The organism is Bowmanella yangjiangensis (assembly GCF_018531185.1).
Lineage (GTDB): Bacteria > Pseudomonadota > Gammaproteobacteria > Enterobacterales > Alteromonadaceae > Bowmanella > Bowmanella yangjiangensis.
Genome location: NZ_JAHDJU010000001.1, coordinates 1,034,357 through 1,092,027, shown reverse-complemented (window position 1 = coordinate 1,092,027; position 57,671 = coordinate 1,034,357). Strand labels below are relative to the sequence as shown.

The window sequence follows — 57,671 nt, the reverse complement described above, 5'->3', positions numbered from 1 at the left end:
AGAACAAGGGGCATGTGTTTGGTTGGGTGATGCTGAAGAGATGAGTGTTAACTACTTGGCGTCACAGTTGGAGAAGTATCTTACTTTGCCTGACCAGTTAGAGATGATGTCACGTGCCGCCAATAAAATAGTGCCAGCCAATGCTGGCACCCAATATGCGGTAGCAGAAATCGAGAGAACCATCAGAGGTATGAATGGCTAGTATTACTATAGGTCACCATCAGGTTGGTTCAGACCACCCGCCTTTTATCATTGCTGAAATGTCAGGCAATCACGGCCAGTCTATCGAAAAAGCCAAAGCGCTCATTGATGCCGCCGCAAAAGCAGGGGCTCATGCGCTCAAATTGCAAACCTATACACCGGATACCATCACTCTGGATGTGCATGAACGCGAGTTTTTTATCGCTGATCCCAATAGTCTCTGGCAGGGAAATTCGCTCTATAACCTGTATCAGGAAGCCATGACGCCTTGGGAATGGCATCAGGAATTGTTTGATTATGCCAGCAGTAAAGGGTTAGTTGCGTTTAGCACGCCATTTGATCTGACTGCGGTTGATTTTCTGGAAAGTCTCAACGTCCCCTGTTACAAGATTGCCTCGTTTGAAAACATCGACCATGCACTGTTAGCCGCCGTGGCAAAAACCGGCAAACCAGTGATCGTGTCAACTGGCATGGCCAGTCAGACAGAATTAGCCGAGTCGGTGGATGTATTGCGAGCCGCCGGCTGTAAAGATCTTATCCTGCTAAAATGCACCAGTAATTATCCCGCCCGGCCTGTGGATGCCAACCTTCGCACCATTCCTCATCTGGCCGAGCTATTTAACTGCCAGGTAGGCTTATCTGATCACACCCCTGGGGTGGGCGTTGCCGTGGCTGCCGTTGCGCTAGGCGCGACCGTAGTGGAAAAGCACTTCGTACTGGATAGAAACGGAGGAGAAGTCGACGCTGAGTTTTCCCTGGAACCCCATGAAGTCAAAATGTTAGTAGAGGAAACCGAGCGGGCCTGGACAGCACTTGGCAAAGTCTATTACGGCTGTACGGACAAGGAACTGGCATCCAGAGTCCATCGTCGTTCCTTGTATATTGCCGAAGACGTCAAAGCCGGGGATATCTTAACAGAGAAGAATCTGCGCTCTGTGCGACCGGGACTGGGCCTTGCCCCCAAATATCTTCCGCTGCTGCTGGGCAAAGTGGTGAAAGTCGATGCGCCAAAAGGCACCCCGATGAGTTGGGAGTTAATCTAACCATGCCCGTACTGCTGTTTGGGGCCAGCAAGGCTGGAGAATGCTTCTTAAACCAACATCCTGAGTTGGAGGTTGTAGGTTTTGTAGACAATGATCCCACCCGTCAGGGCTCCACATATCTGGGTAAAACTGTTTTTTCGCCCCAAGCAATAAGTACGCTGACATTTGATAGAGTGATAATTACCAGCCAATGGGCCGATGCTATCCGTACCCAATTAGTTGAAGAAATAGGCATTGCAGACAATTTGATAGAGGTACCCGCCAAACAGCAGGTCAAAGCAGCTTTGCCTTTCCAACATCCGCCGACGCTGGCCCTGGGACATAAATTGTTAACTCGCCTGAACGGCTTTCTCAAAACCCAAGGGATCTCCGCCTGTCTGGATTCAGGCACATTACTTGGCGCCATCCGCCATCAAGATTTTATCCCTTGGGATGATGATATTGATTTAGCTGTAGATGAGACTGAATTTGCCAAACTGACCCGCTGTATCCCCGCCTTCTTTGCCCAGCTCCCCGAGCAAACCCAGCTCGACTGGCAAATACTCATGCTCAAGGTAAATGGTGAAGACTGCTGTATTAACATCGAATTCAGCCCCAGACCGGGAGCTGACTTTGTGCCGTTTGACTTAAGCCTGCAAATGCGTCGACAGCAAGGCAAACATTCCGAATTAGTATCCTCTTCAGGTTTGTTCTTCGGCCCCGCCGAACACTTCGCCCGCTATGATGAGGTTCTCTTTCTAGGCCAGTTATTTTACATTCCTGCCAACGCTGAGAACTTTCTAACCTTTATGTATGGCAACTGGAAAGAGCCCAAGCAAGGTACAAAGATTACTGAATATCAAAACCGTCGTGCACAGTTACCAGTGGAAGACATGAAAGCACAAGTCTGCAAGTACCTATTAGCGGGCCACGCAACATGAGTTTACGTGTACTGCTCTGCAGTGCCGGAGCCAAGGTGCCTTTGCTCAAGGCTCTGGATACGGCGGTAAAGAAGCTGGATCCCTCAGGCACAGTAGTCGCAGCGGATAGATCCGAGCAGGTTATTTGCCGATACCTTGCGGATGAATTTTGGGCCATGCCGGCAACCGAAGAATCGCAACTCGATAATATTTTGCGCGGCTGTCAAAGACTCAATATCAGCCACATTCTGCCAAGCAGAGATGGTGAGCTACTATTCTGGGCTAAATACAATGCGTATTTTCGCCAGCATGGCATTGAAATACTCACAGCCCCTACTGAGGCCATTTCGCTGTGCCTGGACAAGCTCACCTTCGCACAACTCACCACAGACTTTGACGGACTGATCATTCCGGCCAGTCGCAGAGCGGATGACCTATCAGCCAAACGGTTAGTCGTGAAAGAGCGTTTTGGCGCAGGCAGTCAGTCTTTAGGCTTGGACTTAAGCCACAGCCAAGCACTACAGCATGCGCAGCAGCTAAACCACCCGATATTTCAACCCTTCGTAAAAGGGCAGGAAATCAGTATTGATGCTTGGCTTAGCCGAGACCATAAATTGAAAGGCCATATTTGCCGCTACCGCGAAAAGGTCGTGCATGGCGAATCGCAGATTAGCTGCACCGTAAGTTTGCCCCGGTTCGATAGCTCCATTCGCGCTCTGCTGGAACAACTCAAGCTAAGTGGACCTGTGGTATTACAAGCCATTATAGATAACGACGGCGGGCTGAATGTCATTGAGTGTAACAGCCGTTTTGGCGGCGCCTCCACCTTAGGGATCCGCGCGGGGCTAGACAGCCTTTACTGGAGTCTGGCCGAAAGCCTTGGCTATGACCTGACTGCGTTCCCCTTTACCTCTGCCTCACAGCCCATCCGCCAGGTGCGCCATGCGAGCGACCATTATCTATGATTTATATTTTTGATTTAGACGATACGCTGTACGACGAACGCCAATATGTTGAAAGCGGTTTTAGGGCCGTGGCAAACATGGCACAGCAGCGCTGGGGTCTGGACAGTACACAAAGCTTTACCAGACTGATTGACCTACTTGACAGCCAAGGACGTGGGCGCATTTTTGATGACTGGCTGGCGGCACATTCATTGGCAAAAAAAGGCAATATTCAGGCCTGCGTGCGCAGCTATCGGCTGCATAAACCCAGTCTAAAGATGCCCGAAGCGCATCTTGCCCTGCTAAACGAACTCCCTAAGCCACTCTACCTGGTCACTGACGGGCATAAAATCGTTCAGCAGAACAAAGTTGATGCCCTCGGCATCGGCCCGCTATTCAAACGAGTATTTATCACTCACCGCTTCGGCATACAGCATGCTAAACCATCAACGCATTGTTTTGAGCTAATAAAAAAGGCCGAAGGCTGCGACTGGCAAGATATGCTGTACATTGGTGACAACCCGGCCAAGGATTTTGTCAACCTCAATAAGCTGGGTATGCAGACCGTAAGGGTAATGACAGGAGTGCATAGGCACATCATTGCGAATCCTGGTTACGATGCCACCCGTCACGTTGTCAGGCTGTTAGATATCATTGATGAAGGGTAATAGTTAACCAAGAAAACTCGTCAGCAGAATCAAATAACTGCTACACCGAGCCGAGCAAAAAACAAGCATTAAGAATATAAATACCGTGGGAATAATGATGCGAAGAATTGCCGTATTTACAGGTACCAGGGCAGAGTATGGCCTTTTGCAATGGGTGATCCGAGGGTTACATGAGCATCATGAGGCTCAGTTACAATTGATTGTCGGAGGGATGCACCTTTCTCCGGAATTCGGATACACGGCAGCATTAATTGAGCAAGATGGATTTCCCATAACGGAGAAAATCGAGTTCTTACTATCCTCAGATACGCCTGTGGGCATAGCAAAATCCATGGGATTAGCGACAATTAGCGGGGCTGAAGCTTTCGAGCGTCATAAACCAGACTTACTGGTCTTGCTCGGAGATAGATTCGAAGCTCTTGCAATGGCTCAAGCCGCGATGGTAGCACGCATCCCAATAGCACACATTCATGGCGGTGAAAGAACTGAAGGTCTGATTGACGAAGCTATACGCCATTCAATAACTAAAATGTCCCATTTGCACTTCACATCAACAGAAGAATACAGGACAAGAGTAATTCAGTTGGGAGAACATCCCGAACGAGTTTTTCATGTAGGCGCACCGGGACTAGATAGCATCCGTCGTTTAAACCCAATTCCTCTGAAAGTACTGTCGAAAATTGTAGGAATAAACCTGACAGACTCTCCATATTTTGTTGTTACTTATCATCCCGAGACGTTAAGTCCTGACGGTGCTATTGAGCAGTTTAGAGCATTGCTTTCAGTACTATCAGCCACCCAATCTCATAAATTGGTTATTACTTACCCGAATGCGGACACGCACGGCAGGAGGCTAATAGCGCTTCTTAATGAATTTAAGTATAAGAATAAAGACACCGTAACAGTTGTAAAATCCGTTGGGCAACAGAACTATCTGAGCCTGCTCAAATACTGTGACGCAGTCATTGGAAACTCATCCAGCGGAATATTAGAAGCTCCAAGCTTCCATGTCCCGACCATCAATATTGGCAGCAGACAAAGGGGGAGAATTACCGATGATACTGTCATACATTGTGATGAGGATGAGGATTCTATTCATGCGGCAGTAAGAAAGGTGTTGAGCAAAGACTTTAAAGAAAAGTGCACAACATCCAAGAGTGTTTACGGAGATGGTCTCGCTTCGGAAAGAATATTAGAAACCCTGATGAACACCGAGCTAAAAGAGATCATCCGCAAACACTTTTACGACCTACCAGGTAGCACATAATGAAGATCGCTTTTATTGGCTGTGTAGAGTCGAGTTACGTTTTCCTACGTACTTTGTTAGCAATGAAAGATATCACTGTTGTTGCTGTAGTTACCAAGGCTGAATCTGCAATTAATTCAGACTTTTGTGACCTTTCTGAGATTAGTAATCGATACTCGGTCCCACTTCACTATGAAGATACAGCAAACCGAGAAGCAACCTACGAATTCTTAAATTCTTTCGATATTGATCTCATTTACTGTTTGGGATGGAGTTACTTACTCCCCAAACGAGTGATAGCACTAGGGAAAGTTGGCGCAATTGGCTTTCATCCTGCAAAGTTGCCAGAGAATCGTGGCAGGCACCCTTTAATTTGGGCACTAGTGCTGGGCCTTCAAGAAACTGCATCAACATTTTTTTTGCTGGATGAAGGAATGGACTCGGGTCCGATCATCAGTCAGGAACCGATACCTATCTTGGCGGCCGATAATGCCAGAACGCTATATAGCAAAGTCATGGATACTGCGGTGAAACAATTAAAATCTCTGACGAGAAAGATCAAACAAGAAGGTCAAGTGTTAAGCATTCCACAAGACCATGACAAGGCAACGTACTGGAGAAAGCGCACCCGAATTGATGGATTAATTGACTGGAGAATGAACGCCGCTAGTATTCACAACCTCATTCGTGCACTAGCCCCACCTTATCCTGGCGCAGAATTTTTATACAAAGGTCGATACATCAAAGTGATTAGCAGCGAGATTGCATACCGTGCTGCCAATCTCAACATCGAACCAGGCAAAGTGATGAACAAAAGACCGGGAGCTGTATTAGTTAAATGCGACGGTCAAGACGCAATTTGGTTATGTAATTTGGATACCGACGAGATAGAAACGGGAGATTATCTATGAGTTGTGTGCTTATTGTTGCCCCCCACGCCGATGATGAAACATTAGGGTGTGGCGGCAGCATCCTGCGCTATATTGCTGAAGGACACAGCGTCCATTGGTTACTAATTACGCATCCAACCGAATCAGCAGGGTTTTGTCTGCAGCAAATTCAAAATCGTGAACAAGAAATAGAAAAAGTAAGTGCCTTATATGGGTTTCATGGTGTGCATCAATTAAGGCTGCCGCCAGCCCAACTAGATATTCAGCCCAAAGAGCAGCTCATCAAAAAAATAGCCAGCGTAATAAATACGGTTAAGCCAGAGCAAGTTTTTACAGCTTATAGAAACGATGCTCATAGTGATCATTGTGAGGTATATGATGCGGTCATGGCAGCAACTAAAACCTTTCGTTCCCCCTTTATTAAACGTGTATTGAGTTACGAGACAATGTCGGAAACCGACTTTGGGCTAAAACCAGAAGATGGCGGATTCCGACCTAATGTTTTTGTCAATATAGCCCCCTATCTAGAACAAAAATTAGACATACTGGAAGTTTACCAATCTGAACTAGGTGACTTTCCTTTCCCTCGCTCAAGAAAAGCCTTGGAATCGTTATCATATGTACGTGGAGCTCAATGCAACGCAATGGCTGCAGAGGCTTTCATGTTGATTAAGGAGGTTGTATGACGTTAATTATTGCAGAGGCCGGTGTTAATCATAATGGTGATGAAGCATTAGCCTATAAATTGATTGATGTGGCCAAAGAATCAGGTGCCGATATCGTAAAATTTCAAACATTCAAAGCAAAAAATTTAGTAACACGGCATGCACAACAAGCCAAATATCAAGCCATCAATATAGGGAAAGCAGAGTCACAGTTTGAAATGCTAGCAAGACTTGAACTCCCCCTTGACGCTCATTTTCGACTGAGGGATTACTGCAAAAGTCTCAATATTGAGTTTCTATCAACTGCATTTGATTCTGAGAGTTTGGACTTTCTAGTCAATCAGCTCAACCTGACACGTCTGAAAATACCTTCAGGGGAAATCACCAATGCCCCATTTTTGCTAGAGCACGCCAGAACCAATTGCAATGTTATTTTATCGACAGGGATGGCAACCTTAGCAGAAGTTGAGCAGGCTCTAGGTGTCTTGGCATTTGGCTATACTGCGCCCCAGGATGCGATTCCTAGCATTAGCGCTTTTCAAGAAGCCTATTGTTCAGAAGCCGGCCAGCTAGCGCTAAAAAAACAAGTAACCTTGTTGCATTGCACGTCAGAATATCCAGCTCCGTTGGAAGATATCAATCTTTCCGCAATGAATACTCTCGCTGATACTTTCGGTGTAAAAGCCGGGTACTCAGATCATAGTGAAGGGATTATTGTTCCAATTGCCGCCGTGGCAAGAGGAGCAGTGGTAATAGAAAAACACTTTACTCTGGATAAAGACATGGAAGGACCAGATCATAAAGCATCATTGAATCCCGATGAACTGAAGGCCATGGTAAAGGGGATAAGGTCAACAGAAATGGTGTTGGGAAATGGGATCAAAGAACCACGCCCTTCGGAATTGAAAAACAGGGACATTATTCGTAAAAGCCTAGTCGCAGCAAGAGATATTAGCGCTGGCGAATGCCTCGGCCCTGAATGTCTGAGCATCAAAAGACCCGGTAATGGCACAAGTCCATTCAAGTATTGGGAAATTTTGTCGACACAATCATCAAGGAGCTACAAAACTGACGACGAACTCTACGAGTAGATCATGAAATCGCCGTTATACAAACATGGCATGAAACCAAGTATCGCACGAAATGAAAGAGGCAGTCATCGCCATCAGCACAGGCGATATATGCAGAGAGAGTACTAATGAGCTACGACTGGAAGAATATTTTGGTCAGCCCGGAGCAGCCAATCCGCGATGTATTGCAGGTCATAGACAATGAGGCACTACGTATTGCCCTCGTGGTAGATACTAAGGAAATGTTATTGGGTGTTGTTACTGACGGTGATATTCGTCGAGGCCTGCTGAAAAACATCAGTATCCAGGATAAGGTTGAATTAGTAATGAACACTCGACCGTTAACCGGCAACAAGACGATGTCCCGTAATGAACTCGTGCAACTCATGGAGTATCACAAACTGCTAGCCATTCCTCTATTGGAAGACAACGCGAGGGTTGTGGGCTTAGAAACACTGCACAGGGTGGGACGGGCTGCGACCTACCAGAATCCAGTGCTACTGATGGCCGGAGGCTATGGCTCAAGGCTAAGACCTCTTACAAATAATTGTCCTAAGCCTATGCTCAGAGTAGGAAACAAACCTATCCTTGAAATATTGCTCAAAAATTTCATCAAGGCCGGATTTGTCAACTTTTTCATTTCAACTCATTATCTGTCCGAAGTCATAGAGGAATATTTTGGCAACGGAGAAAAGTGGGGAGTCAGTATCAAGTATGTCTATGAAGATACCCCCTTAGGTACAGCAGGAGCGCTCAGTTTACTGCCCAAGGAGCTGCCGGACCTTCCCGTATTAATTATCAACGGAGACATCCTGACTAATGTTGATTTTGATAGATTATTAAAGTTTCACAACAAGAATAATGCTGATGCGACAATGTGTGTCAGAGACTATGAGTATCAGGTTCCCTTTGGCGTAATAAAGGGGAATGGCATAACAATTACCGAGTTAGAAGAGAAACCTATCCAGAGATTTTTCGTCAATGCAGGTATATATGCAATAAGCCCTGAAATAATAAACACAATAAGCAAGCAAGAGAAACTAGATATGACAGACTTACTTGACTCCATCATCAACAAGTCAGGAAAGGTAATCATGTTTCCGATACATGAATATTGGATGGACATTGGTCGACTTGATGACTTCCACCGAGCACAACTTGATGTTGCAAATATTTTATTTTAGTCAGCAAAAGCACGCACATGCACAATGATAAATCCATCATGGCACTTGTACCGGCCAGAGGTGGCAGTAAAAGGCTTCCTAATAAGAACATACTAGACTTCAATGGCTGCCCACTTATAGCCAGAAGCATATATGCGGCGCAAAAAAGTAAGTACATAGATTCTATTGTAGTAAGTACTGATGACCTAGCAATAGCTAAAATTGCCTCAGAATGCGGTGCTGACGTACCATTTTCTAGACCAGAACAACTGGCTACCGATAGTTCAACATCAAATGATGTAATTTTGCATATGTTAGCTTCTGTTGATCAAAAGCCCGATATTCTCATGCTGCTACAACCGACTTCCCCGCTACGAAGAACAATTGATATCGACAAATGTATAGAATTGTTATTCGAAAAATCAGCAGACGGCATTGTATCGGTTACAGAATGCGAGCACCCCCCTATATGGACAAATTTTCTTCCAGATGATGGTTGTATGGAAAATTTTGTTAGGCAAGAGCAGCTAAAAGCCAGTCAAAAATTCCCCACCTACTACCGATTAAACGGTGCCATCTATTGCTTTAAGAGTGATTATTTATTGAAAAACAAAGGTATACATTACGGAAAAAAGGTTTATGCCTATTTGATGGAAAGGGAGCACTCTGTCGACATTGATGTACAGCATGACTTTGATTACGCCTTGTATCTAGATAGAAAGACATGCGGTTCAAAGACTTGAACCAAATTGTCTCTTTTCACTAAACATTGCAGTTATGGAGATGGGCTTGAGAAGAAAAATTTTAATTCTTGGCGGAGGTGGATTTATCGGAACTCACCTCCATCAAAAACTAAAGTCTGAAGGATATCAGGTGCAGATCACTGTCAGATCTAATCAGTGTAAAGACATTGAGCCTATCAATACAATTATCGGCGATATTGATACAGGATTGTTGGATAGCTGCGATGAACCAGATTATATTTTTCATCTTGCAGGTGGTTCCTCTGTACTAGAATCACAAACCAGCCCTCACTCAGATTTTCTGAAAACCCTTCCCAATATTAGCTCATTGATGAACAAAATGTATCGGGACTGGAAAAGAAGCAAACTGCTGTTTATCTCCAGTGCGGCTGTCTACGGGAAGTACGCGACAGCGAAAACGTCAACGAAATGCCAACTTTCCCCAATATCTGTTTATGGACTACACAAGAAAATTGCGGAAGAAATAATTCTCTATTACGTGAAAACCTTTGGCGTAAGAGCAAAAATCATTCGCCCATTCTCCATATTCGGGGAAGGACTAAAAAAACAGCTTCCCTGGGATGTATTAATAAAAGCCAGAAACGGTGACTTTACTTTTTTTGGCTCAGGTGAACAACAGAGAGACTGGGTGTACATAGAAGACTTTATACAGTTTCTTACCCAGCAAATTGACGCGAACATTCCTTATACCGGCGAAATAGTTAATGCAGGTAATGGCCAAGCAGTGAAGATAAGCCATGTTATCTCTCGCCTTCTTTGCCTCTCAGGTTATACAGATCCCCCAATATTTTCCGGAAAGGATAAAATCGGAGACCCCGATTGCCTCGTTGCCGATCCCTGCGAGCAAGCACAAAATACATTTTCATCCTTAAGAAAAACACCTCTCGATACAGGGTTGTCGAGATATATAAGTTGGTTCAATGAGTCTCAAATATGATTAGAGTTGGCATACCAGTTGTTATTCATGATAACGCTTGGATGGGAGGTTTAAACTACTTCTTAAGCCTGCTCTCGGTAATCAATGAGTATAATGAAAAAGAACTTGAAGTTTTTGTTTTGACCAACAGAAGCGACATATTTAACAATAGTTACAGAAAGCACATTAAAGTAATACAAGCTGACTTTTTACTTAACAAATCTGAAAGAGTAAGAAATCTATGCAGACACTTTGAAACTGATATAAGGCTCGCATATTACTCGAAAATTTATAAACTTGATGTCATTACTCATGCTTTGCCGGGTAAACGTTTCACTGCTAATACATTGTATTGGATGCCAGATTTTCAACATTGCTATTTACCCAAGTTATTCAGTGATATAGAGATTGAAAACAGAAACAAAAACATTGAATTAGTTGGAAATCGTTGCAGCAACATTTTGCTCAGCAGTCATGCAGCCGAATCTGACTTCAGACAATTTTATCCACATCTAGGACATGTAAAATCACATGTTCTGAATTTCACACCAAACATTGAAATTGAATCAATAAAAAAACACAAAAATAAAAACAAACAAAATAATATTAGCGAAAATTTTTTTTATGTACCTAATCAGTTTTGGGTTCACAAGAACCATGATGTAATCATAGATGCACTAAGCCATCTTCCACCAGAAGTAAAAATTTATTGCACTGGAAACACCAGTGACATTAGAAATCCAGAACACTTTAAAAACATTGAGAAGAAAATAATTAATTCTGGATTGAAGGACAGGTTTGTCGTACTTGGCCTGGTAGACAGAAACGAAATGATTAGTTTACTACTTAACTGTCTCGCAGTAATCAATCCATCCTACTTCGAGGGATGGAGCTCAACCGTTGAAGAAGCCAAATGTTTAGGCAAGAAACTTATTCTTTCAGATATCCCCGTCCACCGAGAACAAGCACCAATCGATGCACTTTATTTTCCAGCGGAAGATCCCATTTCACTTGCAAACCATCTCAAAAATGTATGGCAGAATAGAGATGAAGAAAAACAAAGAGAGAAAGCTAGATATATTGAGTCAATTAAACAACATCAACTTTCTAGAGAAATTTTTGCAAAAAAATACCAGTCTATAGTGCATGCAATGCTCACAGCCAAAAATTGAGGTGAAAATGCAAAAAGATATTGAGAACTTAATCATTGAGCATGTCGAAATAGCAGTAAGAAATGGACTTTCAAAACTAAACAAAAGAATTAGCGAGCTTATGCTTCTGCAAGGTAAACAACTTTGCATAGAAAATGAAAAAAGATTGGAGGTAAACTCTATTCATGATGTCGAGTTTAGAGTTTTCTCTCAGTTTGGTGAAGATGGAATAATACAATACCTCATTAAGAAAACTAATATTAAGGTTGAGGAAAGGATATTTATTGAGTTCGGAGTTGAGAATTATTTAGAGTCTAACACTAGATTCTTGCTCATGAATAATAACTGGAGAGGCTTGGTATTTGATGGCTCACCAAAAAATATAGAGTCAATTAAAAGCCAAGATTATTATTGGCGACATGACTTGACAGCCAAAAGCGCATGGATAACTAGAGATAATATCAATGAATTATTGACAGAAAATGGATTTGGGGGAGATATTGGGATTCTGAGCATAGATATTGACGGCAATGACTATTGGGTTTGGGAAGAAATAAGTTGCGTCAACCCTGTTATTGTCATCACTGAATGGAATAGCGTTTTTGGTGCAGAAAAGTGCATTTCTATCCCATACGATGCTGAATTCAATAGAAGCACTGCACACCATAGTAACCTTTTTTATGGTGCATCAATATCAGCCTTGTCTTTCCTCGCCGAGAAGAAAGGCTACTCTCTTGTTGGCTCAAATAGCGCAGGAAACAATTTATTTTTTGTTCGAAATGATAGATTGAACGGTTTGAAAGAGGTGAGTATTGAGGAAGCATACATTGAATCCAAGATAAGAGAATCAAGAGACAAAGAGGGAAAACTGAGTTACTTATCAGGAAAGAGCAGAATTGATGAAATAAGGGGAATGGTAGTTACAGATGTCATTAGCCTTGAAGAATTAGTATTGTGATAAGTAATAACCAAATGAAAAAAATATTTATTGAGTTTTTTAGTTGCACACCTCACGTTGGTCAGTCTTTTGATATAGCTAAAAATTATGTGGATAGAAACTTTGAGGTCGAATATTATTTTCTTGGTGAATCTGTTCCTTATAAAGAATTCTTACACGACACTTTACACCCATTACTGAAGGTATTGGGTTTTGATGGTCGAACAAAAAAAATATCAAAACTAATCAATGGTGGAAAATTCAAATATTTAGAACCAAAAATAAGGCTTAAAAAAAGCGAAAATATTACAGTATCAGATCTGGAATCACTCAAATCCCTCCAATACAAAAGCTTTAATGTCGGACTGGGGATTACATCCTCATTAATTTCTTACTTAAAAGATCCATCACCAAACCTAGAGCCATATCAAGATATCATAAATGACATGTATATTAGCTCTATATCTGTCTATGAGTTCACCAAATCACTTTTAGAAAAGGAAGACAAAGAGAATATTGAAGTAATATTCATGAACGGACGATTTTGTTGTTATCGTGCAGTTTATGAGGTCATAAAAGAACTCAATATTCCTTTTAAAATTCACGAGGGTGGTTGCGATAGCTCACACTATACAGAATATCCAAGTCGACCACACGATTTAGTCAGAAATCAACAATATATGATTAGCGAGTGGGATAATTTACCATGTAAGGAAGAAGCCAAAAGTATTGCTAGTGATTTTTTCTCTAAAAACCGAAAGGGAATAGGTGAAATTGGTTACATTGAGCGATTTTCAAAAGGTCAAATCGAAGGTCAACTCCCCCCTCTTCCGAATAAAAAAATAATATCTTTCTTTACATCTACAGAAGATGAATATGAAGGACTTTTTGATATCGTAGATAAACGGATTTGGAAAACTCAGTTCTCTCTCATCGATGATCTTCTCTACTTTACCGATAATAATCCGGCATACCATTTGGTAGTTAGAATCCATCCACATATGAAGAAAAGCTCACCAAAACTTCTTGCTACCTGGCATGAGGACTTGGAAAAGCTAGCATCAACACATAGCCTGACCATAATAGATGAGAGTTCTAAATGCAGTTCCTATTCGCTAATAGATGTGTCACACAAAGTTGTTACCTATGGCTCACAAACTGGCATTGAAGCCGTGTTTTATGGAAAGCCCTCAATAATGGCAGGGCCAATAGCTTGGTATTCAGAGTTGGACTGTGTATACAAACCAGCATCTAGTGATGAACTTTTCTCATTGTTATCAAGTGGAGAATTGGTTGTTGAACCAGAAAAAACACTGCCATACGGATATTACATGGCAACAAGAGGAAAACGACTGACGCATTACCAGCATAAATCTGAACATGGCCCTTTATTCAAGGGTAAAATTATTGCTGAGAAGTCAATCCTTCTTTCCAAGGTAAATAGATTTACCTTCAGAGTATTTTCTCGCAGCAAGAATAAAAAGAAAAATATATTCGTCTTTGGGTCTGGAAAAAATGGAGAGGATTTTTCCTTACTAAATTTATCCAAATTTAATATTAAGGGTTTTTTGGATAACAACAGTTCAAAGCATGGAAAGTCTTTGAATGGCATAACTATTTTTTCCCCAGATGCCATTTTAACATCCGAATTTGACGCTATTTATGTAGTAAGTGAACATGCAGCAGACATTTACAGGCAACTTATTGATTTAGGGGTTAACCCTGACAAAATTCTCTTTCACAACTCACTAGTTACCTTATATTAAGGCGATCTTAGATGTTAAAGAATATTAAATTCAAATTCTTCAAATGGATGCTTAGAGAGTTAGAAAATACCAGAAAAGAAATCAATCACACTAGAGAGTGCACGGTAGGAAATTCAACAACACTTGCTGCAGAGGCAAAAGTTGAGAATTTAGCAAGAGGAAAAGAACGAGTTGTTATTGGTAATAATACTTATATCCGTGGTCACTTGTTAACCTACGGGCATGGGGGAAAAATTAATATTGGTGATTGGTGTTATGTAGGGGAAGGGACAAAAATTTGGTCAATGGATAGCATTAGCATAGGTAATAGAGTCCTAATTTCTCATAATGTAAATATCCATGACGGTACAGCCCACTCTCCCATTCCTGACGAAAGGCATGCTCAGTTCAAAGCAATAATAACATCAGGACACCCCAAGAGTGTTGATGCATTGCCTGGCATTAAAAGCAAAGCCATTATCATCGAAGATGATGTATGGATTAACTTTGGCGTTACAGTACTAAGAGGTGTAAGGATTGGCAAGGGATCTATTATAGCTGCGGGTGCCATAGTCACCCAAGACATCCCACCAGGCACAATATTTATGAACAAAGTAACCCCCATCATTTATGAGGTTTAATGCATATATACTAGTTCACTTACAGTAAATTTAGCCTGCCTTAGCATGATTTTCAGTTAAAAAAGTGGGAGAGAAATATTTTGGAAAGAACAGAGCTTAAAGTACTATTTCTTGGTAAGGCTAATGATACTTGGACATCTAAAGCATCAAAGTTTATTAAGCAGTATACTAATGATTTAGAGGAATACTATGGAGAATGGGGCACTCCCTATCCCGAGTCCTTAAAGAACTGGTCAGGAGATCTAGTGATATCTTACCTTTCCAGATGGATACTTCCTGAAAGTCTACTTAAGTCAGCAAAACTCGCAGCCATTAATTTCCATCCAGCCCCTCCAGAATACCCAGGAATAGGTTGCTGTAATTTTGCGCTTTATAACAATGCAGCAGTGTACGGTGCAACCTGCCATCTGATGGAGGCTGAAGTAGATACTGGCGCCATAATACGCGTTAAGCGATTTCCAATTTTAGAATGCGATAACGTATCGACATTGCTGACCAAAACTTATGACATACAACTGAGTTTATTTTATGAAGTCATGGGTGAGGTACTTACCAACAACTCAATCTCATTAACCAATGAAAAATGGTCTGAGAAAAAATATACAAGAGCAGAGCTCAACGCACTTAGCGAGATTAAGTACAACATGTCAGCGAATGAAATTAGAAAAAGGATTAGAGCTACAAGCTTCAAAAATTTTCAACCATCTATTGAAGTTGGTGGTTACAGGTTTTACTTTAGAAATGAGCAGAGTTGATGCCTGCATGTCGTATGTAAAACACAGTATACCTAATTCCCGCGGACAGAACTGGGCAGATTAACTAAACGTTTAGCATAGTAGTCCGTCTTTTCAAGATTACCTTTTATGCATCCTTTGTATATTTCCAGTTGATGCATGGGTTTCCAGACGGCTCTTAGCATCACTTTCGCTTCAACAGATTCGTTTAGTAGCTTATTTCGGGCAGACTCTGAAGGACATAAAACTGCGTTGAGCCAATAATTAGAACGCGAGTAGTCAGGTTCACGAATAAACTCAAAGTCCGAGCCGTCAAAATACTCTTGGTAACTAGATGCTATAAGTCTTTTATCCACAATAAAGTTCTCTAATTGCTCGAACTGTGCGCAACCTAATGCAGCATTCAAATTTGGCATACGAAAATTAAATCCATACTCATCATGCTCAAACTCAAAGCTATGTGGGAGTTTAGCGGTTGTAGTTATATGCTTGAGGTAGCGAGCTGCGCTTTTTTCTTTGCATAGCACCATGCCCCCGCCACCTGTAGTCAGAATTTTATTACCGTTGAAGCTCAAAGCCGCATATGTTGTTCCCAAGCTACCACAACATTTCCCCCTGTATAATGAACCCAAGCTCTCTGCGGCGTCTTCAATAATTGCGATGTCCCACTGCTCGCACACTGCTATCAGTTCATCCATTTGCACAGGGTGTCCAAAAGTGTGCATTGGGACAACAGCTTTAACTATCTTCCCGCTCTGCTTATGCATACACCCCCGTGCAGTAACAACACAGTTTTCATCCAGAAAAGTTTTGAGTGCATCAGGGCATAGCCCAAGGCTGATACTGGATATGTCGACAAATACAGGAGATGCACCAAGCCAATGTATGGCATTGCAGGTAGCCACAAAGGTCATAGACTGGGTGATAACCAGGTCGCCATATCCTACCCCTGAAGCGTAAAGGGCTACCTGTAGCGCTGATGTACCGTTTACCACCGCAACCGCACCTGCCACTCCACAGTAATTAGCCAAACTATCTTCAAATTGATCAACATAGGCGCCAACGCTAGAGACATAAGTTGATTCAATCGTATGCTGAACATAGAGTGATTCATTGCCAGTAAAAATGGGAGCGTGCAGCGGAATAAAATCACTTGTGTTATATAAATCGCGGATAAAACTAAATAACGGATTTTGCATTGTTCAGCTACTTGTTGTACACGGATGTGTTGTAACGCGACAAATTTTCAGCCTTGCAAAACCAATCTATAGTCTGTCTAAGTCCAATTTCTAGAGTCGTTTCAGGAACATAGCCGGTAAGGGATTTAAGCTTGGTGTTATCCCCCCAAAGCCTGAATACTTCTGAGTCCTTTGGCCTTAAGCGCTTCTCATCAAGTTCAAAGGACACATCGCTGTTCATCAGGCGTTTAATCATGTTCAATGTGTCAGCTACAGAAACTTCATAGTTTGAAGCGATATTAATCACTTCACCAACGGCTGCTTCAGACATGCTAATTGCCTCGAAGCCTTTGCAGATGTCTGCTACGTAGTTAAAATCCCTTGTTGGATTCGTGTCACCTAACTTAATCAGTTTGGCACCATCTGCAATCTGACCAATGATAGTTGGAATCACCGCTCTGGCAGACTGTCTAGGTCCATAGGTATTGAATGGTCTGGCAATGCTCACAGCTAAACCAAAAGAGTGGTAGAAGCTCATTGCCACTGCATCAGACGCAATTTTTGAAGCGCTATAGGGTGACTGGGCCTGTAAAGCATGTTTTTCATCAATTGGCACATACAACGCCGTTCCGTAGACTTCACTCGTTGAGGTTTGAATAAAACGTTTTACCCCCGTTTCCACTGCGGCCTGCAACATGTTCAATGTACCGCTCACGTTGGTATCAATGTAACTTTGTGGCGCTTGATAAGAATATGGAATCGCAATTAACGCAGCCAAGTGGAAAACGACATCAATCTCTCGGCACAGCTCTACACAGAAACTCTTGTCGCGAACATCACCAAAGACTATTTTCAAACTCGCATGTTTTATTTCGTTTAACCAGCCTGCCGAGTTAAATGAATTGTATTGAACCAGCGCACGCACCTGATAACCATTAGCTAACAAATGCTCAACTAAATGAGAACCGATAAATCCATCAGCCCCAGTAACTAAAACGTGACGCATATCGCCCTACTCAACTTATTAATCGCTGCAATAAACTTGCAGTCAAACACTTGATCTGAATGCTCAGATGAGCAACTCGCCATTCTTCACCGCCCATTGCCAAACATTTTGAAGACCATTCGACAATGAAGTGCTTGCCTGCCAACCTAATTCAGATAAAGAACTAATATCCAGTCTCTTGACAGGAGTGCCTTCTGGTTGGCTACAATCAAATGCTAATTCTCCCCGAAAGCCGCTTATAGCTTGCAGTAGTTCGGCCAACTCACGAATTGAACAGTCTGTACCCGTACCTAAATTGATATGCGAGCACATAGGATCTAATTTCCGCCAATACTGAGTTTGCGGGATAGCCATTAGGTACAAACAAGCGGCTGCCAGATCATCAACATGCATAAATTCGCGCCTGGCTTTGCCGCTTCCCCATATATCCACATGAGGTTCATTGTTTTGTATGGCCCTGTGGAATTTCCTTATCAACGCGGGAATAACATGACTGTTCTTTGGATGAAAGTTGTCATAGGGGCCATACAGATTAGTCGGCATTGCACTGCGATAATCCCTGCCATACTGCCGGTTGTAACTTTCGCACAGCTTAATACCGGCAATTTTAGCTATTGCGTAAGCTTCATTGGTGGGTTCCAGTGGCCCGGTTAACAACGCCTTTTCAGATATTGGCTGAGGGGCGAACTTGGGATAGATACAACTGGAACCTAAAAACAGAACTTTCTGCACATCGGCTAAATGGGCAGCATGAATAAGGTTGCTCTGTATCATCATATTTTGATAGATAAACTCAGCCGGAAAAGTGTTGTTGGCGTAAATCCCCCCCACTTTAGCCGCTGCCAAATACAGCTCATCGATTCGATGCTGTTGAAAAAAAGCATGTACAGCTCGCTGGTCGGTGAGATCCAGTTCAGTGCGGGGCGCCGAGATTAGCTCTACATCGGCATCTAGAGCAAGTTGCCGGCACAAGGCTCGCCCAACCATACCGAGATGTCCGGCGACATATACCCGTCGCTTATTCATGAAGTCCCCCTGCCATTTATCCTTCACCACTTAAAGCACAATCAAAGCCATTGCGCTTTAAAAAGGCCACCCTTTGCGCTTCGACCAAATCATGACGAGTCATTTCTTCGCAAAGCGAACGCACATCAATCTTAGGCTGCCATCCCAGTTTTTCTTTCGCCTTACTGGCATCTCCCAGTAAGGTCTCCACCTCAGCAGGACGAAAATACTTGGGATCGATACGCACAACAATGTCGCCAGGCTTTAATGCTGGCGCACAGTCTCCTGTAATGCTCTCAACAACGGCAATCTCTTCTATGCCTTGCCCTTCAAAGCGTAATTGCACCCCCAATTCAGCCGCCGCCCACAGAATAAACTGTCGCACCGAATATTGCTGACCAGTTGCTATCACAAAGTCCTCTGGCTGAGATTGTTGCAGCATCAGCCATTGCATATAGACGTAGTCTTTGGCGTGCCCCCAATCTCGCAACGCATCAATATTGCCCATATACAAACAATGCTCCAGACCCTGAGCAATATTCGCCAAACCACGAGTAATTTTTCGGGTTACAAAAGTTTCACCACGACGTGGCGACTCATGATTAAACAAAATGCCGTTGCATGCGTAAATGCCATAAGACTCGCGATAATTGACCGTGATCCAATAGGCATAAAGTTTGGCAGCAGCATAAGGGGAACGGGGATAAAAAGGTGTGCTCTCTCGTTGCGGGGTTTCCTGCACCAGACCATAAAGCTCCGACGTGGATGCCTGATAGAAACGAGTCTTATCCTGCAGTCCCAGCAATCGGATTGCTTCAAGTAAGCGCAGCGTACCAAGCCCATCAACATCAGCCGTATACTCTGGCTCTTCAAAACTCACGGCTACATGGCTCTGTGCACCCAAGTTGTATATTTCATCGGGTTGAATCTGCTGTACCAAGCGAGTCAGGTTCGATGTGTCGGTTAAGTCACCGTAATGCAATATAAAGTTACGATTATCTACATGCGGATCCTGGTAGAGGTGGTCGACTCGTTGAGTATTAAAGGAAGATGAGCGGCGCTTAATACCATGCACCTCATATCCTTTTTCCAGTAAGAGCTCTGCCAGGTAGGAGCCATCCTGTCCCGTAACACCAGTTATCAGCGCAACTTTTTTACTACTCATAAATATCAAACCATCTCAATACCGTTATGCCTGGATTTTGCGCCACTATCATGTCCTCAATCTGTTTGTAATGTTCACCTTCAATGGCATTGATGACAACGTCGACAGGTAAATTTTCCGCTAATGCAATCACATCTCGTCCCATACAAGGAGATTGTCCGCCGGTTGTTGTCACAAAGCACACCAGCTCTGCGTCATTAGCAGCAAGTATTTGCGCAATAAGTACCGACATCTGCCCGGTGCCAAAAATGGCAATACGCTGGTGATTCAAAGTCGCAGTTAAGGGCTGTTTGTTCAGCACACTCGCCAGCAACGATTTACACTGACTAAACTGGGCTTTGCAGGCTTCCACCGATAAAGTCCCAGCGCCCTCAATACTCAGCATCTGATAGATATCCTTTAGCTCGGCTTGTAATTTATCCGCGTGTTTAAGGTCACTGCTAAAACCACCGCGTTCAAAGCACGCGACGGGTTCATTTAAAAAGCATCCCGAAACAGACGTAATAGCTTTGAGCATAATGTAAGAATCCGCCGCAATATCAAAGTAACGGGGAAATCCCCCAGCTTGACGCAGCCAGTCCCTGCGGACGAAGAAGCCTTGATGGCAAGGATGTTGAAAGGATATATCTTTGAAATTCAAAAGCTTGGAATTCTGCAGCCACATTGCCTGGGTAGTGGGATCTTTCAACATGACTTTAGCACTTACGTATTCCAGACCATCACTAAAGCTATCGAGTACTTGTCGAATGGCTCCCGCATGCAACAATACGTCATCTGAATTCAGGTAATAGATAATGTCACCCGTTGCCCACTCCAGCCCTTTATTAAAGGCATCATAAATCCCTTCATCAGGCTCGGAATGTACCTGCTTGATATGCGGAAAATCATTAACAATGGCCAGTGTAGAATCACTTGATTGACCATCAACAATGATATGCTCAATTTGTTCAAGGCAGTCTTGCACAGCAACACTTTGCAAGCATGCACGCAAGGTTTTGGCGCTGTTGTAAGTTGCCGTAATAATTGACACTTTCATTAAGCAATCACCATAAAATCAGACCACTCCACCCAACCCGCGTTGATAAAGAAGCTGCAGATCTCATCCCGCACAGGCTGAGCTGCAATCACAACGCCTTTAGGCAGAGTTTCACTGAGTGCCAGTACCGGGTATCGGCCCAGCTCTGGTGCATAAAAATCGGCAGCGTTTCGGTCGATAAAGCCGCTGGCACTGAGCCCTATTTCAGGTAGGCTCTGCATAATACCCTTGGCCAGCGCGCCGGTTCCATATATCCAAAGCTCACCATGTCGCTGATGTAAAGCCCGCAATTCGTCTTGCTTCAGCTCAACCAGGGTTTTAGCGAAATGTAGGGCAGAATCGGCTTTGGTTGTTACGGATGATTGGCTCAATCGCATTTTAACCAGGCATTCAGGCACACAGCCAATACCTACCCCACTTTTCACGGCCCGATAAAATAAACTGTAATCTTCGCCGATTCGGGTATCAGGATAACCAATGTCTTTGACCACATCGGTTCTGGCAAAGTAGCTGGTATGGACCACACAATTCCAACGCATTAGTTGTAAAGCCAGAGCCTGAGGTGTGTCGATGCTATTGTGCTGAGGCTCTTTTACCTGTCGAAACTGACGGTAGCGCTCACTACCGGCTACCACAGGATCGTCAGTAAAATACTCAAAATAGCTTTTCACCATGCCAAGTTCAGGATGCGCCAACAAAAAATCCCTTTGTTTTTCAAAGCGCTGAGACATACAGATATCATCAGCGTCGACTTTGGCAATAAATGCGGAATTAACCCATTGTAGCGCTTGATTTAGACGATACCCTACTCCCGCATTATCAGCTTGTGGATAGAGGCGGATTCGTGGGTCGCCGTAAGACCTAATTTTTTCCACCGTACCATCTGTGGAACCATCGTCAACAATCAACAGCTCAAAGTCTGCGAGGGTCTGTGCCAATATACTTTGGATGGTCTCCCCCACCACATCAGCGCAATTGTAGGTGGTCATTAACGCGGTCACACTAGGTGCGGACATATCAACGTAGTTCCCGTTCAACCTGGGCGATTACTGCCATGGCCTGCTTAATGGCGGTTGAGGAAATATCCCGGGTTCTGGGCAGATATACCACCTCACAGTGCTGTTTAAGTTCGTCAAACTTGCCCTGCCAATCATCTCCCATGACAAAGACATCAACTTGGTATTTTTCGATATCGTCGATTTTTTGCAGCCAGTCGCGTTCGGAAATCACTTGATCAACATAGCGACAGCTTTCCACTACGGCATGGCGATGTTCATAAGGAACCAGGGTTGTTTTACCTTTCTGACGATTAAAGTCATCGGTAGACACAGCGACAATCAGCCGCTCTCCCAGGCTTTTCGCCCGCTTGAGTAAATTCACATGACCAATATGGAACAGATCAAAGGTGCCGTAAGTGATGACAGTTTTCATGCTGATACTTCCTCCCGCATCCCTATACATCGGCAGTAACCGCCAATTTCTTTACTCTTTGCTTTACAGCCGGTCAGCTATCTGCAGATTCGGTAAATATTGAATGGATACTTTGCGCTAAGCTATCTGCCGGGATCGGGCCGATATGCGGATCTGTGGCATAGTCAGGAATTAATCTACGTGGATCCATATCACCACAAATCACCAAACTAGCGCAGTTCACCGCTGTGGCTTGCCACTGTGCACCAAAGGGTACCGTGACCAACAAATCCGAAGCTTTTAATCGCATCAAGGTATTGCGCACTGAAGCATCCTGCTTAGGAATACTCCATACCTGATAACCAAGCGCCGTCAGCTCTGCCTTTAATTGGTCTGCAAAAGGATAGTCATAGGCACTATTTTCACTAAAGGGGGCCAATGCCACGACTTTCCTTTCTCCTTTTTGGTCGGAAGACGTTGCAGACTCAGGTAAGTTAACCGACATATCCATTTCAATCTGGTCAAAACCACAACAATGACGCAAGTAAAATTCTGGGTAGCCATAATCCAATTGCGGCGATGATTGCCACCATGGCGTATGCCAGCGAGCCATGGCGAAAAAATCGCTGCGTAAATAGTTTGCCGCATCATTCACATATTCGGGTCTGAGTTGTTGGGACTGAAATTGGTCAATCAGCTCTTGTACCGACAAACTTATGTAATTCCCCACCACAGGTTCACCGGCATCTTTAAGAAAACGGGATAAAAAACAAGGCATAAATGCAGTATCCAGACAGACTATCTGGCTATATCCTTCGGCGATGATCTGCTCGGCGAGCCCTAAAAAGGTTTCCATAGCAGGAATAATATGCTCCGGCCATTGATGCTGTTCCAATCCACTAACCGTTGCATCAGGCTCCGCAGCTTTAACCAATTCTTTACCTTGGGCAAAACCCATAAAATGCAGGCTGGCTTCGGGAAAACGTTGGCGAAAATAACGTAGCGCCGGTACACCGATACACAGCGCATCGCCTTTATCCAACATCCTGATTAAGAGAATTTTATTAGTCTTTTTTATTGCCACTTTGTATTTCGCTCTGAATAAATGAAAGCGTGCGATTGCACTTAGGCCAGGCTGCCGATCAATGTGTTAACCACCTGCAACTGCTGCGGCTCATCGAGCGCGGGGTATAATGGCAAGGTAATGGCGCGTTGATAAAAGGCTTCGGCATGAGGGAAATCTCCTGGCCTGAATCCCAGTTGACGATAATAAGGCTGCAAATGGATAGGGATATAATGCACATTCACACCAATGCCTTGCTGCTGCAGTTTGACAAATATATCGGCACGCTCGTGCTCTAACAACTCGATGCTGTACAGGTGCCAGGCACTGCGCGCGCTCTCGCTGCCGGCAGGTAGATTCAGCGGCAAATCAGCCAGTAAATCATCATAGCGCAGTGCAATAGCTGCTCTGGCCTTGATGAAATCATCCAATTTAGTTAACTGTGATATGCCCAGGGCGGCGTGCAAATCGCTTAAACGGTAGTTGTAGCCCAATGCAACCTGTTGATAGAACCAAGGACCTTCGCTTTTCCCCTCCATCAATCCTGGGTCACGGGTAATACCATGACTGGAGAATAATCGCAGCGTTTTGGCAAGCTCGGCATTGTTGGTCAACACTGCCCCACCTTCGGCGGTGGTAATGGACTTCACTGGATGAAAACTAAGCACACATGCATCAGAATACTGACAACTGCCAACCGGTCTATTTTCATAGTGACCGCCTAGGGCATGACTAGCATCTTCGATCAGCGCAATCCCCAAAGGTTGGGTTATCGCCCTGATTTCCTGCATATTGCAGCTCAAACCTGCATAGTGAACAGGGATAATAACCTTGGGGAGCTTATTACTTATCTTGGCTTGTTTAAGCTTATCTTCCAGAGCCGCCACACACATATTGCGGGTAGCCGGGTCTATATCGACAAAATCGACATCTGCGCCACAATAACGGGCACAGTTTGCCGACGCGACAAAAGAAATAGGCGATGTCCAGACAAGGTCGCCCGGCCCAATGCCAAGGGCCAAACAAGCAATATGTAATGCTGAGGTACCACTGTTCACTGCAACTGCATGTGTTGCCTGGCAGTAGGCCGTAAGCGCATTTTCAAATTTAGGTACTTGTTGTCCCTGAGTCAGGAACTGATTCTCCAGGACGTCCACCACGGCTGCCACATCGATAGGGTCAATGTGATGGCGACCATAGGGAATCATAGAGCCGTCTCGTTTAATTGCCGTAACTCTTCAACTGTCAAAAAGTGAGGGTTCTTGCCTGAGTGATATTCAAAACCATCAGCCACATCACGGCCCTCTTCCCCCAGCTTGTTTTTATGGTAATTAATGTTCTTTTCAAAGAAGGTGATGGGCGGACGAATTACAAAGTGATCGTCAAATTCCACACTATGATGAGCGGTTTCCTCCGGCACCATCATCTCGTGGATCTTTTCTCCGGGACGAATACCAACGACCTCGTATTCCCGACGACCACTGACGGCTTCAACTAAATCAAGAATATGTACTGATGGGATCTTAGGCACAAAGATCTCACCGCCTTGCATACGTTGAAAACTATTGATTACAAATTCAACGCCTTGATCCAGCGTAATCCAAAAACGTGTCATCTGCTCGTGGGTAACAGGGAGTTTACTCTCTCCTTGGTTGACCAACTTTTGGAAAAAAGGCACCACAGAGCCTCTCGACCCGACCACGTTACCATAACGTACAACGGCGAAACGCGTGCCTTTTGCCCCTGAAATATTGTTAGCAGCCACAAACAACTTATCAGATGCCAGTTTTGTTGCACCATACAAATTAACCGGGTTTGCCGCTTTGTCTGTAGAAAGTGCAATGACTTTTTTAACATCAGATTCTATCGCCGCTTCCAAGACATTCTGCCCCCCCATGATATTGGTTTTAATGCATTCCATGGGGTTATATTCCGCGGCAGGAACTTGCTTAAGTGCAGCGGCATGCACAACAAAATCCACGCCACGCATAGCGGTCTTTAATCTATGCTTGTCCCGAACATCACCCAAAAAATAACGCATACTAGGGTGATAAAAGCTTTGCTGCATTTCCGACTGTTTTAGCTCATCACGGCTATAAACAATCAAACGTGTAGGAGAGTAGTCTTTTAAAATCCTGGCGATAAAACGTTGACCAAAGGAGCCTGTGCCTCCGGTAATAAGAACTGTCTTATTATTAAACATACAAACTATCCTCGCCCACTAAATAAGGGAAATGTTCAGAGACTCTAGTCTTCTTCTCTGCAATTAAGCCTCGTTCTTCTTCTCTAGAGGCCAAGTTCTCTCCAGACCATCCAAGCCCCATATAAGCTCCCCGATTACCGGAGTTAACGATCAGCTTTTGGATACTTTGAGGTTTAGAATAAAAACACACTGAGTCAACAAAATTATATGCATAAAGCGATGAAACCAGTCTCTTGGCCGCCTCACTCAACTGGACAGGATGACCAGTTTCACAAATGAGTTTAGCAGCGATAAAACGGCAGTCTTTAAATATGTCAAAGTACCCATTAAACAACATGTATCGATGAGGATCATTCGCTTGAGGGGATATACCTTCTTTTCTGTAGTCTCCTGTCAGATATAAGAATGTTACATTCTCTGGTATATAATCTATATCTGACAACTGGCCTTCATCACTGATAAATATTACAAAGTGCTTATTTTTAGATAGCGAATTTATTTTTCCAAAATCAAAGAAAGTCGGAAGTTCAGTATTTTCCCACACAACGACAATATCACCTTCGGCTTCATCATATGGCGTAGAAAAATTTTGCATCTGCTTCTTTATTGACCAACTATAAATTTGATTGACATGCTCTACTGCATCAATACAACGATGAGAGTTAGTTCGCAAAGTAAATACCTTTTCCGAATTATTTCTCCTGATTTGAAAAACACTGCGTTGCTCCGCATGAGATGTAGATAAATCAAAGTTCATTTCTTCATGGCTAAGTATTTCTTCAACCTGATTCAGGCTATTTCGCCACTCAAACAAAACTCGATTAAATCCCTCAATTACTTTACTTTCATCAGTACTTGCATACAGCACTTTAGTCAATACTGAGTTAGCGTAATTCACCGTCCCATAGAGGAAATAAAAGAGTAGCGAAGTACCTTGTTGATAGGACAAGAACAAGAGCTTCTTCTGTTGTTCAATTACCCCTTCCGCTTCGGCAATGGTGGTAATATCTTGGTTGGAGAGTTGTCTGAAAACCTTTAGTTCTTTAAGCAAAGTCTGTTGGCTATACTTCTCGGCATAACGCTTAGCAAAGCCATCGCTAGAGACAAAGGCCGACGACAAAATCGCATTCAAGGCTGATTGTTTGTCTGACTCGCTGGTGATGATTAACAGGTCCTCAACCTTAAGCGGCCTGCTACCCACGATTGCGGCACCATCCGCACAGTTGTAACAATCAATCTTAGTTCCTGCCAGCATTTGTTCCAACATGACTTTGGAAACTTTGAATTCATACTTGGTAAAAACGCTGGGGCGAAAGTTACCAGGTACAACTAACGCCGTGTTGTGTAACTTCGCGTACTCGTATAATTCATCTTTACCATTAAGGTAGTATCCAGAGTGTTTTGAATGATGATGTTTGTCATCCACAAATCCCAAATCAACACCCAACAAATACAACTGATGCATTCCCAACGTGGTAAACAGATTCAGAGCAAAATTGGTCACAGTTGGAAAAGAAAATCGCAGCACTTCAAACTGCGCTTCATCCAGCGCTTGCAGAGAAGATACAGTAGACGACTCTCCTTCCTTAAAGGCCAGATAGACATTCTTATATAACGCGGCTGTATCCGGATGAATGCCGTTACAGGAAAGGAGGGTGATCTGTTTTAAATAGTCGAAATCATTAATTCTGCTGGCCCAATCAAAGGTCGCCCGATTCTGCTCAATCTCGGCATGAAAATCAGGCACAATGCCATGTCTATGTAACACCTGCAAAGAGGTTCCACACGATACGACAATTGCCTGCTCACGCCACTCTTTTATGGCATCAATAGAGAAGTCTAACGAGGGCCCATTGCCGACAAGGAACACCGGTACTTCTTTGTGGCCAGCAGATAACAGCGCAGGCGTTTGCTTACGCAATTGCGGATAACCTCTGGCAAAGCCTTCTTGTGTATGCGCAATGCCATAATATGCATGGTCAAAGTACTCCCCCATGGAAATCACCACCTGCAACTGCTCTCTTAGTTGGGCGATGGCATGATTCAATGCGCCATTGTGATAGCTCTGGTAAAAGTACGTATTGTTAAGAATGTAAGGGCCGACAGCGTAAAATTGCTTCAGTAAGTCTCGGAATAAGTGGCTACCATCATCACCGATGTTAATGTAAAGCCGTCCGTCATGGTCATCTAGCTGTCGTAAGATAGCAGCCCAATCGATGGCAAATAGTGAAGCGTAGAAAAAGTCACGATTGGGTTCACACAAGAACAGCTTCTCAACCTGATGCTCCTGAAGCAGCCTCTCCAATTGATAGCCTGCTCCCAAGCCAAACAAGATTAGCGACTTGACCGTCTGAGGCAGACTCCCCTGCTCGTCCTCCAGTTCAACCAGCATATCTTGTGTCTTAGCGACAAACTTGTAATGCAGATAGTGCTTAAGTTTTACCCCGTGATAACCCAGAACCAGCCCATCTTTATGAGGGTGATTCGAAAAACCTTGATAACTTAGCTCGCTCTCTTGTTTGGGGTGCTCGCCGTACCAACTAACCAATCGGTGACGCTCAACCAGATTAACATCACCATCAGGCATACGTACCGGCCACCAATACATTGGCTGATAACTCTTAAACTCTTGGTAAATGTCAGGAAAATATTGTGCAAACGCCGACAGGTTTTGCTGTAACACCTCATCACCCGCCGCTAAAGAACGCCAATTTTCTGGCGTCGACGCCATTAACCAAGCAGGGCAATACTCCTCGGGCTTTTCTTGCTGGGCAAAGCTCAGCCCCTGTTTCATCAACTCTGACCAAGACTTAGTAAGCAACTGACGATAGAGGATGTTGAAAATAGGATGATTATAATGCTGATAAAGATAGGCACCTTTAACCGGCACGTGAGCCTGCAGCTCATTCAAATTGGCGACAATGTCCCGTCCATCCTTGCCAATCTGGAAATACAATGCAGTACCTTTTTGCTTGGCAATTTCCAAGACTTCCTTCCAGCTTTCTGCACTTAATGAGCACTTAAAATACTGTGGCTCAGGCTCATAAATGATGAGGTGCTTGATAGCATAGTGTTCAATCAGATAACGAAGATGTCTCCCAAGACCAAGTCCCAATACAATAACCAGCTCGGGGGCATCAGGAAGGCAAGGGCTGGCTAAAAGACGCGCATAGTTGTGCAGCGATGCCAGCTCATCTCCTACGCACTCTTGTAAAGGTTGGGCTGCATGGTCAGCCGAAAAATCCACATAGACAGGATGCTGGCAAAACTGCTCGACATGGCTAATGATTTCCTGCTCTGGATACAGTCCGTACAAGGTACGACCGCTGCCATAGTCAACTACATTCAGTTCACCAAACTTGTTACAAAACAAAGAGATATTGGGATTTGTTTCGTGAAAATAGTCAACCAGCGAAGGGATATGGCGCTGGAAAGCATTGAGATTTTCATTACTGGTTTTGGCAATATGCGTGGCCAATTTAGCTTCCAGCTCTGCTTGGCGGGTCTCATCCTTCTCGATGTGTAGCCTGATGTTCTTTAACATGTTACTTCTTGTATTTTTTTACGGCCTTCTTACCTCTCACCAACTGCGATAGCGCCATTTCTGCTTCTAAACGCATTGGTTCGATAACATCATTCAGATGCTGGTTACATGCCAACTCTGCTTGAAGAAAGGCTTTTTTTTCGTCGCCAGTCAGTTCTTCCTGGTGAGAAAAAATCAACGATTCACGGAGTTCGATAAGGCGGAGCAAGTCATCAATATCGGGGGATTCATGCAAAAGAAGCCCTATCAGGGCTTCACTATTTTCACGTAGAGCGGGAAACGAATAAGGATGATCCAAATTGATCTTTTTCACACTGCCGCTTGCTCTTTCTGCCGCCGGGTCTCATAGGCCTGCTGTTTAGCCGCTTCTGGTATTTCAGCCCAGGCAGTCTTAATGGGTAGCATCAGACTAATGACTTCATCCATAATCTTCAAGTTATTCTGCACGTTAGCATCAACTAAGCGCTGCAAAATATAGTCATATAGCGCGAAAAGGTTGTCAGAAATCTCGGATTGAATAGACAAGTCTAACGTATCACGCAAGTTCATCACGATGGCCCCAGCGCGCGACAAGTGCTCGGCTTTGGCTTCAAATTCACGACGTTCGATACAACCTTTAGCGAAGGCCATTCTATCCAACGCCCCTTGCATCAACATCAAGGTTAATTTGTGTGGATCTGCCTGGGCAATTTCCTGCTTAAGGTTGCCTTTTTTATACGCATTAATGCCTTTTAACGACATCATCATCCTCCCATCGAGCTCAGGGATGCGATCATAGCATTTCTGGTTTGATTTAATCGGGCCACGGTCATATCAAGGCCTAGATATTTTTTACGCAAATTTTGCTCAAAATCCATCATCTGTAAGTCAAGACGCTCCCGTTCAGTATAGATTTCTTCTCTTTGATCTTTGTAAGAATCTTCACGAGATCTCAGTAAACCACCAAATGTCGTGTACTCGTGCAGATAATCATAAATCCGGCTGGCAATACCGCTCTCTTCGTCAGTAAACAACTTGCCCACTTCATCAAAATGATCATCAAGGGCGCCCTTTAGTAAGTCTTCGCCTGAACCAATACCATACTCGTCATTGGCAGTAATCTGTAACTTACCTTCACGGTCAAATGATACGCCTAACTGAAATAGACTGCCCAATTCAGAGCCAGGAACACTGGACGCCACAATATTAGCAAGACCAGTACGGATATCTCTGGCCATAAAATCCCCCGCCAGCGGGCCATCTTCTTCTAGCTCTGAGGCACCGTATTTGGTCAGGGTTTTCATTTCATCGATCAAAGCGTTGTAATTATCAACAAAATCACGAACGAGCTTCTCAACCCCATCGGAGTCATAACCAATTTTAAGGGTAGATTCTTCGAAAACACCATTTGCGTCTTTGCTTGATAAGGCTTTGGCGTCGAAGCTGACATTTTCTATTACGTTTTCAAATTTATTGGTAGTGCTCTCTACTTCGATACCATCTATGGTCGCTTTTGCATTCTTTGCTTCATTGCCGACGGCAGGCGCGAGATAGGTAGCGGTTTCAGATGAGTCTGTAGTAGACACACGTTGCAAGTCGGCAATGTCATCATTATTAACGATGACCAAATCGTTACCTGCACCGGTTTTTTCTGAACTAAATACCAGTTTGGCACCACCGTCAGCGGTACCGGTATTAATAATGCTGGCTGTTACACCAAAGTTTTCTGATGCGTTGTTGACGGCATTGCGTAACTGCTGAAGTGTCATCCCCGCAGTAACATTGATATCAAAGCTGTCACTACCAACCTTAAAGGTCATGGACCCCGCGGTGTTACTCACCACATCACTACTGGAAGTGAAGCCACCACTGGCAGCACTGGCCGTTTCCAAACGACTACCGCTGGCAAGCTGGGTGATTGCAATCTTGTAGGAGCCGGTTACCGCAGAATTGGACGCCTCAGCACTGAACGCCCCCGTGTTTGCGCCATCTTCATCGTCACTGCTAGAACCGCCGGGATGATAGGCCGTAGCAGAACGCTGACCTAGCTGACTTTCTTTACGAAGGGCATTAACCGTATCTTTGAAGTCATCCATTTTTGACTTCAACGCACCTAAGCCGGATATCACGGCCTCAAGCTTTTCTTCTCTTTGATCGAGTCGGTCATACTTTGGCTTACGCTCCGATTCAAGCAACTGCTTGACCAGATCGTCAAGTGCCAGCCCCGATCCTACACCTAAAGATTGAATAGCCATGATAAACCTCTTAATTAAACGGCCTTGTTAAACAGCACCCCCACAGCTGCGCCGACATCAGACTGCAATTCGCGAATCCGCTCGGCTAGCTTTAATACCTCCTCAGAAGGTATCTGCCTGATAACAGTTCCAGATTCAGGGTCCGTTACTCTGATAACAGAGCGCCGACTATCTTCATCTACTGAAAAACTTAACTGACGATTGTGCGAAAAGACAAATTCCTTTACCTGTTCGACCGCCAACTCAACATCAGCTTCTTTGATATCGGCCACAACAGCACTTTCTTGAGTGATTTCCTGCTGTGATTGACGTTCCTGCTCACCAAGCTTTGTAGCCTCTTTACCATTCTGATCTTGCTTATCCACGAGGTTAGCCCGCGGTTGCAGCAAGGTATCAGGTCTAGCAAGACTCTGGCCACCTTGTGAAAAATCAACGTCCATTTTTCACCTCCACATGCTGAAATAGTGGCCGCCGACACCCATAGTGTAGCGGCCTTTACTAATTATCCCAACAGTGACAATGCCGACTGAGGACGCTGATTCGCCTGGCTCAGTACCGACAATGATGCCTGCTGAACAATCTGGTTACGAGTCAGCTCAGCCGTTTCAGTTGCAAAGTCAGTATCACGAATTCGTGAACGTGCACCGGCAATATTCTCAGAGATATTGCTCAGGTTACGAATCGTTGACTGGAAACGGTTTTGCAGCGCACCCAAGTCAGCACGAACGCCACCAATGGCGGAGATTGCGTCGTCAATGGTGCCCAATGCTTTAGATGCATCACCTACAGTTTTGACAGAAGTACTCGCCAAACCCAGACCTGTAGCACTAAAACCATTCACACCTAGATTGGTAGATGACAAGTTAACAGAAATTGTCTGACCACCGTTCGCACCTACCAGGAACGCTGCAGAATAGTTGCCCTGCAGCAAATCCACACCAGCAAACTGGGTAGTAGTAGCGATACGTGAAATTTCAGCTTTAAGCGCTGATACTTCTTTTTGCAGAGCAGCACGGTCAGCAGAACCGTTGATACCATTCTGTGATTGAACCGCCAACTGACGAATACGCTGCAGTGATGTAGTGATCTCTGATAGTGCACCTTCTGCAGTTTGGGTCAGAGAAATGGCATCGTTTGCATTTCTAACCGCCTGATTCAGGCCCTGAACCTGCGCAGTCATACGATCTGATATTTGCAGACCAGCCGCATCGTCAGCAGCCCTATTGATTCTGAAGCCAGAAGAGAGTCGCTCAAAAGACACTGAAAGTGCATTACCTGAATTAAACAACTGCCTTTGGGCGTTCAATGATGACACATTGGTGTTTACATATAGAGTCATAAAGATACCTCCTGAGAATCTATCCTGGTACCCTCATACCAGAGTAGATTCGCCTCATTTCAACCCATTTCTGGGCTGCCTCATGATTGAACATTGACGCCAGGTCAAAATTCAAAACTTAAATTACCCCTCAACTATAGGTATCGGCCGACTTTTGAGAGCCTTTAGGATTTTTTTTATTTTTTTAAAAAAAAGTTTCAACGCTTTGATTTAAAAAGATTAAAACCACTATAAGTAGTCACTACATGGAGGTTTTGGGAATAACTTTTTTGACTTGGGAGCAGGAGTAATATAGAAAACGCGTCAAATCCCCATAGTGAACATGGCTCTTTTTCGCAAAAAAAGCTAAGCAGCTAGAAATTATGGCATGGATGGTGCTAACAATATGCGTGGTTCTTTTATGGCTTGTCTGTTTTTTGACGACCATAAAAAAGCCGGGTCAGATGACCCGGCCAACTTGCTCAAGTTAGGAGAACGAGCAAATTCGGTTTCGGTCCGACTGCGGGTTAGAGAATGCAAACTGGCCTCTCAACCAAAACTACACTCTCAGTCCGTCAGTCGGCGTTTTCTTCCTTCCCCTACCCCAGCGAGCTGGGGTAGGGGGAACTTATACAGAATGATCCGTATAAGCTTTCAAGTTGGTAACCGCTTGGGCTACCTGGGTCGGCCTCTCATTTCCTACCCTCTCAAACACCTTTTTAAACTTAGCCCTGCAACAACTGTAATGCTGATTGTGGTCTTTGGTTTGCTTGTCCCAATACCGTTGTACTGGCCTGCTGGATGATCTGCCAGCGGGTGAGTTCTGCCGTCTCGACGGCAAAGTCTGTGTCTCGGATGCGCGATCTTGCCGCCGATACGTTTTCTGAAATATTACTCAGGTTACGAATCGTTGACTGGAAACGGTTTTGAATCGCACCCAAATCTGCGCGCTCACCACCAATGATAGATATAGCCATGTCTACTGAGCCCAATGCCCTCGATGCATCTGCGGCCGTGGCAACTGAGACATCATTACCCGCTCCGAACAACCCGGTGGGGGTAAATCCTCCGGGACGGGAAATATTTACACTAATAGTCTGGCCTGCGTTGGCACCAACCAGGAATACCGCTGAATAGGTTCCATCCAGTATATTCACTCCACCAAACTGTGATGTAACAGCAATTCGGCTGATTTCTTGCTTCAAAGCAGAAACTTCTTTTTGCAGCGCTAAACGGTCTGATGAGCTATTAATACCGTTTTGCGACTGGACCGCCAGTACTCGGATTCGCTGTAGTGCTGTGGTAATTTCCTGCATAGCCCCTTCAGCTGTCTGCGCCAGGGATATACCATCATTAGCATTACGCACGGCCATATTCAGCCCCATGATCTGGGATGTCATTCGGTCAGAAATCTGCAGACCTGCAGCATCATCTTTGGCGCTATTGATCCTAAAACCCGAAGACAGACGCTCAAAGGCAGTGTTTAAATTGCTACTGGAAGTAAACAACTGCCTCGTAGCATTTAATGACGATACGTTAGTACTTACATACAAGCTCATGATTTTCTCCTAACTTTGCGCCTGATATTGTTTTTTTTATATTTGGCTATGTACTTAAAAATTTTTGGCACGACATGTGCAATTATTTCTATGTAGTCAGGAAACTGACTCATGGCTTGCAGGTCCCTCAACCTGTAAATCATGTGAGTGAGCGAAAGCTCTGGCCGTTCTGACAGGTTTGATGGCCTACCTCAAACCTCTCACTACCTCCTGGCATCGAGCCTGTCAGTCGGCCACTATCCAATCCATCTATTATCCCTGCAGTAACTGTAAAGCCGACTGAGGTCTTTGATTGGCTTGGCCTAAGACTGTGGTACTGGCCTGTTGAATAATCTGCCAGCGGGTAAGTTCTGCCGTCTCAACGGCAAAGTCTGTGTCACGAATACGCGATCTTGCCGCCGATACGTTTTCAGAGATATTACTCAGGTTGCGTATGGTTGACTGAAAGCGGTTCTGAATGGCACCTAAGTCAGCACGCTCACCACCGATAGTGGAAATCGCCAGATCTACCAGGCCCAATGCGCGTGACGCCTCTGCTGCACTGGCTACAGATACATCATTTCCAGCACCGAACAGACCTGTAGGTGTAAAACCACCTGGACGTGAGATATTTACGCTGATGGTTTGGCCGGCGTTGGCACCTACCAAAAACACCGCGGAATAGGTTCCATCAAGAATATTCACTCCACCAAATTGCGAAGTGATTGCGATACGGCTGATCTCTTGTTTAAGTGCTGAGACTTCTTTTTGCAGCGCCAGTCGGTCAGCTGAGCTGTTGATACCGTTTTGAGACTGAACAGCCAATACCCGGATACGCTGCAGTGCTGTGGTAATCTCCTGCATTGCGCCTTCCGCAGTTTGTGCCAGAGATATACCATCATTGGCATTTCGTACTGCCATGTTCAATCCCATGACCTGAGAAGTCATACGATCTGAGATCTGTAGACCTGCCGCGTCATCTTTGGCGCTGTTAATCCTAAATCCCGAAGACAAGCGCTCAAAAGCGGTGTTCAGATTCATATTTGACGTGAATAACTGTCTAGTCGCGTTCAACGACGAGACGTTGGTGCTTACATATAGACTCATGTTTTTTCTCCTAACTTGATAAATATTCAAGCCAGACTTGTTATTTTTATTAGTTATCTGACTTTAGATAAGCCTATCTTTTTGTTTTTATTGGCTTATCCTGCATCTGAGCTGTTTTTATTTTTGTTACTCAGTGCTTATGCTTAGGTTATCGAGCAAATCGGATGAAAACTTTAGGAAAAAATTTAGAAACGCATAAAATCCCGAAAAACACTTGGTTTTTCAGGATGTTACTCTTACTACCGGAAGGGAAACAGACCGGGGTTTCCCCCGGTCAAATCGCTCTACGTTAGGAGAGATTGAGCGAAATCACGCATTGAACCAAGACCCATCGACACTACCTCCTGGCATCGGCTCAATGCTTATCTGCTTATCTGCTTATCCCAGCAACTGCAAGGCTGCCTGAGGACGCTGATTAGCCTGCGATAGCACCGTGGTGCTGGCTTGCTGGATAATCTGGTTGCGCGTCAGTTCAGCGGTCTCTGTTGCAAAGTCAGTATCACGAATCCGTGAACGGGCACCCGCCACGTTCTCAGAGATGTTGCTGAGGTTGCGAATGGTTGACTGGAAGCGGTTCTGTAAGGCACCCAGGTCAGCACGAATGCCTCCAATCGCAGAAATTGCGTCATCTATAGTGCCTAAGGCAGTAGAAGCACCGCCAATAGTTGCCACGCTGGTCGCAGCCAGACCCAAGCCTGTCGCGCTGAATCCGCCGATACCGAGCTTATTCGCTGACAGGTTAACAGAGATAGTCTGTCCAGCATTTGCACCGACCAGGAATGCCGCTGAGTAGCCGCCTTTCAGCAAATCAACACCAGCAAACTGAGTGGTTGTGGCAATACGTGAAATCTCAGATTTCAGCGCAGATACTTCTTTTTGCAGTGCAGCACGGTCAGCTGAGCTGTTGATACCATTTTGTGACTGTACCGCTAGCACACGGATACGCTGCAAAGAAGTAGTAATTTCTTGCAAAGCACCTTCAGCAGTTTGGGTCAGTGAAATTGCATCGTTAGCGTTACGCACAGCCTGATTCAACCCCTGGACTTGCGAGGTCATACGATCAGTGATCTGCAAGCCTGCGGCATCATCAGCAGCGCGGTTAATACGGAAACCAGAAGACAGACGCTCGAATGAGACATTCAATGCTGATCCGGAGTTGAACAATTGACGTTGCGCATTGATAGACGAAACGTTGGTGTTAACGTATAAGGACATAAACCTCTCCTACACTCTCAGTCCAGCAGTCGCTGGCATCCGGCTCACGCCGAAGGTTAAAAACACTTTAAGAACAATAACTTTGGTTAAAAAGTTAGTGTTACTGGCTCTCTCGCTTAAGGTTATCGACGCCCCGGCAAACTCCTTTAGAAAAATTTTGCCACCCCGGCAAAAAAGCGGAAAAAACTTGCCGCCTTTGCATTCCGAAACAACTTGCGTTTCAATAACTTTCTAGAAAATTGGGTTAGAAAAGAAAAATGCGTGAACAGTGGCAATCTTGTATATGGCAGCGAGCCCAACACAATGCGTTTACCGATTTATGCGAATTCAATGGCATGTTGGTGTGTAGTTTCCGGGAAGCGACCAACCATATCAGTCCAGATGGCGTAATCAGGCTGTTGTATTTGGATTTGCAGGGGAAGCTGATTCGTCATCAACAGGTAAACATGCCAGGGGCTGATCTTCGCGATCCAAAATTATCCCTGACACCAGATGGAAAACTGCTTTTGCTCGCCTATGCCAAGGTATACAACGGCCAACCAGAGCCTATGTATAGACAGGCCTACAGTTGGCAAACACCAGATGGAAAGAGTTGGTCAACAGCCAAGCCATTAGGCGACAAAAACTGGTGGTTGTGGCGTATACGATGGCACCAAGACAAGGCTTATGGCGTGGGTTACAACCGAGAAGCGCAGAACACCAGGTTGTACGCAGGCTTTCCACGCAGAACTTTTCAATGTATCGAACCGCACCTGTTCAGCCAGCGAAAACAACGAAAGGGTTATCCCAACGAAAGTGATATGTACTTTAGTGATGATGGTACAGCCCATGTTTTGCTGCGCCGAGACGCCGACAGCTGTACCGCCCAGTTTGGGGTATCCAAACCGCCTTATAGGCGCTGGACCTGGCACGATTTGGGTTTTTATCTGGGCGGACCAACCATGTTGAAACTGTCTAAAAACTACGTAATTCTGGCTGGACGAATCTGGCAACAACCTGGCCCAAAGACTGCACTGGTATTATTAGAGATAGCAACAATGAAACCCTCTTTGTTGCATGTTTTTCCCTCTGGTGGCGACACCAGCTACCCAGGCCTCGTCAAACGTGGCAAAGATTTGTATGTGAGTTACTACTCCAGCCACCAACAGAACAAAACCTGTATTTACCTTACAAAACTCACGCTAGATGACGTATTACTCAGTTGAGTCATGCGCCCTCCAGCGCGGCATTATCTTACATAATCAAACAGAGACAGGCTGGTTACCCGTGAAAATGTTGCCTGGGCTGCCTGCAGCGCCGTCTCCTGGCGACTAAGATCGGATACCGCCTTGGCATAGTCGACATCCTGAACCACAGATCGTGCTTCCTTGGTCGCAATTTCCAAATCCAGATTGGATTCATAAACCGCGCTCGACACATTTAATCGCCCCCCCACGCCGGAGGTAGCTGCACCTAAGGCATTTAAACCGTTGTCCATACCGATAATGGCATCATCTAAGGCAACCAGAAAATCCTGCTGGGGAATATCGGGATCATCCAGGGCAACAAAAAAATCATCTAATGTTTGCGCGAGATTTTTCTTTTCAGGCGGGTTCAATGAAAAGTCCAGGGTATCACCAGGCGCACCATCTATAGTGAACTGCAGTCCATTGAAAGTAAAAGGTTGCCCAGAGGTAAAATTAAAAGTGCCTAGATTGGCTCCCGTACCAACATTTGTCACCGTAACCTGATCGCCAGCCGGATTCACTTGGATCTGATAATCATTATTGGCGGGCGTAACCGCATCGTAATTCTGCTTGTGAAAGCGGTCCAAATCGTTCTGCTCACTGATTCTCATGGAAGCATCGGCAGCGGTAGTGGCAGTAACAGATGCCTTAAATCGGGCAAACACATCTTCAAACACGGATTTGCCTGAGTCATTTCCCTGAATTTGCACCGACGGAGACAATTGATAATTGGTTGTTCCTTCGTCGCCCTGAAAATAGTATTTATTGCCCGTCGCACTGGGGTCATACACAAAGGCCGGGGACTTAGATTGATAGCCGGCGAAAATATATTCACCTGCGGCATTTTTCGAATTCATCAGGTCAAACACCTGGTCGCGAATTTCCGCAATTTCCACACCAATAGCAGCCCGGCTTTCCGGCGTCATCGCTCCACTACCCGCCTGGATAGCCAATGTTCTCGCCTTCGTCACGGCTTCATTGATGTTGCGCATCACCGCTTCCTGCTCTTTCAAGGAGCCGGTTAATAATTCGTTGTTGCGCTGAAACTGTGTGATCTGATCGAGCTCTTCGGTCAGGCGAATTACCTTTGAAGCGCCCACAGGATCATCCGAGGGTCTGAGCAACTTTTTACCAGAAGACAAGCGCTGCTGAGTATCGGAGAGCTCTCCCTGCCCATTGAGAATATTGTTGATACCGCGGTCGAACAATTGACTGGTTGAAATTCTCATCCTGTTACCTCACTACCTTGCTGCACTTAGGATAGTATCGAATAGACTCTGTGCCGTGCTTAATATTCTTGCAGAAGCGGCATAAGCTTGTTGGAAACGAATCAAATTAGCCGCTTCTTCATCCAGACTGACTCCCGACACCGACTGAAACCAATCGGTAGATTGCTGAACCATCGCCTTAGCGGCTTTTAACTCAATATTGGCAGATGCTGCTTTTTCACCTACTGAACTGACGGTATCCGCATAAGCTCCATGAAAGGTTGTAGCATTCTGATCACTATAGGGTTTACTGGCATCTCGACGAACCGTATTGACATCCTGCAAGCCCGCCAAAGCAAGGCCGTTACGGTTATCATCCACACCGTCGGTATTGTAACCTATGGAGAAAGTATCGCCGGCTTTGGGTACGCCTTCCAAACTAATATCATAACCTGGGTAATCGGCCTGAGCCGGAGGGCTAAACGCCGCAGGCCAACCTGGCGTTCCCTTGGCTTGTTCAAGCAGATTGCGTAGATCCGCGGCACCGGTGACCGTAGTGATAACAGTACCCGCGCTATCCAATACTTCAAAAGTATCAGCGGCGGTAAAACGAATTTGCGTAGGAGCCCCCACACCACCACCAGGCGCTACTCCTGGGCCATGTAATCCACCTGCGCCGTCAAATGCAGATGTATTGGGATCAAAGGGCGCCGTATTATCTACATGGGTATTAGTCACCTCAGTTGATACCACGACTGCCGATCCCAGGTTGTTGATGCTACCTTCGGCTTTAATGGGAGAGGCAAAGGCCAAATCTTCACCACGCAGCACATCTACATCAATTTGCGACGCGGCGTTGCGCGTGGGTTGCAGTAAAAATCTGTCATCAACAGCATAAGCGCCACTGGGGAACTCTAGCTCCAGGCCATCGCCAATTTTGTTCCAGTTCCCCGCCCCTGTCACCAACGCATTGGCGCCAGAGAAGTTGTAAACAATAGGGTTGCCATTGGTATCCAGGGTTGGTGAACCGTCGGCATTAAATAGCTCGACCGTGGCATCCAAAGTCGGTGGTGCGCCAGCATTTACCGCGTTAATTGTAACTCGGTAGTCAGAGGTGGTTAGATGCTCAGCCTGGTTTTCTTCAACCCTACCGTTCATTAACAAGTTAGAGGAGGAGTTATCCTGATAGCCCAAAGCTTGAAACTCTGGCAGTTCAAACAACTTGGCACCCAGCTGGCCGTCGTAGTCCATACCCAACTGATTTTGTTCATTCATGGCATCAGCAAAGGCCAGTGCCAATTGACCAAGCTCACGTTGCTTAGGACCGAGCACCTCATCACGATAGGAAAACAGGCCGCCCATTTTCCCGCCCATATCGGTCTCGTCCACGCCAAGCGTCACGGGGGCGCTGGAAGCCACCAAAGTTAGCTTGCGACGTTGCGCATCGGGATCGCCACTAATTTGGAACAGGTTAAAAACTCCCGCTTCCATCACCAGCGCTTCGCCATTTTTGAGATGCACTAAGGTTGAACCATCGTCCATAGTGCGAGTTTCAATTGATACGATCTCAGACAGCTTTTGAATCGCCAAGTCCCGTTCATTTCGCAGTACACCGGCTTCCTGCTGGGTTGAAGCACTCTCCACATAGCGGATTTGATCATTCAGGGTAGAGATGGTCTTAATCAGATCATTGGCTTCCAAGGTCACACTTGCCAGTTCCTGATTGACGTCTTTTTCCATCTGTCGCATGTACTTAGCCAGGCTGGACATACGTTCCATCAACGAATTGGCTTCCCCCAATACCAAATCCCGGGACGCCAGATTGCCTGGTTCATCAATGGCTGTTTGCATAGAGGCAAAGAAACGACTGAGGCTGCCGGAAATGCTGTTTGCTTCGCTGGCCAGCATGTTGTCCAGTTGCGATATTTTGTCGTAGAACGCCTGAGCTTCCCCCAGTGTTGAAGTATCTCTGCGCAATTGGTTCTGTGCGAAAGTATTGAGTATGCGCTCTGTTGTGCCGCGCCCCACCCCTCCGGTTAACTCAGCAACGTAGGTGGTACGTTCACGCACAAAGCCTTCGGTATTCACGTTGGCAATGTTATTACCTGTGGTACGCAACATGTTGTTATGCGCATTGATTGCCGACGAGGCAATATTCAAAAGATCAGCGCTACGAATCAGGGTCATCGAAGTTCCCAATAAAGCTTGTGCGGAATCGACAACTTGGCAAGTGTCAATTCCTGATACCTTGGCAAATTAAAAGCAAAAATTACGCCAATATGAGATTTTAGGGTGGGCCGCCGCCATGAGAATCAAGGCAGACGATTAAGGACTTGTAAAATTTTATCGCTGTAGTTGGGGTCTGTGGCATAGCCGGCTTGTTGCAACGCATTGAAGTAATTGCGGCTATCCGCTGCTTGCTCAACGGCCTTGCTGTAGCGGGGGTTATCACGGACAAACTGCACATAATCTTGCATTGCATCCGCAAAAGATTCATATGCTCTGAACGCTGCTTTTTGAGGTTTAGCCACCCCCTGCTGATACTCTAGGGTACCCACCACAGCCTTATCACCCTGCCAGCGGCTATCCGCTTTGATGCCAAAGAGATTGTGACTGTTCTGTCCTGAGGACATATGGATCATCTGCTGACCCCAGCCAGTCTCCACGGCGGCTTGAGCCACTAATGCTTTGGGATCTAAGCCCAACTGTCTGGCCGCCTTTTCAGCATGTGGCAGCAAAGCGGCAACAAATTCCTCCGCATTAGCAAAAGCTGGCTGTTTATTGCCGGGCAAGCTAACCGGTCCTAATACGTTCTGCTGAATGTTCTCCAGCGCTTTAATCTGCTCACGGTTGATACTGGATAAGTTACCGTCATCACGTAATATGCTGGCAGGGGTATAGCCTTCAACATTTTGACCAAGCTGCTTTACGATAATATCGGCCAAACCCAGACTGCCGTTAGTGGCAAGGTCGGTAGCAAGCTGCTGGTCGTGCATATCCCGGTAAAACTTGACCTGCTGGGAGTTGAACGGACTATCTTCGTCAGCCAGCACATCCTGAGCATCGCGCATAGATTTCAGCATCATGCGCACAAAGATCGCTTCAAACTGTTTAGCAGCCTCGTCCAGTGCTTTGTCGTCTCCAGCCTGAGCCGCGCGGCGCAAATCATCCAAGCCCTTCAGGTCATGGACATTGCGCGACTGCTCGAGCTGTTTGATGGAAAAGTTCTGATCCATAACTAGATAATAATCAGTTGACCTTGCAGGGCACCGGCCTGACGGAGCGCTTCAAGAATTGCCATTAAATCACCAGGAGCAGCCCCCACTTCGTTCACGGCCCTGACCAGTTGGTCAAGTGTGACTCCAGGGTCAAATTTAAACATACGACTGTCATCCAGATTCACGTCCACCACAGATTGCGGGGTAACCACGGTTTGCCCATCGGCTAATGCGTTCGGCTGTGAGACCTGCTGATTCTCTGTAATAGTTACGGTTAACCCACCGTGTGTCACGGCTGCTGGCAGTAAACGCACGTCCTTACCTATCACAATAGTGCCGGTACGACTGTTTATGATGACCTTGGCAGGCGCATCCGCGGGCTCAAATTCAAAGTTTTCCAATGTAGCCAAAAAGCCCACACGTTGCCCCACATCGCGGGGAGCCGACACTCTGACAGAGGCAGCGTCAATAGGCGTGGCAATGGCATAACCATTAGCAGGGTCAGCCCCCAAACGCTTGTTAATAGCATCAGCCAGACTGCGTGCAGTAGAAAAATCCGGGTAGTGTAAGTTCAAGGTGAGATAGTCGTTTTGCATCAGTCCACTGGGTACCGCGCGCTCTACGATAGCGCCATTGACAATACTGCCGACTGTCGGGGTATTCGCCACGATTCTGGAACCATCCGCCCCTTCTGCGCCAAAACCACTCACCACCAAACTTCCCTGTGCAACGGCATACACATTACCGTCCAAGCCTTTTAAGAAAGTTTGCAGTAAGGTACCGCCACGCAGGCTGCCTGCTTCACCAATAGAGGACACTGTGACATCAATAGTTTGACCGGGTTTTATAAAGGCAGGTAATTCAGCGTGTACAGCAACCGCTGCCACATTCTTGATTTTTGGCTTTAAATTGCTGGGCATCATAATGCCGAAGTTAGACAACATAGTGCGAAAGCTCTGCTCGGTAAAAGGACTTTGCTCCCCCGTACCCGGCAAGCCCACCACCAGGCCATAGCCTACCAATTGGTTGTTACGCACCCCTTGAATGGATACTAAGTCTTTGATTCGCTGAGCCGCCTGCAATGGGGCACTCAGCAATAAACCAACAATCAGAACATAGCTGAACTTAACCATATTGCCTCCTAGAAGGGCCACCATTCGGATGAGAAAAATCGCGTCAGCCAACCTTGTTGCTGAGCCTGAGAAAAGGTGCCGGTGCCACTGTATTGGATACGGGCATTAGCAATTTTGGTTGAGTTCACCTCATTTTCAGGACTGATATCTGCCGCACGCACAATGCCGGTTAAGCGAATGTATTCGTCACCATTGTTGAGTGTCAGCCACTTTTCGCCTCGTACCACCAAATTCTGATTAGGCAGGACCTGCAATACAGTCACCGAAATGTTGCCCACCAAGTTATTGCTCTGATTGGCAGTCGCGGAACCTGTGAAATCATTACTCGATGTAACTCCGAGCTGAACGGATTCACCGCCAATGGCTAGTGGGTTGCCAGCGAGTCCGGTAATAGGATCCAGTGCCATTTCAGATGCGCGATTGGTGTTTGTTCCAGCAGATTTTCTGGCCGTGGTATTTTCCCGCAGTACCACAGTGATGATGTCGCCAATACGGCGGGCTTTTACATCCGAATACAGACTGCTGGAGAAGTTATCCTGAAAGATAGAGCCGTCATCATTGACCTTTTGCTCAGGAATATCCGGCATGATAGGCGCAAAAAACGGGTCGTTGGGCGCCGGCTGCATCGGTTGCGTGCTGGAGCATCCAGCCACCAGCAAGAACAGCATTGACGACATCAGGATTTTCATGGCACTACCCTTCATTAAAGTTGCTGGATAACCTGGCCAAGCATCTGATCCACTGATGAGATCACTTTAGAGTTCATCTCATACAAACGCTGACTTTCAATCAGATTAACCAGCTCTTCGGTTACATTAACGTTGGAGGTTTCAAGGGCCCCCTGTATCACCGTACCAAATCCAGCCAAGCCGGGTACTCCTTGCAGAGGAGCGCCACTGACCGCCGTCTCTACATACAAGTTCTGGCCAATAGGTTGCAGACCGGTAGGATTGATAAAATCCGAAATCGTGATCTGTCCCAGCACCACGGGATCTGCCTGGCCGCGAATTGTCGCTGATACTTGGCCATCCTGAGATACGGTGATCTGCTGAGCATCTTCCGGCACTGCAATAACAGGTTGTAATTGAAAACCGGCACCCGGCGTGACAATTTCACCATTCTCATTCAAGGTGAACTGGCCATTGCGGGTATAAGCTATAGTGCCGTCGGGTTGTAGGATCTCAAAGAAACCGCGGCCTTGAATCATCATATCCAGCGAATTGTCGGTTGTTTGCATGTTGCCTTGGGTAAAGGCTTTTTGCGTCGCCACAACCTTTGAGCCTGCACCTAACATCAGGCCAGAAGGCAGTTCAGTATCTGCCGATGAACGACCGCCAGGCTGATTGATATTTTGATAAAGCAAGTCTTCAAATATCGCCCTACCTTTCTTAAAGCCGACAGTACTGGCGTTAGCCAGGTTATTGGATACCACCGAAACATCGGTTTGGGCCGCATCCAGGCCGGTTTTGCTGATCCATAATGCCGGGTGCATAAGTCACCTCCGCCTTGTCTTTTAATTACAAAATTTGAAGCAGTCGATTGGCTCGCATGTCCAAATCAGCTGCTTCTTTCATCATTTTCACTTGCATTTCATACTGACGCTGCAAGGTAATCATGCTGACCATTTCTTCAACAGGATTGACGTTACTGGCTTCCAAAGTGCCATTCGCCAGTCGGACATTCAGGTCGCCATCGGCTTGCTGGCCATTCTTCAACCTGAACAAGCCATCCGCACCCCGTTCCATTTCCGCCACATTGGGATTCACCAGCTTTAACCTGTCAATCTCTTCGAGCACTTCAACAGGTGCGCCTTGAGGGCGGATAGATAAAGTTCCGTCATTGGCAATGTCTATCTTGGACAGAGGTAACGGTAATGCGATAGGGCCGCCGTCACCAATCACCAGATTGCCATGACCATCCTGAAGTAAGCCATCCGGCCCCACTTGCAGATTGCCAGCCCTGGTGTAGGCTTCATTACCTTGCCTGTCCTGCACGCTTAACCAACCTGCTCCCTGAATAGCCACATCCAAATCGCGGTCGGTACGAATCATGGCACCGCCCTCATAGTCGTTGGTGGGACTTTCTGTCATAGAGAAAACCCGGGTTGGTAACCCTTCACCAAACGCAGGCATGGCTCTGGCCTGCTCCAACTGGGCTTTAAAACCATTGGTCTGGGCATTTGCCAGGTTATTGGCGCGTACGGCAGTGGCCAGTAAATCTTGTTTGGCACCACTGGCAGCAATGTAGAGCAACTTATCCATGACGGTTTATTGACTCAAAGACAGACTTAATCTGAATTGAGCAATTTTGGTGCCAGAATGGTTAGGTGTTAGGTGTTAGGTGTTAGGTGTTAGGTGTTAGGTGTTAGGTGTTAGGTGTTAGGTGTTAGGTGTTAGGTGTTAGGTGATTTTATGATGAATCAGCTATTTTGAAGCCTCATAGTTTTTCCCTCTTTCGAACAGGCTAAAAAAGAAGGGGTAAGACGATTGCTCATCTTACCCCTTTCGCTTCTCTCCTAACTATCTATCTCTAGCGGATATTCAGTACTGTCTGGTTCAACTGGTTATTCACTTCCAGGGCGCGTGAGTTAGCCTGGAAGTTACGCTGGGCGACAATCATATCGATCAATTCTGTAGTTAGATTGACGTTGGCCGATTCTAGCGCCTGAGAGTTAATATCGCCGTAGGTTCCTGTGGTAGCTTCCCCGGCCAATGCTTCACCAGACAGAATACTTTCTTTCCATTGAGTATTACTCTGTTGCGTCAGACCCTGTTCGTTAGCAAAACGAATCAGGCCAATACGAGCAACAGGGTCAAAAGTACCGTTTGAGTACTTCGCCAATACCAAACCATCTTTATTGATCTCTATCCCGGTTAAACGACCAACCGGCAGACCGTCTTGTGACAAAGTGGTTGCCACAAAAGGATCGGCATATTGCGTTGGTTCTTCTGGTGTTTGTGGACCTGTGGAGAAATTGAAATCGATTTTCAGCGTCTGAGTCGTATCGGCACCATTAGTTAAAATTGAACCTAGTTGCGCAGTCTCCAGTTTGTAGTCAGAGGTGGCCACGCCGTCTGCTGCAAAGATACCAATAAATTCACCACCGCTATTAAATTCTAAGCGTGCAGCCGTCACCGGATTGCCAGTGGCATTACCTGCATAGTTAACAGCATCGCCAGGAGCGGGGACTGCTGGAGGAGGGGCTGGCACAGGTGGTACAACGCCGGTAGAGTCATTGATATTGACTAATTGATCATCTACCGCAGTCACCATCACCCACTGGTTGGGATTAGCCGGTGCCGGGCCAACGGTGCCGTCTTTTATAAAATAGAAGGTCTGCACATGGCTATCACCCAATGAGTCGTAAACCGTAATCGAAGTCTTAGCGTGATAACTTAACTGATCGGCAGGGTCAAATTGTGCAGGATCCAAACCCACAGCGCTGGCTGGCAGGTTCATTTTCATATCCACTTCGGTGGTAGCCTGAGGTGCACCGGATGAATCTGGTACACGAATAGGCACCATAGTACTGGTCGCCACCGACGCAGAGGTGCCATCGGCGTTAACCGGAAAACCTAACAAGTGTTGGCCACCAGAGTTAACAATATAGTTATCGGAATTAAGCTTGAACATACCTGCACGGGTATAAGAGAAATCCCGGGAAGACAGATCCGGCGCCATGGCAAAGAAACCATTTCCGCTGATAGCTAAATCCAGCGCACTCTCGGTAAACTGCAGAGCTCCTTGAGTAAACTGCTGAGCCACTTCCTGGGTCAGAACACCGTCGCCCACTTTAGTACGCGAGCCAGCCAGTAGTGAAGTGGCATACACGTCACCAAACTCCGCACGAGACTGCTTAAAGCCCACAGTATTTACGTTAGCGATGTTGTTCGCCGTGGTATCCAGATCGCGCTGTGCAGCGTTCACTCCACTTAATGCTATATTGAAGGACATCTTGGTTCTCTCCTATCAGCTGCCAATCTGCAGCACGTCAGCGAGCTTCACGCTCTCTTCGCCGGCCAGATTGAGAATGACACCCTGGGTACTGGACGCCAGGCTGACGCTATTTACATGACGGTTAATGGCAGTAGGTAAATCAATACGCTGCTCACCCACTTTAGCGGTAGCGGTAATCGTATAGTTGCCGGGTGGCAATGGATTGCCGCTGTTGTCCGTACCATCCCAGTTAAATTCGATGTTGCCGGCCGCGTTAGATCCCAGGCTCATGGTTCTGACAGTCTGACCACTTTTATCTTCGATGGTGATCTTCATATCATGGGCCGCTTTTTCATTGATGATCACCCCTGAGAGTTCTGCGCCCTCGGCATCTGTCAATGTGCCTTTATCACCAATCACCAATACTTGCTGCCCAATCAAACCTGACGCCGCTAGCGCCTGACTGGAGTTCATGTTGGCAGCAAACCCTTCAAAACTGCTTTGCAACTTACTTAAGCTGTCCGCCATTGTGAAACTGGTCATCTGGGCGATCATCTGATCGTTGTCTACCGGCTTCGTTGGGTCCTGCTGGGCAAGCTGCTCGGTCAGCAAAGCAAAGAAATCTTCCTGCTTTAACTGCCCATTGGTGTTTTCTGGCGCTTTAGTTTCCTGGGGCCAATAAAGGTCGCGGATATCACTATTGTTAACTGAATTTGTCATCTGTTAATCCTCAGCCCTTACTGCCCTTGACCAAGCTGCAGTACCCTGCGGAAAATACGCTTAGTGGTATCAGCAACTTGAACATTGGTTTCATAAGCCTTAGACGCGGACATCATGTCAGCCATTTCTTCCACCACATTGACATTCGGCTTATAGATGTAGCCATCCTTGTCAGCCATTGGATGACCTGGGTTGTATTCCATTTGCAATGGTCGGTCGCTCTCTACAATACCGAGAACTTTAACGCCGGTACCAGCGGTTTGGTCATCAATGGCTCTTTGCATTTCTGCGGCAAACACGGGCTTTCTGGCCCGATAAGTTTCATCAATGCTGCTGCTGACACTGTTGGCATTGGCAATGTTGCTGGCGGTCGTATTTAAACGTACTGACTCTGCACTCATGCCAGTGGTAGCAATGTTCATGACATTAAACAGACTCATCAGCCTTGTCCTCCGCTAAGGGCTTTCTTCATCCCTTTAAATTTACCGTTAAGAAACTCGATGCCAGCCTGATAACGCATGCCGGTATCTAAGAAGCTATTACGCTCAACCTGCACATCAACGGTATTGCCGTCGCCGGTATCAGGCTGATTTGGTACCCTGAACATTTGTTCGCCGGGATTTCTGATTTCCACAGCAAAGTGTTTCTCGTGGGTACGGGATAGACTGGATGAACGCTCGGCCTGAGCCGCTTGCATAGCCGATTTAAAATCAATATCGCGAGCTTTGTAACCGGGCGTGTTGGCATTAGCCAGGTTTCCGGAAATGACTTCCATGCGTTCATCTCGCACTTGCAAGGCGCGATGATGCAAACCGACTAATCTATCTAAGCTGATTGCCACCTGTTTCTCCTAAGCACGAAGCTTGTGTTAGGAAAAACTTAGCAATACACGTGCCAGTTCAATGGTGTCATCAAACCGGCAGTGTTGAATCTTGCAGGAAGGCTATTGTTTTTTAAGGTAATACAGGCCTGGATTACAACGCACCATGCTGAACGCATCGGACAATCCAGACATAGATTCGGAGGCACCGAGGAACAAAATTCCTTCTTTGTTCAGGCCTGCGGCAATTTGTTGCAGTATCTGTGTTTTGATCTGTGCTGAAAAGTAAATCAGCACGTTGCGGCAAAACACAATGTCGAACTTGCCTAACGAGCTGTAAGATTCCAGCAAATTAATCGGCCGAAACGAAACCATATTCGTGACTTGCGGCCGCAAGCGCATCGTACCGTTTGCCGTGGGCTCGAAAAACTGACGTTTACGCTCATCAGATAAGCCTCTGGACAATGACAGATTGTCATACTCTGCAGTTTTACAGCGGTTAAGCATATCTGAAGAAATATCCGTTCCCACAATCTGCACACCGCCAGGGAAAGCCCCGGGACTACGTTGCAGAAACTCCAGAATGCTCATCGCTATGGAATAAGGCTCCTGGCCGGATGAACAGGCCGCAGACCATATACGCAGAGGACCCGCTTTACCTTTAAACTTCTGTAACAACTCATTTTTCAGCAATTCAAAGGGGTAAGTATCGCGGAACCATAAAGTTTCATTGGTGGTCATGGCATCGATCACCGCTTCACGCAGTGTTCGGTCGCGACCATTCACAACATTACCAATCAACTGAGGAAGATTCGCAACATTGAAACGACGTAACAAGGGCGACAATCTGCTACGCACTAAATACTGTTTATTGTCGCCTAAAACGATGCCACATTGACGCTCCAGATAATCCCGGAACATGGCATAGTCTTGGATTCCTATCTCTTTATCAGGCACAAATTAATCTCTAATTATTCAAGACCTAACCATTTCTTGACCGAGTTGGCCAATTCGTCTGGATGGAACTTAGCGATAAAATCGTCTGCTCCAACCTTCTTTACCATTGCCTGATTAAATACCCCACTCAGTGAGGTATGCAGAATCACATGAAGGTCTTTCAGCTCGGGGGAGTTTTTGATTTCTGCAGTCAGAGTGTAGCCATCCATTTCTGGCATCTCAATATCTGATACCAATACGCCTACACGATCAGTCACGTTACCAGTATCTTCAGCCAGCTCTCGCAAACGAACCAAAGCCTCCATACCATTTTTGGCTGTTTCAATTTTCAGCCCCAAGCTTGTCAATGCTTTTACTACTTGGTTACGTGCGACGGAGGAGTCGTCGGCAACAAAAATAAGCTTATCCTGAACCGCGGATACATCCAATCCGGCAATCACCTCCGCGCTAACATCGGTTTTCAGCGGCGAAATTTCGTTGAGTATTTTCTCAACATCCAGAATTTCAACCAGCTCGTTATCAACTTCGGTGACCGCCGTCAAATAACTGGCGCGCCCTGCCCCTTTGGGTGGCGGCAAAATAGAATCCCAGTTGATGTTGATAATCCGCTCAACGGAATTCACCAGGAATCCCTGCACCGACCGGTTGTATTCAGCAATGATAATAAAGCACTTGCTGATGTCTTCGATAGGTTTACCGCCGGTGGCTAAGCTTAAATCAATCACTGAAATAGTTTGCCCACGGATGTGTGCAACACCACGCACAAACTTGTTAAGCTTTGGCATAGCAGTCAGGGGCGGACACTGTAAAACTTCCCGCACCTTGAACACATTAATACCAAAACGCTGTCGCCCACGTAACTTAAATAGCAGCAGCTCCAGCCTGTTTTGCCCAACCAGTTGTGTACGCTGGTTTACCGAATCTAAGATTCCCGCCATAAAACACCTCAGTGATGAATCAATTCAGGCACAATACTTGCGATAACTCATTCAATTGCGCATAGGTTGCCTTAGAAGACTTGAATTAGGCCTTTAGCCGACTGATTTTTGACATGCCGAGGTGTTTTCATCCCCGGCCTAGTTCTCGTCAACCCTTCGGCTTAAAAACCTGCGTATATATTGCTTCCGTCAATAAGCTTAACGGGTAGCGAACACACATACGGTTTCAATGCCCAGACCCTATGTTACTAGAATTTGTCTTTAAGCATAGCCAAAGTGGCCTGAAGTAAACATGATTAATTCAGCTAGAGTTATGAGAATATTGATTTTTTTGCTACTAACCATAAAAAGTGTCGGCGTTTTAGCCGAAGTGCCGGCTATTGCATCACCACATCAGCAAGTCAGCGACACGGCCAGACAATATGTGCTAGAACGTCTTACCCAGTTAAGTCCTGATACCAGTCAATTGGATGTGGAAGCTGCGACTGTAGATGAACGCTTACAAATCCCTCAGTGCGCTGAACCTTTTATTGCTCAGGCTAGCGAAAATAGCCTGTCGCAGTCTAATGTCACAGTCCGCGTAAGTTGTGTCTCATCTAACTGGTTTTTATATGTGATGGTTAAAGTTCGCCAAACCCAAGCTGTTGTGGTGACCAAAGTGCCGGTTTCCCCCGGCACATTGCTGGACGAATCTCAGCTTGAAGTCATTCAGATGGAACTTGGCCAGTTGCACAGCAGTACGTTTGCCAATATTAGTGATCTCGCAGGTGCCCGAAGCAAACGTCGCTTGCGCGCTGGACAACCACTTGAACCCTCGCAGCTATGCTATGTCTGTAAGGGAGATAGCATAGTGATCAGAGCCAATGCCGCAGGGTTGCAGATTAAAACCTCGGGTATAGCTCTACAGGACGGTAACGTCGGCGATACCATACTCATTAAGAATCGCGCCTCCGAGAAACAGATTAACGCCCGCGTACTTAGTGCGGGGGAAGTTGCAGTGGGAATTTAGTCATGTATCATGCTATTTGGCTCAAATTTTCAGCAACTGTGTCGATAAACAATTGGCAACTGTTCCCAACAGGTGAGCCGGTTGAAATAATTTGCTAAAGTAACCCTAGCATCTGCCGATAACGTAAGCAGAGGTTTATCAGGTAGTGGATGTGAGCATGTCGATTAACAATATCAATGGTAATTTGAACAAGCCGCAGGTAGACAGCCAAAAGCTCAATCAACAGCAGCAGGCACAAAACCAAGCGGCCGCCCAGGCGAATGAAGCCAAGGCACAAACAACGGCTCCCAGGCAGGATTCCGTGTCTTTGACACAATCTGCTCAGCAGTTGGCACAAGTGCAGAAGAAAGGTAATGACACACCAGTTAATCAGGAAAAAGTGGATCGCCTGAAGCGTGCCATTCAGTCTGGTGAGTACAAAGTGAATCCTGAAGTATTGGCGCAAAAAATTGCCAAGTTGGAATCCGAGTTGTTTGGGATTAAGTCCTAAGTGTCTACGCAGAGAAGTCTTGAGCTATTAAATCAGCAAAAGGACGCTCTGGCGCGCCTACAGCTTTTATTAGACACAGAGTTACAACAGATCAGCAGTCGCGATGCTGAAGCCTTAATTAGCTTAGTTAAAGAAAAAGAAGTTTTGTTGGAGCAAATTCAACAGCAGGATGAGCAACTTTCAACCCTACTACCAAGCGAACTAACCGAACAGCAAGCCACCCTCAAAGAGCAGATTATTGACCTGGTCAAAGACTGCCAATACCGAACGCAAATTAACGCTACCGCAGTGGAACAAGGTCAACTGCGCCTTGAACACTTGCGTAATCTGATAGTTGAATCTCGCGCTAAAGAAAGCCTGACCTATGACAAAGCAGGCAAAAAGCATTCAGGCAGTCGGGGCAGCGGTATTAGCGCCTAGGCAAATTACTTGGCGACTTAACCAGCGCGTCATTTAACCCCAACACGCCTCAGTAATATTTCACCTCTTTAATACGCTTTGGTTTAGCCACACTAAGATAGATATCATGCACCTTGCGCATATCAAGTTCTAACTCTGTGGCATAGGTATCTTCATCCACCGCGTAGCTTTTGATTACTCTGGCGCCACGAATTACTCCATCCACCGAAGAGCGCAACTGTGCGTTTTCCAATACCAGATTAGACAAATTCTGCTGACCGGACAAACGCTGACCATAGACCTGCTCCGCCAATTCACGATAGGCATCGAGCTTAGACGCTTTGATGGCCTGCAACATTTTGACGGTGTCTGAACTACCTTGTTGCGCGGCAATGGGCGCGTAGCCAACTGCTTTTAACAGGGGATAACTTTCGGGCTCAATATACTCCCATTCAACCTGCTTATCATAAAATGTAGAACAACCCGTCAACATCCCAAACAACAGGCAATATCCCAGAACTCGCATATAGTCACCTCTAACGAAAAAGCAGTGAAGGGCTGCTCCCTATATATGTGCAATAGATAAAGCAAAATACGTACCGCATTCTAGGCGTCAAAGTTTTGCTGTAATAAAACGGTACGTTTTGTGCTTAACCACTTGGCATTTAGCTTATAAGGGTAGTCCTGTGAAACGGTTTTTAGTGCTGATATCAATATTGCTAAGCCCTGCTAGTCAGGCGATTTGGTTTGAAGCCACTGGTCAGGCTGTGATTGTGCAGGGCGATAAACAGCAGGCCAGGCAATTGGCCACTCAGGAAGCAATTAAGCAAGCCTTGATGTTCGCTGGCGCCAGGGTGAGTTCAGTACAAAAGCTGGCCAATGGTTTGTTGCAAGATGACCGTTTCGAAATCCGTGCAGGCGGAGAGGTGGATAGGGTTGAGCTTGTCAACGAGGTTTATCAAGACGATATCGTCACCGTATCGATTCGCGCCGATATTTTCCCAGAAGAAGCGCAATGTTCAGGTGCCGACTATCGTAAAAGTCTGGTGACCAGTTGGTTCCCCATTAAAGACAAACGCCAAGCCACCTTAGGTGAGGTATTTGACTTAGGCAAAGCCTTACCTAAACAGCTGAGTCGTGCCTTTTCATTATCGAGCCGACATGTACAAGTCGATGCCATACAGAATTTTTATCTGACACCAGATCTCCATCCAGCGGCTCAGGCCATGGGACTGACCAAGCGCAGTGGCGGACAATTGGCACTTCTGGCAGAAATCACCGATCTTAGCCATCAGCAAAGCACGCCAGGCGCACTCACGTTTTGGCGTGACGCGACCATTGAGCGGCAATTTGCTCTACAGGTAACCCTGGTGGAAGGGATGACAGGGGAAGTATTAATGCAAGAGCAATTCCATACCAGCGCCCCCTGGCAATTTAGTCTTCACGACAGCATTCAACCTGAGAGTCAGCAATTTTGGCAGTCCAGCTATGGTATGGCAGTCAGTGACCTGCTTACGTCAGTCGCCCAACGTGTAGATGAGGAAGTATCTTGCCTGCCAGCCAACGGCAGAGTGCTGAAAGTCAGCAATGAACAACTCACCATTAATATGGGTCAGCATCAAGGCGTGAACCGCGGAGATAAGCTACGTGTATTTAAGCTCAATCAATTTATGGATCCCCTTGGCCACTCACACTATCAATATTTTCTGCATCCGGTGGAAGTGATAGTCACACAAGTACAGCAAGATTACGCCTTACTGGAGTCGGCTAATGGCGCACCACTGGCCAATATTCAGCCAAACGATTTTGTATCCAAGCGCTAAGGGTTTTCTTCACCGCTACCATAGGTAATAATGCCCAGCCTGAGCGTTGCGGTTTCCTACGCTTTAGTCCCCATAGTTTAATGGATAAAACGAGCCCCTCCTAAGGGCTAGATCTAGGTTCGATTCCTGGTGGGGACGCCACATTCCAAAAAACTTCAAATACTTAGCCAGATATGGCATGGCCATTCGTATACAAGGCAAACCTATAGATTGAGCAAAAAGTCAACAACTTTACCTATAACAATCTTTTCGCCTCATGGAATCATTTATTCATTGAAATATTTCTGTCAAAAATAAAATATTTTACAAATCTGTTAACAATAGGATTTGTATAAATGAAACAGTTTACAACCTCTCCCCTGCCCCTTTATCTGGCCATAAGTGCCATCTTGTCAGCTTCGCCAACAGCTTACGCTTCAGAAGAGCCAGCTAAGAGCATTGAGCGGATAGCCGTAACTGGTTCATTGATCAAACGCGCGGATCTGGAAGAAAGCATGCCCGTCACCGTGTTTGACAAAGCACTAATAGAGAACTCGGGTGCGCAAAACATGATTGATGTGGCCAATAATCTAACCATCAATTCAGGCTCACTCTTTACCAATGAAAATGCACAGCTTGCCGGTACTTCGCAATTCAATATTCGCGGCTTGGGCCCAGGCTCGACCTTAACGCTGATAAACGGTCGTCGTGCCGGCATTGCGCCGGTGGCAACCACCTTAGGCAACCAGTTTTTTGATATCAATCAATTGCCCTTGGCCATGATAGAGCGGATCGAGTTTCTAACCGATGGTGCATCGTCAACTTACGGCTCTCAAGCGGTAGCTGGCGTTGCCAACATTATTACCCGCCAAGGCTTTGAGGGTTTGGAAGTGTCAGGCCGTTATCAGGACGCTGTTAACGATGCCTATGACCTAAACCTGGTCACAGGCGCCGCCAATGAACGCGGTCAGTTTAACCTATATGCCACACTAACCGGTCAGACTCGCAGCTATCGTTCTGATTTCGATTTCATCAACGAACGCGTGGGCGGCAACGGCAATATTTATGACTCTAAATTTTTGTCTTCAACCGGCTCACCGGGTTCTTACCAGCTAGCGCAAACCGACGCAAACGGGGTAATTACACCAACAGGATCAGTGATTGCCGATCCAAACTGTGAGGCTGCAGGTGGTGTATTGCAGGGTGGCGTATGTAAAACCAGCTTTATTGACCAGTTGGCAATATTACCCGCCGAAAACCGCTTCCAGATGTTCAGTGAGTTTGCCTATGATGTCACAGACTCGGTCAAGGCTTACGGTGAATTGAGTTTCTCCCGCAACAAAGTAAAAGCGATTTTAGGCTCACCATTTTACTCAAACGGCTTGGTCAAAGGCGGCAGCACCTTTGTACCGGCAGATCACCCATTCAACTTTTTTGTACTAAACGAAGCCGGTAATGGCCTTACCTATATTGATCCACAAAGCTGGGACAATAATATCCACCAAGCCGTCGATGTGGTGGCTAAGTCTCGTCCGTTTGGTGTGTACACCACCGGCGACTCCGCCAGCGGTATCAATAATGCTCTGGATATCGACTTCGATTACTATCGCGCCGTAGCCGGTTTTGAAGCCGATATCAGCGAAACCTGGACATTAAACACCTCATACGTGTATGCAGTCGGCAAACGCACCGAGACCACACATCTGGGTGTATCCAGCACCACCTTTAACGATGCCGTACTGGATGGTCGGTTTAATCCCTTTGGTACTGCCATCTCCAATCCAGGTTTGGTTTCACCTAAAGACGGTACCTCTGTGGCCGGCAACAGCGAAGAAGAACTAGCAGCCGTATTACATTCATTTGTTGACGAGACCTACAGTGAACAGCAGGTTGTTGAAGCCATTGCCAGTGGCGACTTGTTCGAAATGGATGCCGGTACTGTTGGCTTGGCCATCGGTACTCAGTACCGCTATGAAGACTACCAATACACACCGGATAGCTTGTCGGCAAAAGGGCTGGGCTTTGGCTCTACCCCATCAGCCTCCATCGCTGGTGACACTAACGTATTTGCCGTGTTTGCCGAATTGTTTGTCCCTGTACATGAAGATGTAGAAGTACAAACCGCACTGCGCTACGAAGATTATGATACGGCGGGCTCTACACTGGATCCTAAGATAGCGGTGAAGTGGAATATCAACGACCAATGGATTCTGCGTAGCTCATTCGGTACCTCCTTCCAAGCACCTACTAACCTGCAAACCGGCGAAACATTAGGTGGCGCCTATATTGATGATCCTGTGTCTGTACAAAATGGCGTGCCGGTTTGCCATCCAACGGGTGTCAGCAACTACGTTTATATCACCACTAAGGGTAGCGACGCCCTTGAGCCAAGCAAAGCCAAGAGCTGGAACCTGGGATTAGTTTATCAGCCGACCAAGAACCTGATGATGAAAGCGGATCTCTGGTCATTTGACTATAGCGATTTGGTTGCCCAGGACTCCAGCGCTACCGGTATAGTGAATGCGCAATGTGCGGGTGTGGCGCAAGGCGGAAAACCTAAAGATGATCCACGCATCAATCGTTCTGCCGAAGGCCAGTTACGTGAGATAACACTGAATTACATCAATACAGGCTCGGTTGAGACCCAAGGCATTGATTTTAGCGCCAACTATGATCTGGATCTGGACGCCATGGGCGACTTGACCCTTGGCTTTGACAGCACCTATGTAGCCACCTTTGATATTGTTGCCATTGACGGCCAACCGGCTATTGATGGTGCAGGCAGCTACAATAGCTCTAATGCCTTTAAAGCCATGCCACAAATCCGTGCAAATACCCGTGCCAGTTGGAAGCTCAACAATCACGCCGTCAATGCATCGGTGCGCTACATCAGCAATTACGATAATGATCTGACCGCTGACGAGCACGATAAAATTGCCGCATTCACCTCGGTGGACCTCAAGTATTCCTATACCTTCGAGTCCAGCGCTGGCAGTACCTTAGTGAACGTTGGTGTTAACAATCTGTTCGACAAAGCACCGCCCAGCCTTGGAGATGGCATACGTCCTGGGTACGATGCGACAACTCATGACGTGCGTGGTCGCGTTCTGTATGCG

Annotated in this window: 56 protein-coding genes and 1 tRNA gene (2 of these 57 running past the window's edge); 24 read left to right on the top strand and 33 right to left on the bottom strand. The window is 45.9% G+C overall.

Features of this window, described 5'->3' with window-relative positions; all coding sequences use genetic code 11:
• The 17 genes from pseG to KJY73_RS04815 form a co-directional block, all read left to right on the top strand.
• Positions 1-202, top strand: the final stretch of a protein-coding gene (pseG, locus tag KJY73_RS04895; protein ID WP_214340817.1) for a UDP-2,4-diacetamido-2,4,6-trideoxy-beta-L-altropyranose hydrolase. 836 nt of this gene lie to the left of the window's left edge; 202 of the gene's 1,038 nt are visible here — the last part of the coding sequence; its start codon lies beyond the left edge, outside the window; its stop codon occupies positions 200-202.
• Positions 195-1,244 carry a pseudaminic acid synthase gene (gene pseI / locus KJY73_RS04890; RefSeq protein WP_214340815.1) on the top strand — a complete coding sequence of 350 codons (1,050 nt, stop codon included), beginning with the start codon at positions 195-197 and terminating at the stop codon, positions 1,242-1,244. Before pseG ends, pseI begins: the two co-directional genes overlap by 8 nt.
• Before the next feature lie 2 nt (positions 1,245-1,246).
• On the top strand, positions 1,247-2,164 hold the full coding sequence (locus tag KJY73_RS04885) for a LicD family protein (protein WP_214340813.1): 918 nt from the start codon (positions 1,247-1,249) through the stop codon (positions 2,162-2,164).
• Positions 2,161-3,108: an ATP-grasp domain-containing protein gene (locus tag KJY73_RS04880; RefSeq protein ID WP_214340810.1), complete on the top strand. Its 948-nt coding sequence runs from the start codon at positions 2,161-2,163 to the stop codon at positions 3,106-3,108. The genes KJY73_RS04885 and KJY73_RS04880 overlap by 4 nt, the downstream gene beginning before the upstream one ends.
• Positions 3,105-3,755, top strand: coding sequence for an HAD family hydrolase (locus KJY73_RS04875; RefSeq protein WP_214340808.1), 651 nt, complete (start codon positions 3,105-3,107; stop codon positions 3,753-3,755). Before KJY73_RS04880 ends, KJY73_RS04875 begins: the two co-directional genes overlap by 4 nt.
• A 97-nt stretch (positions 3,756-3,852) precedes the next feature.
• The gene (neuC, locus tag KJY73_RS04870; RefSeq protein WP_232848393.1) at positions 3,853-5,022 is read left to right on the top strand and encodes a UDP-N-acetylglucosamine 2-epimerase; all 1,170 of its coding nucleotides are present in this window, start codon (positions 3,853-3,855) and stop codon (positions 5,020-5,022) included.
• Positions 5,022-5,912, top strand: a complete 891-nt coding sequence (locus tag KJY73_RS04865; RefSeq protein ID WP_214340804.1) for a methionyl-tRNA formyltransferase — start codon at positions 5,022-5,024, stop codon at positions 5,910-5,912. Before neuC ends, KJY73_RS04865 begins: the two co-directional genes overlap by 1 nt.
• Positions 5,909-6,577 (top strand): PIG-L deacetylase family protein, encoded by a 669-nt coding sequence (locus KJY73_RS04860; protein ID WP_214340803.1) that lies wholly within the window; start codon positions 5,909-5,911, stop codon positions 6,575-6,577. Before KJY73_RS04865 ends, KJY73_RS04860 begins: the two co-directional genes overlap by 4 nt.
• A complete protein-coding gene (neuB, locus tag KJY73_RS04855; protein ID WP_214340802.1) occupies positions 6,574-7,647 on the top strand; it encodes an N-acetylneuraminate synthase in 1,074 nt (357 codons plus the stop codon). Before KJY73_RS04860 ends, neuB begins: the two co-directional genes overlap by 4 nt.
• A 107-nt stretch (positions 7,648-7,754) precedes the next feature.
• Complete coding sequence (locus KJY73_RS04850) at positions 7,755-8,810, top strand: nucleotidyltransferase family protein (protein WP_214340801.1); 1,056 nt, start codon at positions 7,755-7,757, stop codon at positions 8,808-8,810.
• 17 nt (positions 8,811-8,827) lie between these two features.
• On the top strand, positions 8,828-9,532 hold the full coding sequence (locus tag KJY73_RS04845) for an acylneuraminate cytidylyltransferase family protein (protein WP_214340800.1): 705 nt from the start codon (positions 8,828-8,830) through the stop codon (positions 9,530-9,532).
• A 46-nt stretch (positions 9,533-9,578) separates the two neighbouring features.
• The gene (locus tag KJY73_RS04840) at positions 9,579-10,490 is read left to right on the top strand and encodes an NAD-dependent epimerase/dehydratase family protein (RefSeq protein ID WP_214340798.1); all 912 of its coding nucleotides are present in this window, start codon (positions 9,579-9,581) and stop codon (positions 10,488-10,490) included.
• Positions 10,487-11,641, top strand: coding sequence for a glycosyltransferase family 4 protein (locus KJY73_RS04835; RefSeq protein WP_214340797.1), 1,155 nt, complete (start codon positions 10,487-10,489; stop codon positions 11,639-11,641). The genes KJY73_RS04840 and KJY73_RS04835 overlap by 4 nt, the downstream gene beginning before the upstream one ends.
• Positions 11,642-11,648: 7 nt before the next feature.
• Positions 11,649-12,578, top strand: coding sequence for a hypothetical protein (locus tag KJY73_RS04830; protein WP_214340796.1), 930 nt, complete (start codon positions 11,649-11,651; stop codon positions 12,576-12,578).
• 14 nt (positions 12,579-12,592) lie between these two features.
• Positions 12,593-14,323 (top strand): hypothetical protein, encoded by a 1,731-nt coding sequence (locus KJY73_RS04825; RefSeq protein WP_214340794.1) that lies wholly within the window; start codon positions 12,593-12,595, stop codon positions 14,321-14,323.
• 11 nt (positions 14,324-14,334) lie between these two features.
• Positions 14,335-14,943, top strand: a complete 609-nt coding sequence (locus KJY73_RS04820) for an acyltransferase (RefSeq protein WP_214340792.1) — start codon at positions 14,335-14,337, stop codon at positions 14,941-14,943.
• Between the two features lie 80 nt (positions 14,944-15,023).
• Complete coding sequence (locus KJY73_RS04815; protein ID WP_214340790.1) at positions 15,024-15,698, top strand: formyltransferase family protein; 675 nt, start codon at positions 15,024-15,026, stop codon at positions 15,696-15,698.
• 32 nt (positions 15,699-15,730) lie between these two features.
• Here the strand turns inward: KJY73_RS04815 and KJY73_RS04810 are convergent, their stop codons facing one another.
• The 19 genes from KJY73_RS04810 to KJY73_RS04720 all read right to left on the bottom strand — a co-directional run bounded on the left by KJY73_RS04810 (position 15,731) and on the right by KJY73_RS04720 (position 36,699).
• Positions 15,731-16,876: a LegC family aminotransferase gene (locus KJY73_RS04810; protein WP_214340788.1), complete on the bottom strand. Its 1,146-nt coding sequence runs from the start codon at positions 16,874-16,876 to the stop codon at positions 15,731-15,733.
• 7 nt (positions 16,877-16,883) lie between these two features.
• Entirely contained in the window at positions 16,884-17,861 is a 978-nt protein-coding gene (locus KJY73_RS04805) for an NAD-dependent 4,6-dehydratase LegB (RefSeq protein WP_214340787.1), read from the bottom strand.
• A 63-nt stretch (positions 17,862-17,924) separates the two neighbouring features.
• Entirely contained in the window at positions 17,925-18,887 is a 963-nt protein-coding gene (locus tag KJY73_RS04800; protein WP_214340786.1) for a GDP-L-fucose synthase family protein, read from the bottom strand.
• Between the two features lie 16 nt (positions 18,888-18,903).
• The gene (gene gmd / locus KJY73_RS04795) at positions 18,904-20,031 is read right to left on the bottom strand and encodes a GDP-mannose 4,6-dehydratase (RefSeq protein ID WP_214340785.1); all 1,128 of its coding nucleotides are present in this window, start codon (positions 20,029-20,031) and stop codon (positions 18,904-18,906) included.
• Positions 20,024-21,067, bottom strand: a complete 1,044-nt coding sequence (locus tag KJY73_RS04790) for a glycosyltransferase family 2 protein (protein WP_214340784.1) — start codon at positions 21,065-21,067, stop codon at positions 20,024-20,026. Before KJY73_RS04790 ends, gmd begins: the two co-directional genes overlap by 8 nt.
• Positions 21,067-22,083, bottom strand: a complete 1,017-nt coding sequence (locus tag KJY73_RS04785) for a glycosyltransferase family 2 protein (RefSeq protein WP_214340783.1) — start codon at positions 22,081-22,083, stop codon at positions 21,067-21,069. The genes KJY73_RS04790 and KJY73_RS04785 overlap by 1 nt, the downstream gene beginning before the upstream one ends.
• 1 nt (position 22,084) lies before the next feature.
• A complete protein-coding gene (gene tagD, locus KJY73_RS04780) occupies positions 22,085-22,498 on the bottom strand; it encodes a glycerol-3-phosphate cytidylyltransferase (RefSeq protein WP_214340782.1) in 414 nt (137 codons plus the stop codon).
• A gap of 73 nt (positions 22,499-22,571) precedes the next feature.
• Positions 22,572-23,522 carry a glycosyltransferase family 9 protein gene (locus tag KJY73_RS04775; RefSeq protein ID WP_214340780.1) on the bottom strand — a complete coding sequence of 317 codons (951 nt, stop codon included), beginning with the start codon at positions 23,520-23,522 and terminating at the stop codon, positions 22,572-22,574.
• A gap of 80 nt (positions 23,523-23,602) precedes the next feature.
• A complete protein-coding gene (pseC, locus tag KJY73_RS04770) occupies positions 23,603-24,748 on the bottom strand; it encodes a UDP-4-amino-4,6-dideoxy-N-acetyl-beta-L-altrosamine transaminase (protein WP_214340779.1) in 1,146 nt (381 codons plus the stop codon).
• Positions 24,745-25,743 carry a UDP-N-acetylglucosamine 4,6-dehydratase (inverting) gene (gene pseB / locus KJY73_RS04765; protein ID WP_206592682.1) on the bottom strand — a complete coding sequence of 333 codons (999 nt, stop codon included), beginning with the start codon at positions 25,741-25,743 and terminating at the stop codon, positions 24,745-24,747. Before pseB ends, pseC begins: the two co-directional genes overlap by 4 nt.
• A complete protein-coding gene (locus tag KJY73_RS04760; RefSeq protein WP_214340777.1) occupies positions 25,736-29,287 on the bottom strand; it encodes a 6-hydroxymethylpterin diphosphokinase MptE-like protein in 3,552 nt (1,183 codons plus the stop codon). The genes pseB and KJY73_RS04760 overlap by 8 nt, the downstream gene beginning before the upstream one ends.
• Position 29,288: 1 nt before the next feature.
• Positions 29,289-29,600, bottom strand: a complete 312-nt coding sequence (locus KJY73_RS04755; protein WP_214340775.1) for a hypothetical protein — start codon at positions 29,598-29,600, stop codon at positions 29,289-29,291.
• A complete protein-coding gene (gene fliS / locus KJY73_RS04750; protein ID WP_206592679.1) occupies positions 29,597-30,028 on the bottom strand; it encodes a flagellar export chaperone FliS in 432 nt (143 codons plus the stop codon). Before fliS ends, KJY73_RS04755 begins: the two co-directional genes overlap by 4 nt.
• A gap of 2 nt (positions 30,029-30,030) precedes the next feature.
• Complete coding sequence (fliD, locus tag KJY73_RS04745) at positions 30,031-31,521, bottom strand: flagellar filament capping protein FliD (protein WP_214340773.1); 1,491 nt, start codon at positions 31,519-31,521, stop codon at positions 30,031-30,033.
• Between the two features lie 14 nt (positions 31,522-31,535).
• Positions 31,536-31,961 carry a flagellar protein FlaG gene (locus KJY73_RS04740; RefSeq protein WP_214340771.1) on the bottom strand — a complete coding sequence of 142 codons (426 nt, stop codon included), beginning with the start codon at positions 31,959-31,961 and terminating at the stop codon, positions 31,536-31,538.
• 62 nt (positions 31,962-32,023) lie between these two features.
• Positions 32,024-32,860, bottom strand: coding sequence for a flagellin N-terminal helical domain-containing protein (locus KJY73_RS04735; protein WP_206592676.1), 837 nt, complete (start codon positions 32,858-32,860; stop codon positions 32,024-32,026).
• 704 nt (positions 32,861-33,564) lie between these two features.
• The gene (locus tag KJY73_RS04730) at positions 33,565-34,398 is read right to left on the bottom strand and encodes a flagellin N-terminal helical domain-containing protein (protein ID WP_214340769.1); all 834 of its coding nucleotides are present in this window, start codon (positions 34,396-34,398) and stop codon (positions 33,565-33,567) included.
• A gap of 252 nt (positions 34,399-34,650) precedes the next feature.
• Positions 34,651-35,484, bottom strand: coding sequence for a flagellin N-terminal helical domain-containing protein (locus KJY73_RS04725; RefSeq protein ID WP_206592674.1), 834 nt, complete (start codon positions 35,482-35,484; stop codon positions 34,651-34,653).
• Between the two features lie 378 nt (positions 35,485-35,862).
• Entirely contained in the window at positions 35,863-36,699 is an 837-nt protein-coding gene (locus KJY73_RS04720; RefSeq protein ID WP_214340767.1) for a flagellin N-terminal helical domain-containing protein, read from the bottom strand.
• Between the two features lie 257 nt (positions 36,700-36,956).
• Between KJY73_RS04720 and KJY73_RS04715 the strand changes: the two genes are divergently transcribed.
• The gene (locus tag KJY73_RS04715) at positions 36,957-37,904 is read left to right on the top strand and encodes a hypothetical protein (RefSeq protein WP_214340765.1); all 948 of its coding nucleotides are present in this window, start codon (positions 36,957-36,959) and stop codon (positions 37,902-37,904) included.
• A gap of 23 nt (positions 37,905-37,927) precedes the next feature.
• On the opposite strand, the gene flgL is transcribed toward KJY73_RS04715, so the two are convergent.
• From flgL to KJY73_RS04650, 13 genes are all read right to left on the bottom strand, one after another.
• Positions 37,928-39,154 carry a flagellar hook-associated protein FlgL gene (gene flgL, locus KJY73_RS04710; protein ID WP_214340763.1) on the bottom strand — a complete coding sequence of 409 codons (1,227 nt, stop codon included), beginning with the start codon at positions 39,152-39,154 and terminating at the stop codon, positions 37,928-37,930.
• 12 nt (positions 39,155-39,166) lie between these two features.
• Complete coding sequence (gene flgK, locus KJY73_RS04705; protein ID WP_232848392.1) at positions 39,167-41,320, bottom strand: flagellar hook-associated protein FlgK; 2,154 nt, start codon at positions 41,318-41,320, stop codon at positions 39,167-39,169.
• A gap of 125 nt (positions 41,321-41,445) precedes the next feature.
• Positions 41,446-42,369, bottom strand: a complete 924-nt coding sequence (gene flgJ, locus KJY73_RS04700) for a flagellar assembly peptidoglycan hydrolase FlgJ (protein WP_214340761.1) — start codon at positions 42,367-42,369, stop codon at positions 41,446-41,448.
• Between the two features lie 2 nt (positions 42,370-42,371).
• A complete protein-coding gene (locus KJY73_RS04695) occupies positions 42,372-43,484 on the bottom strand; it encodes a flagellar basal body P-ring protein FlgI (RefSeq protein ID WP_214340759.1) in 1,113 nt (370 codons plus the stop codon).
• A gap of 8 nt (positions 43,485-43,492) precedes the next feature.
• The gene (flgH, locus tag KJY73_RS04690) at positions 43,493-44,173 is read right to left on the bottom strand and encodes a flagellar basal body L-ring protein FlgH (protein ID WP_214340757.1); all 681 of its coding nucleotides are present in this window, start codon (positions 44,171-44,173) and stop codon (positions 43,493-43,495) included.
• A 14-nt stretch (positions 44,174-44,187) separates the two neighbouring features.
• Positions 44,188-44,976: a flagellar basal-body rod protein FlgG gene (gene flgG, locus KJY73_RS04685; RefSeq protein WP_214340755.1), complete on the bottom strand. Its 789-nt coding sequence runs from the start codon at positions 44,974-44,976 to the stop codon at positions 44,188-44,190.
• A gap of 25 nt (positions 44,977-45,001) precedes the next feature.
• Positions 45,002-45,745 (bottom strand): flagellar basal body rod protein FlgF, encoded by a 744-nt coding sequence (locus tag KJY73_RS04680; RefSeq protein WP_214340753.1) that lies wholly within the window; start codon positions 45,743-45,745, stop codon positions 45,002-45,004.
• Positions 45,746-46,013: 268 nt separating this feature from the next.
• A complete protein-coding gene (flgE, locus tag KJY73_RS04675) occupies positions 46,014-47,438 on the bottom strand; it encodes a flagellar hook protein FlgE (RefSeq protein ID WP_214340751.1) in 1,425 nt (474 codons plus the stop codon).
• Positions 47,439-47,453: 15 nt separating this feature from the next.
• Positions 47,454-48,140 carry a flagellar hook assembly protein FlgD gene (locus KJY73_RS04670; protein WP_214340749.1) on the bottom strand — a complete coding sequence of 229 codons (687 nt, stop codon included), beginning with the start codon at positions 48,138-48,140 and terminating at the stop codon, positions 47,454-47,456.
• A gap of 17 nt (positions 48,141-48,157) precedes the next feature.
• The gene (gene flgC / locus KJY73_RS04665; RefSeq protein WP_206592663.1) at positions 48,158-48,580 is read right to left on the bottom strand and encodes a flagellar basal body rod protein FlgC; all 423 of its coding nucleotides are present in this window, start codon (positions 48,578-48,580) and stop codon (positions 48,158-48,160) included.
• A complete protein-coding gene (gene flgB, locus KJY73_RS04660) occupies positions 48,580-48,981 on the bottom strand; it encodes a flagellar basal body rod protein FlgB (protein ID WP_214340747.1) in 402 nt (133 codons plus the stop codon). Before flgB ends, flgC begins: the two co-directional genes overlap by 1 nt.
• Positions 48,982-49,083: 102 nt before the next feature.
• Positions 49,084-49,917 (bottom strand): CheR family methyltransferase, encoded by an 834-nt coding sequence (locus KJY73_RS04655; protein WP_408611335.1) that lies wholly within the window; start codon positions 49,915-49,917, stop codon positions 49,084-49,086.
• A gap of 14 nt (positions 49,918-49,931) precedes the next feature.
• Complete coding sequence (locus KJY73_RS04650) at positions 49,932-50,855, bottom strand: chemotaxis protein CheV (RefSeq protein ID WP_214340745.1); 924 nt, start codon at positions 50,853-50,855, stop codon at positions 49,932-49,934.
• Positions 50,856-51,168: 313 nt separating this feature from the next.
• Here KJY73_RS04650 and flgA point away from each other — a divergent pair, with 313 nt between their 5' ends.
• The 3 genes from flgA to flgN all read left to right on the top strand — a co-directional run bounded on the left by flgA (position 51,169) and on the right by flgN (position 52,774).
• The gene (flgA, locus tag KJY73_RS04645) at positions 51,169-51,864 is read left to right on the top strand and encodes a flagellar basal body P-ring formation chaperone FlgA (RefSeq protein WP_214340743.1); all 696 of its coding nucleotides are present in this window, start codon (positions 51,169-51,171) and stop codon (positions 51,862-51,864) included.
• A 157-nt stretch (positions 51,865-52,021) separates the two neighbouring features.
• The gene (gene flgM, locus KJY73_RS04640; protein ID WP_214340742.1) at positions 52,022-52,354 is read left to right on the top strand and encodes a flagellar biosynthesis anti-sigma factor FlgM; all 333 of its coding nucleotides are present in this window, start codon (positions 52,022-52,024) and stop codon (positions 52,352-52,354) included.
• Positions 52,355-52,774 (top strand): flagellar export chaperone FlgN, encoded by a 420-nt coding sequence (flgN, locus tag KJY73_RS04635; protein ID WP_214340740.1) that lies wholly within the window; start codon positions 52,355-52,357, stop codon positions 52,772-52,774. It abuts the gene before it with no gap.
• 49 nt (positions 52,775-52,823) lie between these two features.
• On the opposite strand, the gene KJY73_RS04630 is transcribed toward flgN, so the two are convergent.
• Positions 52,824-53,279: an LPP20 family lipoprotein gene (locus KJY73_RS04630; RefSeq protein WP_214340738.1), complete on the bottom strand. Its 456-nt coding sequence runs from the start codon at positions 53,277-53,279 to the stop codon at positions 52,824-52,826.
• A 160-nt stretch (positions 53,280-53,439) separates the two neighbouring features.
• Between KJY73_RS04630 and KJY73_RS04625 the strand changes: the two genes are divergently transcribed.
• The 3 genes from KJY73_RS04625 to KJY73_RS04615 all read left to right on the top strand — a co-directional run.
• Entirely contained in the window at positions 53,440-54,576 is a 1,137-nt protein-coding gene (locus tag KJY73_RS04625) for a flagella assembly protein FlgT (RefSeq protein WP_214340736.1), read from the top strand.
• Between the two features lie 66 nt (positions 54,577-54,642).
• A tRNA-Arg gene (locus KJY73_RS04620) sits at positions 54,643-54,717 on the top strand.
• Between the two features lie 194 nt (positions 54,718-54,911).
• A protein-coding gene (locus tag KJY73_RS04615; RefSeq protein ID WP_214340734.1) for a TonB-dependent receptor domain-containing protein crosses the window boundary here: on the top strand, positions 54,912-57,671 show its 5' portion. 21 nt of this gene lie beyond the right edge of the window; 2,760 of the gene's 2,781 nt are visible here — the first part of the coding sequence; it begins with the start codon at positions 54,912-54,914; the stop codon falls past the right edge of the window.

Bases quoted from the DNA above. Each gene is read 5' to 3' on its own strand.
- pseI (WP_214340815.1), top strand. From the start codon at position 195: ATGGCTAGTATTACTATAGGTCACCATCAGGTTGGTTCAGACCACCCG.
- KJY73_RS04885 (WP_214340813.1), top strand. From the start codon at position 1,247: ATGCCCGTACTGCTGTTTGGGGCCAGCAAGGCTGGAGAATGCTTCTTA.
- KJY73_RS04880 (WP_214340810.1), top strand. From the start codon at position 2,161: ATGAGTTTACGTGTACTGCTCTGCAGTGCCGGAGCCAAGGTGCCTTTG.
- KJY73_RS04875 (WP_214340808.1), top strand. From the start codon at position 3,105: ATGATTTATATTTTTGATTTAGACGATACGCTGTACGACGAACGCCAA.
- neuC (WP_232848393.1), top strand. From the start codon at position 3,853: ATGCGAAGAATTGCCGTATTTACAGGTACCAGGGCAGAGTATGGCCTT.
- KJY73_RS04865 (WP_214340804.1), top strand. From the start codon at position 5,022: ATGAAGATCGCTTTTATTGGCTGTGTAGAGTCGAGTTACGTTTTCCTA.
- KJY73_RS04860 (WP_214340803.1), top strand. From the start codon at position 5,909: ATGAGTTGTGTGCTTATTGTTGCCCCCCACGCCGATGATGAAACATTA.
- neuB (WP_214340802.1), top strand. From the start codon at position 6,574: ATGACGTTAATTATTGCAGAGGCCGGTGTTAATCATAATGGTGATGAA.
- KJY73_RS04850 (WP_214340801.1), top strand. From the start codon at position 7,755: ATGAGCTACGACTGGAAGAATATTTTGGTCAGCCCGGAGCAGCCAATC.
- KJY73_RS04845 (WP_214340800.1), top strand. From the start codon at position 8,828: ATGCACAATGATAAATCCATCATGGCACTTGTACCGGCCAGAGGTGGC.
- KJY73_RS04835 (WP_214340797.1), top strand. From the start codon at position 10,487: ATGATTAGAGTTGGCATACCAGTTGTTATTCATGATAACGCTTGGATG.
- KJY73_RS04830 (WP_214340796.1), top strand. From the start codon at position 11,649: ATGCAAAAAGATATTGAGAACTTAATCATTGAGCATGTCGAAATAGCA.
- KJY73_RS04825 (WP_214340794.1), top strand. From the start codon at position 12,593: ATGAAAAAAATATTTATTGAGTTTTTTAGTTGCACACCTCACGTTGGT.
- KJY73_RS04820 (WP_214340792.1), top strand. From the start codon at position 14,335: ATGTTAAAGAATATTAAATTCAAATTCTTCAAATGGATGCTTAGAGAG.
- KJY73_RS04810 (WP_214340788.1), bottom strand. From the start codon at position 16,876: ATGCAAAATCCGTTATTTAGTTTTATCCGCGATTTATATAACACAAGT.
- KJY73_RS04805 (WP_214340787.1), bottom strand. From the start codon at position 17,861: ATGCGTCACGTTTTAGTTACTGGGGCTGATGGATTTATCGGTTCTCAT.
- KJY73_RS04800 (WP_214340786.1), bottom strand. From the start codon at position 18,887: ATGAATAAGCGACGGGTATATGTCGCCGGACATCTCGGTATGGTTGGG.
- gmd (WP_214340785.1), bottom strand. From the start codon at position 20,031: ATGAGTAGTAAAAAAGTTGCGCTGATAACTGGTGTTACGGGACAGGAT.
- KJY73_RS04790 (WP_214340784.1), bottom strand. From the start codon at position 21,067: ATGAAAGTGTCAATTATTACGGCAACTTACAACAGCGCCAAAACCTTG.
- KJY73_RS04785 (WP_214340783.1), bottom strand. From the start codon at position 22,083: ATGTCCGCACCTAGTGTGACCGCGTTAATGACCACCTACAATTGCGCT.
- tagD (WP_214340782.1), bottom strand. From the start codon at position 22,498: ATGAAAACTGTCATCACTTACGGCACCTTTGATCTGTTCCATATTGGT.
- KJY73_RS04775 (WP_214340780.1), bottom strand. From the start codon at position 23,522: ATGTTGGATAAAGGCGATGCGCTGTGTATCGGTGTACCGGCGCTACGT.
- pseC (WP_214340779.1), bottom strand. From the start codon at position 24,748: ATGATTCCCTATGGTCGCCATCACATTGACCCTATCGATGTGGCAGCC.
- pseB (WP_206592682.1), bottom strand. From the start codon at position 25,743: ATGTTTAATAATAAGACAGTTCTTATTACCGGAGGCACAGGCTCCTTT.
- KJY73_RS04760 (WP_214340777.1), bottom strand. From the start codon at position 29,287: ATGTTAAAGAACATCAGGCTACACATCGAGAAGGATGAGACCCGCCAA.
- fliS (WP_206592679.1), bottom strand. From the start codon at position 30,028: ATGTCGTTAAAAGGCATTAATGCGTATAAAAAAGGCAACCTTAAGCAG.
- fliD (WP_214340773.1), bottom strand. From the start codon at position 31,521: ATGGCTATTCAATCTTTAGGTGTAGGATCGGGGCTGGCACTTGACGAT.
- KJY73_RS04740 (WP_214340771.1), bottom strand. From the start codon at position 31,961: ATGGACGTTGATTTTTCACAAGGTGGCCAGAGTCTTGCTAGACCTGAT.
- KJY73_RS04735 (WP_206592676.1), bottom strand. From the start codon at position 32,860: ATGACTCTATATGTAAACACCAATGTGTCATCATTGAACGCCCAAAGG.
- KJY73_RS04730 (WP_214340769.1), bottom strand. From the start codon at position 34,398: ATGAGCTTGTATGTAAGTACTAACGTATCGTCATTAAATGCTACGAGG.
- KJY73_RS04725 (WP_206592674.1), bottom strand. From the start codon at position 35,484: ATGAGTCTATATGTAAGCACCAACGTCTCGTCGTTGAACGCGACTAGA.
- KJY73_RS04720 (WP_214340767.1), bottom strand. From the start codon at position 36,699: ATGTCCTTATACGTTAACACCAACGTTTCGTCTATCAATGCGCAACGT.
- KJY73_RS04715 (WP_214340765.1), top strand. From the start codon at position 36,957: ATGCGTGAACAGTGGCAATCTTGTATATGGCAGCGAGCCCAACACAAT.
- flgL (WP_214340763.1), bottom strand. From the start codon at position 39,154: ATGAGAATTTCAACCAGTCAATTGTTCGACCGCGGTATCAACAATATT.
- flgK (WP_232848392.1), bottom strand. From the start codon at position 41,320: ATGACCCTGATTCGTAGCGCTGATCTTTTGAATATTGCCTCGTCGGCA.
- flgJ (WP_214340761.1), bottom strand. From the start codon at position 42,369: ATGGATCAGAACTTTTCCATCAAACAGCTCGAGCAGTCGCGCAATGTC.
- KJY73_RS04695 (WP_214340759.1), bottom strand. From the start codon at position 43,484: ATGGTTAAGTTCAGCTATGTTCTGATTGTTGGTTTATTGCTGAGTGCC.
- flgH (WP_214340757.1), bottom strand. From the start codon at position 44,173: ATGAAAATCCTGATGTCGTCAATGCTGTTCTTGCTGGTGGCTGGATGC.
- flgG (WP_214340755.1), bottom strand. From the start codon at position 44,976: ATGCACCCGGCATTATGGATCAGCAAAACCGGCCTGGATGCGGCCCAA.
- KJY73_RS04680 (WP_214340753.1), bottom strand. From the start codon at position 45,745: ATGGATAAGTTGCTCTACATTGCTGCCAGTGGTGCCAAACAAGATTTA.
- flgE (WP_214340751.1), bottom strand. From the start codon at position 47,438: ATGTCCTTCAATATAGCATTAAGTGGAGTGAACGCTGCACAGCGCGAT.
- KJY73_RS04670 (WP_214340749.1), bottom strand. From the start codon at position 48,140: ATGACAAATTCAGTTAACAATAGTGATATCCGCGACCTTTATTGGCCC.
- flgC (WP_206592663.1), bottom strand. From the start codon at position 48,580: ATGAGTCTGTTTAATGTCATGAACATTGCTACCACTGGCATGAGTGCA.
- KJY73_RS04650 (WP_214340745.1), bottom strand. From the start codon at position 50,855: ATGGCGGGAATCTTAGATTCGGTAAACCAGCGTACACAACTGGTTGGG.
- flgA (WP_214340743.1), top strand. From the start codon at position 51,169: ATGAGAATATTGATTTTTTTGCTACTAACCATAAAAAGTGTCGGCGTT.
- flgM (WP_214340742.1), top strand. From the start codon at position 52,022: ATGTCGATTAACAATATCAATGGTAATTTGAACAAGCCGCAGGTAGAC.
- KJY73_RS04630 (WP_214340738.1), bottom strand. From the start codon at position 53,279: ATGCGAGTTCTGGGATATTGCCTGTTGTTTGGGATGTTGACGGGTTGT.